The sequence below is a fragment of the Kitasatospora sp. NPDC059327 genome (assembly GCF_042752535.1).
Taxonomy (GTDB): Bacteria; Actinomycetota; Actinomycetes; order Streptomycetales; family Streptomycetaceae; genus Kitasatospora.
The window spans coordinates 1-55,625 of the sequence record NZ_JBHYYB010000060.1; the positions used below are offsets into that span (position 1 = coordinate 1).

Genomic DNA, 55,625 nt, shown 5'->3' on the forward strand with positions numbered 1-55,625 from the left:
GTCCAGGACGGTGACCGGCCCTCTCGCCGTGTCCGGCCGGGTCTCAGCCCCGGCCGCGCAGCCCGCGCAGGTGCTCGGCGACCGGCGCCAGCGCCTCGTACATGGCGTCCAGCTGCTCGGGCGTGAAGCGGTCGATGAAGTGCGCCCGGACGCTGCGGACGTGGTCCGGGGCGACCTTCTGCATGGTCTCCCAGCCCTGCTCGGTGAGGTGGGCGTAGAGGCCGCGCCGGTCTCCCGGGCACTCCTGCCGCAGCACCAGCCCGGCCGTCTCCATCCGCGTGATCTGGTGCGAGAGCCGGCTCTTGGACTGCAGGGTGGCGGTGGCCAGGTCGGTCATCCGCATCCGTCGCTCGGGCGCCTCGGAGAGCACGACCAGGATCTCGTAGTCGTTGATCGCGAGGTTGTGCGGCTGGAGTTCGCGGCCGAGCTGGTAGTCCAGCAGCTTGGCCACCTCCAGGTGGGCGCGCCACAGCCGCTGCTCACCAGCGGTGAGCCAGGGAGTCCCCTCCTCCGGCTGCGAGGGGGGGACGTCGGCGGCGTCGAGCGTGCGCGTATCCATGGTCCGAGCATAACGCATTTAGTTAAATCTTGTACGAGTTTACAGACCGAAACGTCGCCCGAGGTCGCCCAGGTTACCGAGCCCGGGGACGTTGAGGTTGCCGCCGCCGTGGCCCGCCGCGGGCTGCGAGGGCACCCCGCCCATCGGCACGCCCGCCTCGGCGTGCACCTGGCCGACCGCGCGCTCGGCCATCAGCACCTCGGTCGACTGCAGCAGCACCTGTCCGGCGCCGATGAACTCGAACTGGTGCTCCTCGCCGGACGCCCCGCCCAGGCCGGTCAGCCGGCGGATCCCGCCGATCACCCCGTGCATGTAGTCGTGGTCGTAGTGGTGGCAGGGCGCCGGGCAGTCCGCCCAGCCGACCAGTGCCTGCGGGTCCACCCGGATCGGCGGCTCGACGAAGTGCACCGGGCCGTTGGAGGCGGCCACGAACTTGCCGCTGCCGATCAGGGTGAGGAACCCCGGGATGATCGACTGCTTGAGCCGCAGCGTCGGCTCGTAGGCCAGCAGGTTGCCCGAGCGGACCGTCAGGTTCCCCTCCTCCAGGTCGTAGGAGTTGAGGTCGAAGGCGCGGTCGGCCAGCAGCAGCTTGCCCCGCCCCTCGGCGACCACCCAGTCCGCGGCGTGCATCGGCGAGTTGAAGTGCTGGCCGAGCATCCGGTCGATCGCGCCGGCGCCGACGCCCTTGAAGGAGATGTCGCCGTAGTAGGCGATCATCTTGCCCTTCTGCAGGAAGTACGACCCGTTCAGGTCCACCGAGAAGGCGTACGGGTTGACGTTGTCGTTGACCGGCAGGCTGTGCGCGTCGTGCACCACCGGACCGGAGCCGTCCTGGGCCTTGGGCAGCGGGGCCTGGGCGCCGCCGTACTGCTCCTGGGCGTACTGCTGCGGCGGCTGCTGGGCCGGGTACCCCTGCGGCGGGGGCGGCGGGTAGCCCTGCTGCGGGTAGCCCTGTCCGGGCGGCGGGCCGTAGCCGGGCGGCGGCGGGGCGACCGGGTAGCCGGGCTGGGTCGGCTGGTTGTACGGCGACGGTTGGCCGTACGGCTGCGGCTGGCCGTACGGGTCGTGCGGCTGCCCGTAGGGGGGCTGCGGCGGGTAGGACATCAGAGCTTCTCCTCGCTCGCCTGTACGAACACCGTGCCGTTCCCGGACAGCTCCAGCTGGAAGGCCTCGCCGGAGCCGCGTCCGATCATGTCGCGCCAACCCAGCGCGGTGGACAGCTTGTTCTGGACCTGGCCGCGGTGCGCGACATAGGCCTGGGGGTCGACGTGGACCGGCTGGTTCGGGGTGATCGGCAGTTCGAAGACGCCGCCGTGCGCCATCACCGCCACCGCGCCGTGGCCCTCCAGCTTGGTGGTGAACAGGCCCTGCCCGGTCACCTGGCCGCGGACCATGCCCATCACGCCGCCCTGCGAGCCCATGAACATGGTGGACTGCTGGAGCGAGCCCTCGAAGGCCAGCAGCCGGTCCGCCTCGACGTACAGGGTGTCGCCGGCCAGCTCGATCACGTGCACGTGGTGGCCGCCGTGGCCGAACAGTACGGTGCCCTGGCCCTCGACCGTCATCAGCGGGGTGTCCTCGTTGGCCACCCGGCGGCCGATCATCGACATGACCCCGCCCTGCCCGCCGGTGATGTTGGGGGTGAACCGGACCTCGCCGGTGTACGCGAGCATCGCGCCGCGCTGGCTGAACATCCGCTGCCCGGGGACGACCCGGGCCTCGATCATCTTGTTGTTGATCCTGGTGAACGGCATCAGACGTCGCCTCCGACGGTGATCTTCTCGGACGGCTGGACGTAGACCAGGCCCTCGCCGGAGAACTCCACCTGGACGGCCTCGCCGCCGCCCTCGCCGATGAAGGTGGACCAGCCGGCGCCCGACTTGAGGCTGCGGCTGAGGTTGCCGGTGTGCGCGACGTAGGCCCCCGGGTCCACCCGCAGCGGCATGCCCTGGGAGACCCGCAGGATGATCGCCGGCCCCTTGGAGGTGACGGCGGCCCAGCCGTGCCCCTCGACCTTGGTGGTGAAGAGGCCGTTGCCGGAGGAGACGCCGTTGAGACCGGTGAAGGTGGTGCCGGTCTTCAGGGTGCCCTCGGTGCAGAGGAGGTTGTCCGACTCGACGTAGAGCGTCTCGCCGTTCAGCCGGACCAGGTTGATCTCGGTGGCCTTGTCGGCGAAGTAGCAGGTGCCCTGCCCCTTCACCTCCATGACCGTCATCTGCTCACCGGTGAGGCGGCGGGTCACCATGCCGCGCAGCCCGTCACCGCCGCCGCTGAGCTTCTTGAAGCTCATCTGGCCGGCGTACGCGACCATCGAGCCGTTCCGGGCTTTCACGGCGTCGCCCGTCATGTCGACGGCGAGCGTCTTGGATCCTTGGAGTCGAAACTGTGCCACCGCCGCAATGTAGCGGGATCCGGCGGTTCCGGGGGAGGGGGCGTCGTCGTTCTGGTACCGGTCTGCGACAAAACCGGCCTGCCGGACACGTTCCGTACCGGGTCCGTACTCCTTCCCGGTCCGCCCGGTGCGCCGGGTCCGGACCCCGCGCGCGGGCCCGGACGTGTGCTCGGTGATAATGGCCGGGATGCTTGTGAGCCGGTTCACAAGCGATCTTCGACTCCTGACTGAGGTGCCCATCGTGAACAGCAGTGCCGTCCACCGCCTGCGTCTGGTCTCCGGCCCCGAGGGCCTCTCCTTTCTCCTGCTCCTGGTCTGCTCGGTGCTCAAGCGCACCACCAGCTTCGACGCCGTGCCGGTGATGGGCATGATCCACGGCGTGCTGTTCATCCTGTACGTGGTGTTCTGGATCATGGCCTGGCAGGCGCAGAAGTGGGACGTCAAGCGCGGCGCCCTGCTGTTCGTCCTCTCGGTGCTGCCCACCGGCGGCTTCTTCGCCGAGCGGACCCTCGCCAAGGAGGAGCGCGGCGAGCTCGCGCCCGCGCGCGAGCCCGCCGCCGCCTGATCCCCGCGCGGGCGAACCTCCCGCGGACAGGCCGACAGGCTGTCGGGGCCTCCTCTCCCAGTGGGCCCCGGCAGCCTGTCGCCGTTTCCAGGTGTGGTCCGGTGGTGACTAGTTGACGTTCACCGCGCTCCAGGCGGCGGCCACGGCCGCGTACTGGGTGCTGGTGGTGCCGTAGAGGTCGCCGGCGGCCTTGAGGGTCGCGGTGCGGGCGGCCTTGTAGTTGGTGGTGGAGGTGAAGTACACGGTCAGCGCGCGGTACCAGATGGCGGCGGCCTTGTCGCGGCCGATGCCGGTCACCGTGGAGCCGTTGGAGGTCGGGCTGTTGTAGCTGACGCCGTTGATGGTCTTGGCGCCGCTGCCCTCGGCCAGCAGGTAGAAGAAGTGGTTGGCCACGCCGGAGGAGTAGTGGACGTCCACGTTGCCGACCCCGGAGTACCAGGAGTCCTTGGACGCGCCGTCCTTGGAGGGCTTGTCCATGTAGCGCAGCGGGGTGCCGTTGCCGTTCAGGTTGAGCAGCTCGCCGATCAGGTAGTCCGGCACGTCGGTGGGCAGGTTGGCGTACCACTCGACCATGGTGCCGAAGATGTCCGAGGTGGCCTCGTTGAGGCCGCCGGACTCACCGGAGTAGACCAGCCCGGCGGTGGCGGAGGTGACGCCGTGGGTCATCTCGTGGCCGGCCACGTCGATCGCGGTGAGCGGGTGGGTGTTGCCGGAGCCGTCGCCGTACGTCATGCAGAAGCAGGAGTCGTTCCAGAACGCGTTGACGTAGTTGGAGCCGTAGTGGACCCGGCTGCTCGCGCCGACGCCGTCGTTGCGGATGCCGCTGCGGCCGAAGGTGTTCTTGTAGTAGTCCCAGGTGGCGCCGGCGCCGTACTGGGCGTCCACGGCCGCGGACTGGGTGTTGGAGGCGAGGCCGTTGCCCCAGATGTTGTCGGCGTCGGTGTAGAGGGCGTTGCCGTTGGCGGCGTTGCCGGTCCACTGGTTGCCGCGGGAGCCGTCCTTCAGCTGGTAGGTCGAGCCGCTCTGGGTGGTGGTGAGCGGGACGCTGCCGACGAAGACGCCCTTCCCGCTGCCGTTCGCGGTCTGGAACTCCTCGTGGGTGGAGAGCACCGCGCCGGTGGCGGCGTCGGTGACCAGCCGCTGGCTGCTCGGCGTGCCGTCGGCCCGCTGGCCCGTGACGACCGTCTGGTACGCCAGCCGCGGGCTGCCGTCGGCCGCCCAGACCACCAGCGAGGCGGCGCCGGCGCCGTCGACCCGGCTGATCGCCGACTCGTCCTTGTCGGCGGCGATGCCCACGGTGGCCCGGACCGCGCCGAGCGCCTGGGCACCGGCCTTGTCGGCGGAGAGCGCCGGGGTGAGGCTCGGCAGCGAGAGCTGCCCGCTGAACGCCCGGTCCACCGAGGTGATCGAGCCGTTGGCCTTCTGGTGCACCACCAGGTCGCCGCCGAGGACCGGCAGGCCTCCCAGCGTCCGCTCGTAGCGCAGGTGGCGGGTGCCGTTGGCGTCGACGACGGCGTCCTTGGCGACCAGCCGCTCCTGGCCGCCGAGGGCGAGCGCCCGCGCCAGCGGCGCGGCCTCGCTGCCGGCCAGGGTGATCAGCGCGTCGTGCTGCTGCACCACCGACGGCGCGGCGGCCTGCGCCGGGGCGGCGGCGACCTGGATGGCGCCGGCGAGCAGGGCGGTGGCGGAGAGTACGGCTCCGGCTGTCAGCTTTCGCTTCACGTACGGGGTTCCTTCCACGAAACCGCGTGTGCGCGGTCACGCCGCGTACCGGGGCGCCGGGGTTGGCACCGTGGGGCGGTAGGGCGCTGACGTGCTGCTCCCGTGCGGTCCTGACGGCCGGTCGGTGGGTGGGGCGACGGCCGTCGAACGGGGCTTGGGCAGAAGCATGACAATGCAGGTCGTGAAAGGACAGGGCGCCACCGGCGATTGGCCAGGTCTCGCCAGCGCCGGTACGGGTGGTTCGGGTGCGTCGGGTGACCGGTTCGGGCGCTTTGTCCCGCTGGCGGGATCCCGCCAGTGGCCGCCCTTGCCGCCCGCCGCGCGCGTTGCTACGGAGGACACCGCCGACCGCGGACACGCGGACGCCCGGGGCCTCCCCTCCCAGTGAGGCCCCGGGCGTCCTTGGCGCGGACGTCAGTTGACGTTGACGCCGCTCCAGGCGGCGGCCACGGCCGCGTACTGGGTGCTGGTGGTGCCGTAGAGGTCGCCGGCGGCCTTGAGGGTCGCGGTGCGGGCGGCCTTGTAGTTGGTGGTGGAGGTGAAGTACACGGTCAGCGCGCGGTACCAGATGGCGGCGGCCTTGTCGCGGCCGATGCCGGTCACCGTGGAGCCGTTGGAGGTCGGGCTGTTGTAGCTGACGCCGTTGATGGTCTTGGCGCCGCTGCCCTCGGCCAGCAGGTAGAAGAAGTGGTTGGCCACGCCGGACGAGTAGTGGACGTCCACGTTGCCCACGCCGGAGGACCAGGAGTCGGCCGAGCCACCGTCCTTGGAGGGCTTGTCCATGTAGCGCAGCGGCGTCCCGTCGCCGTTGATGTCGATCTCCTCGCCGATCAGGTAGTCCGGCACGTCGGTCGCGAGGTTGGCGGAGAACTCGACCATGGTGCCGAAGATGTCCGAGGTGGCCTCGTTGAGGCCGCCGGACTCACCGGAGTAGTTGAGGCCCGCGGTGGCGGAGGTGACGCCGTGGGTCATCTCGTGGCCGGCCACGTCGATCTCGGTCAGCGGGTGGGTGTTGCCGTCACCGTCGCCGTAGGTCATGCAGAAGCAGGTGTCGTCCCAGAACGCGTTGACGTAGTTCTTGCCGTAGTGGACCCGGCTGGTGGCGCCGACACCGTTGTTCTTGATGCCGTTGCGGCCGAACGCGTTCTTGTAGAAGTCCCAGGTGGCCGCCGCGCCGAACTGGGCGTCCACGGCCGCGGACTGGGTGTTGGAGGCGAGGCCGGTGCCCCAGGCGTTGTCGGCGTCGGTGTACAGCGTGCCCGAGCCGGACGTGCGGCCCTTGAGGTCGCTGGTGGACTGGTTGCCGCGGGTGGCGTCCTTGAGCTGGTAGGTCGAGCCGCTCTTGGTGGTGGTCAGCGGGACGGTGCCGACGAAGACGCCCTTGCCGGTGCCGGTCGCGGTCTGCACCTGCTCGTGGGTGGAGAGCACCTCGCCGGTGGCCGCGTCGGTGACCAGCAGCTGGCTGCTCGGGGTGGAGTCGGCCCGCAGGCCCTGGACGACCGTCTGGTACGCCAGTCGCGGGTTGCCGTCGGCGGCCCAGACCACGAGCTTGGCGGCGCCCGTCTGGTGCACCTCCGTCAGCGGCGCCTCTTCCTTGTCGGCGGCGATGCCGACGGTGGACCGCACCGCGCCGGAGGCCTGCGCGGCCGCCTTGTCGGCCGGGATCGCCGGGGTGAGGCTCGGCAGGTCGATGGTCGCGCCGACGGCCTTGTCCACGGCCTTGACCGCGCCGTCGGCGGCCTCGTGCACCACGAGGTCGCCGCCCAGGACGGGCAGGCCGGCGAAGGTGCGCTCGAAGCGGAGGTGGCGGGTGCCGTCGGCGTCCACCACGGCGTCCTTGGCGACCAGTCGCTCCTGGCCGCCCAGGGCCAGTGCCTGCGCCAGCGGACCGACCTGACCGCTCGCCAGGGCGATCGCCGCGTCACGCTGCTGCGCGGCCTGCGCCTGGGCGGTGGGAGTCGGGGCGGCCTGGGCGGCGGTGGTACCCACCTGGATGACGCCGGTGAGCAGGGCGGTGGCGGAGAGTACGGCGCCGGCTGCGAGCTTTCGCTTCACGTACAGGTCCTTCCGGGGAAACCGCGGGTGCGCGGTCGCGCCGCGTCCCGGGGTGCCGGGGTTGGCACCGTTGGGGCGGGACGGGCGCTGACGTGCTGCTGCTCCGTGCGGTCGAGCGGCGGGCCACCGGTGAGTGGGGCGGTGACTGCCGGACGGGGCTGGGCGAAAGCATGACAATCCAACAAGTGAAATGACAGGTCTTGTTCATCGATTGGCCAGGTCTCGCCAGCCCGGCGGAAGGTAAACAGGGCGACAAATGCGGTCGAACCACCCGGCCTTGCAGCGGGTTACCGTCCGAACCGAGGCCTGCTCACGGGCCGAGCGCCCCTTCGGCGGCCGATCGGCCGCCGGCGAACGGCAGGTGGCGGGGGTTCACACCCCCGCAATCTCCTGGTACGGACCTGCGAGTCCCACTGGCGTGATCCCGCCACGTGTCGCGCTTGTCCACCATCAGGACGCCTGGTAACACCCGGCCGACCCGCCGGTACGGTAAGGGGCGTGGCCAAGCCCCTCGCACTCGACTTCGATCCGATCGCCCGCGCCGACGAGCTCTGGACCCGCCGCTGGGGCGGAGTCCCCTCGATGGCGGCGATCACCTCGATCATGCGCGCCCACCAGATCCTGCTCGCGCGGGTGGACGCCGTCCTCAAGCCGTACGGGCTGACCTTCGCCCGCTACGAGGCGCTGGTGCTGCTCACCTTCAGCCGGACCGGTGAGCTCTCGCTCTCCAAGGTCGGCGAGCGGCTGATGGTCCACCCGACCAGCGTCACCAACACCGTCGACCGCCTGGAGCGGGCCGGTCTGGTCGCCCGCCGGCCCAATCCGCTGGACGGCCGCGGGGTGCTCGCGACCATCACCGCCCGCGGTCGCGAGGTGGTGGAGGACGCCACCCGTGAGCTGATGGCGATGGAGTTCGGCCTGGAGGAGTACGGCGCCGACCAGTGCCGCGAGGTGTTCGAACTGCTCAGGCCGCTGCGGATCGCCGCCGGCGACTTCACCGAGCCGGACGCGGGGGCCGCGGAGTAGGGCGCTGCGCGGCGTACCCGTAAGCGGCGGCTACCCTCGTGGGAGCGGTGCGCGGATCCGGGCGTACCGGCCGATTCTGGCGAGCGAGGCGATGAAGAGTATGAAGGCGAACCCCCTGCTGGGCTGGTACCGGGCTTTGGCCGTCGCGACCGGTGTGGCCCTGCTCGTGTTCTGCGGCTTCATGGTCGCGAAGTACGGCTTCGACGCGGCCGAGGACGTGACCACCTACGTCGCGATGCTGCACGGCTACCTCTACATCGGGTACTTCGTGGTCACCTTCCTGCTCGGCCAGAAGCTCAAGTGGCCGCTGGGCCGGATGATCCTCACCCTGGCCGCCGGCTGCATCCCGTTCGCCTCCTTCGTCGCCGAGCGCCGGGTGGTCCGCGAGGCCGCCGAGCAGCTGCCGGCCGGTGGCGCGGCCCGGCAGACCGCCGGCGTCTGAGCCGCGCGCGGAGCCTTCGAGGGCGCCCCTCCCCGCACCGGGGAGGGGCGCCCTTCGGTTTCCTCCGGCCGGTTCCCCCGGCCGGCCCCTTCGGCGGTTCCCGGCGCGTTCGCCCCCGGTCGACCGGTGCTCCATCGACAATTACTAGGACGTCCGAGTAAATTGGTAGGACGTCCTAACAGCTGTGCCGCCCACGTGCCGTGGCGGCCGTACGGAGCGGAGTTCGGGGTCATGGACGCCGAGGAGATCGAGCGCGGCCGGCAGCGCTGGCAGCAGCGGTACGACAGCGCCCGCAAGCGGGACGCGGACTTCACCACTCTTTCCGGTGACGAGGTCGACCCGGTCTACGGCCCGCCCGCGGGGCAGCCGGTCGAGGGCTTCGAGCGGATCGGCTGGCCGGGCGAGTACCCGTACACCCGGGGCCTGCACGCCACCGGCTACCGGGGGCGGACGTGGACCATCCGCCAGTTCGCCGGCTTCGGCAACGCCGAGCAGACCAACGAGCGCTACCGGATGATCCTGGAGGCGGGCGGCGGCGGCCTCTCGGTCGCCTTCGACATGCCCACCCTGATGGGCTACGACTCCGACGACCCCAAGTCGCTCGGCGAGGTCGGGCACTGCGGCGTGGCGATCGACACGGCCGCCGACATGGAGGTCCTCTTCAAGGGGATCCCGCTCGGCGAGGTCACCACGTCGATGACGATCAGCGGCCCGGCCGTCCCGATCTTCTGCATGTACCTGGTGGCCGCCGAGCGCCAGGGCGTCGACCCGGCGGTGCTCAACGGCACGCTGCAGACGGACATCTTCAAGGAGTACATCGCCCAGAAGGAGTGGCTCTTCGCCCCCGAGCCGCACCTGCGCCTGATCGGCGACCTGATGGCCTACTGCGCCGAGGGCATCCCGGCGTACAAGCCGCTCTCGGTCTCCGGCTACCACATCCGCGAGGCCGGGGCGACGGCCGCGCAGGAGCTGGCGTACACGCTGGCGGACGGCTTCGCCTACGTCGAGCTGGGCCTCTCCCGGGGCCTGGACGTGGACGTCTTCGCGCCCGGTCTCTCGTTCTTCTTCGACGCGCACCTCGACTTCTTCGAGGAGATCGCCAAGTTCCGCGCCGCGCGCCGGATCTGGGCCCGCTGGATGCGCGACCGCTTCGGCGCCCGGACGGACAAGGCGCAGTGGCTGCGCTTCCACACCCAGACCGCCGGTGTCTCGCTGACCGCCCAGCAGCCGTACAACAACGTGGTGCGCACCGCCGTCGAGGCGCTCTCGGCGGTGCTCGGCGGCACCAACTCGCTGCACACCAACGCCCTGGACGAGACCCTGGCGCTGCCTTCGGAGCAGGCGGCCGAGATCGCCCTGCGCACCCAGCAGGTGTTGATGGAGGAGACCGGCATCACCAACGTGGCCGACCCGCTGGGCGGCTCCTGGTACGTCGAGGCGCTCACCGACCGGATCGAGGAGCAGGCCGAGGCGATCTTCCGCCGGATCCTGGACAAGGGCCGCGAGGACCACGAGATCGGTCCGATCACCTCCGGCATCCTGCGCGGGATCGAGGAGGGCTTCTTCACCGGCGAGATCGCCGAGGCGGCCTTCCAGTACCAGCAGGGCGTCGAGAAGGGCGAGAAGCGGGTCGTCGGGGTCAACTGCCACCCGCGCAGCGTCACCCCCGAGCTGGAGATCCTGCGGGTCAGCCACGAGGTCGAGCGCGAGCAGGTGCGCGTCCTGGCCGAGCGCAAGGCCGGGCGGGACGAGGCGGCGGTGCGGGCCGGGCTGGACGCGATGCTGGCGGCGGCGCGTTCGGGCGCGTCGATGATCCCGCCGATGCTGGACGCGGTCCGGGCCGAGGCGACCCTGGGCGAGATCTGCAACGCGCTGCGCGACGAGTGGGGGATCTACCGGGAGACCGCCTCCTTCTGAGCCGCTCCCCGGCGACCGGCCGGTCGACGACGCCGAGAACCGCCCCGCACGCTCCTGGCGCGCGGGGCGGTTCTCGGCGTCCGCTCAGTCCCCGGTGAGCCGGGGGAACGGCCCGAGCAGCAGATCGGTGAAGCGGCGGATCCACTCCGGGGTGATCGGCTCGCCGCTGACCAGCACCCGGTGCTCGACCGTGCCGGCGATGGTGTCGAAGATGATGTCGATCTCCTCGGCGGCCGTCGCCGTGTCGCAGTCCGGGGCGAGTTCGCCGCGTGCCTGGGCGGCCGCGCGGCCCTGTCGGACCAGGCGCTTCTGCGGGTCGACGATCGCCTCCCGGATCCGCCGCCGCAGCTGTCCGTCCCGGGTGCCCTCGGCGAACAGCGCGAGCAGGGCGGCCTGGGTCTCCGGGCGGGCCAGCAGATCGGCGAACTGGGCGACCACGGCCTCGATGTCGGCCCGCAGGCTGCCGAGGTCGAGCATCTCCAGCTCGTCGAAGAGGCTGGCGACGGCGTCCACGACCAGCTCGTTCTTGGAGGGCCAGCGGCGGTACAGGGTGGTCTTGGCGACCTTGGCGCGGGTGGCCACGTGGCCCATGGTCAGCCCGCCCCAGCCGAGTTCGGCCAGGGCCTCGCGGGTGGCGTCGAGGATGGCGGTGTCGGCGGCGGCGCTGCGCGGCCGCCCCTTGGCCCGGGTGGTGGTGCTGCCGGGGCTCTCCGGGGCGTCCGGGGGGTCCGCACGGCCCGCCGGACGTGCCGGGGTCACGGGGGACTGGGGGGCCGGCACCGGGCCTCCTTGCGATGTACTGGTAAGTAACATGGGTGGGGCAGGTAACGGTAGCGACTGTTCGCCGTCCCGGTCAGCCGGGGCGTGCGGGAAAGTGGGGCAGCTCACGTCCCGGGACGCCCGGAGGGGGTTGCGGCGGGGGCCCTCGGTCCAGTTACGCTACGACTCGTAGCGAAAGCAGTGACAACCAGGCGCCGCGATCCCGTGGGACGGGGGCGGCGCGGGTGCGGGTGGGGATCCGCGCCGAACGGTTCAGGCTACCGGGGGACGGGTCGTCCACCCCGGAATTCGGCGCCGCGCAGCCCGCGCGACGCGACTTTCCGGAGGTTGGTGCCCGTCAGCAGCACGGACGGGGGAGGATAGTGCCATGCAGCCACGGAATTCGCGTCTCAACAGCTCCGCTCTGCGCGGTGCGGTCGACCTCGCCGCAGTGAAGGCGGCCGGTGAGGCCGCCCAGAAGGCCGAGCAGGCCAGGGTCGAGCGGGCCCGCCAGGCGGCGGCCGCCGAGGCGGCCGGTGTCACCCCGGTCCAGTCCGCGTACCCGCTCGTCATCGATGTCACCGAGGACACCTTCGAGACCGAGGTCGTCCAGCGCTCCACCGAAGTGCCGGTGGTCATCGACTTCTGGGCCGAGTGGTGTGAGCCCTGCAAGCAGCTCAGCCCGATGCTGGAGCGGCTGGCCGAGGAGTACGCGGGCCGGATCGTGCTCGCCAAGATCGACGTCGAGGCCAACCAGCTGCTCACCCAGCAGTTCGGCATCCAGGGCGTGCCGGCCGTGATGGCCGTGGTGGCCGGCCAGTTGGTGCCGCTGTTCCAGGGCGCCGAGAGCGAGGCCAACGTCCGCAAGGTGCTGGACCAGCTGATCCTGGTCGCCGAGCAGCGCTTCGGCGTGGTCGGCGGCGCCGCCGCGCCGGCCGAGGCGTCGGGCGATGCCGAGCCGTACCCGCCGGAGGACCCGGCCCTGTCGGCCGCGCACGAGGCGCTGGACCGGGGGGACCTCGACGGCGCCATCCAGGCGTACCGGAACGTGCTGACCGACGAGCCGGGCAACACCGAGGCCAAGCTCGGCCTGGCCCAGGCGCAGCTGCTGCGCCGGGTGGAGGGGCAGGACCTGTCGACCGTCCGTGCGGCGGCCGCGGCCGACCCGAAGGACGTCGAGGCCCAGCTGCGGGCGGCCGACCTGGATCTGGTGGGCGGTCACGTCGAGGACGCCTTCGGGCGCCTGGTGGCCACCGTCGGACGGACCTTCGGCGAGGACCGGGACACCGTGCGGCTGCGGCTGCTGGAGCTGTTCGAGGTCATCGGGACCGATGACCCGAGGGTGACGGCCGCGCGCGGCGCGCTGGCCCGCGTCCTGTTCTGAGGGCCCTCGCCGGCCCCTGTCCGGCCCTCTTCTGGCACGGCGGATGACCTGCGGTGTCGCTGGCGATTTGGCGACAATCCGGTCATCGTGTCAGAGGTTTACCAAATCTTGACAACACCCGTGGGCGGTCACGTCATGTGACCGCCCACGGGTGTTTCGCTGGCGTTTCCGGCGGATTTCATCCTCACGGTTCCTTCAATTCATCACTCTGGGTGCACGGGTGGCCAATTCCATGATCGCCGCCGTCCGATGTTGGATTACCCGTCAGTAATGAACCCCTTGTGCTTCGCCCGGGATTCGAGCAGCATCGGCGACGCCCGGTCCCAGACTCCAACCCCCGACAGCCGGTCGGCGGGCGGAGCGAAGGATCCCCACCGGGTGAGCCGTCGGCCCCGGTCGACGGCGGGAGGGCAGGGGGGTGTCCGCGGTCCCACAGCGGTTCCTGTCCTTCGATCCGGCCGCGCGGCCCGCGCGGTCGCTGGTTGTCGCTCGGGGGTGATCGCCGATGTCGTCGGTCCTGCCCGCCGCCCCGCAGGGGCGGTCGGTGAAGGGACGGGAGTGCCGCTGTGTGCCGGCCGCTCCCGCGTCCGACGACGCCAACGGCGCTCTCCGCTACCGAGGACGTAGCTCTCTCCCATCCCAGGCCCCCACCGGTGCGGGTGCACCGCCGGGGAGCCGGAGATGTACGTCCTAGAAGGAGGACTCGCATGTCCCAGACCTACGGCAAGACCCGCTGGAAGCGCTTCGCCCTGGTGATGGTGCCCAGCCTCGCGGCCACCGCCGCGGTGGGCGTCGCACTGGCCAACAACGCGCTGGCGGCTTCGTTCAGCGTCTCCGGCCAGAACTTCAAGGTCTCCACGCAGGAGCTGCACGGTACGAACTTCGCGCAGTTCGGCTCGATCGACGCCGAGTCCAACGGCACGCCGCACCCGGTCGCCGTCTCGGCGTTCGACGAGGCCCGGATCAAGGGCCTCTGCCAGTCGGTGGTGACCGACCCGAACATCATCCCCGGCCTGCCGTGGAAGCTGCCGAAGATCACCCTCCGCCTGGAGGCCGGTCAGAGCGACGACCCGGAGAAGCAGGTCAGCGCCAAGAACCTGCTGATCGACCTCGACCAGCTCAACGCGGACGCCACCTTCACCAACATCAACATCGGCCAGGACGCCTCCACCCTGAAGGGCACCGCCACCCAGGGCTGGAAGTCCCGTCTCGGCACCGGCCTGCCCTCGGGCGGGACGGGCTTCGCCCAGGCCGCCGACAAGGCGGACCTGACCAACGTGCAGCAGACCGCCTGGGCCACCTCGGCCGGCACCTTCAAGCTCCAGGGCCTGAAGCTCAACCTGCACACCGACGGCGGGCACGAGTGCTTCTAGGCCGTTGACCGGCGGCGGGCCCCGGCCCGCCGCCGACCGCGGTACCCGGGGGGCCGGGGCGGCGCGTGCCGCTCCCGGTCCTCCCCCTCCCGTTTTCGCCTCGTTCACACCATCGAGGAGCTGCATCGTGTCCAGCGCCCTTGCCGAGTACCGGCCCGCCGAGCACGAGAACCCCGCCCAGTGGGTGCGTCGGGTGTTCCGTACCTTCCGCCGGTCCCGGCCGTTCTACGGCGGCCTGCTGGCCATGATCGCCGGCGTCCCGATCATGTACTTCCCTTACGCCAAGCTGTCGTTGAGCGGCATGACCGTGCAGATGGCCACCACCGGTGGCGCCGGGTCGCTGATCATCGGCGTCCTGCTGATCGTGCTCGGGCTGACCGCCTGGTTCCAGCCGGCCGTCCGTTTCTTCGCCGGTGTCGCCACCTCGCTGCTGACCCTGGTCTCGATCCCGGTCTCCAACCTCTCCGGGTTCGGGCTGGCCCTGCTGCCGGGGCTGATCGGTGGTGGGCTGATGCTCGCCTGGGCGCCGAACCGGCCCGAGGACGCCGAGGCCGGCACCGCCGAGTCGACGGTCGCCGAGTCGACGGTCGCCGAGCCGCTCGCGCAGGCCGGGACCGCCGCGACCCTCGTGAAGTCCGGGCCCGCCGCGCCGACCGCCGCCGACACCTCCGCCGAGGGCGCCACCGCGCCGCTGCCGGTGGTCCCCGCGCAGGCCGAGCCGCCGGCCCCGGGGGCCGACCCGGCCGCCGCCGAGGCCGGCGTCCCGTCGCGGCAGACCGGTGACCAGAAGGAGGCACGGTGACCGGGTCGCAGGAGCCGCAGGCCGGGCCCGCGCTGCCGGAGCAACGCTCCGCGCGCCACGCGGCACCCCGGACGCCCGTCCGGATCCGGCTCAGAGGGCGGGCGCTGGCGATGGCCGCCGTGCCGACCGCGCTGCTGATGGCCGCGGCCTACACGCCGAACACCGCGATCGCCGAGACCTCCGCGGGCAAGCCGTGCGCCACCGCGCCGGAGACCGTCCCGGACGTCGCGCCGGTGGAGGAGACGCCCGTCCCCAAGGACGAGTTGACCCCGCTGCCCGGCCCGTCCGCCACCCCGACCGGGGCCGCCACGGCCGCGCCCACCGCCGTCCCGACGACGGTGCCGACACCCGGGCCGACCACCGCGCCCACGACCACCGCGCCCACGGCGGCGCCGACCGCCGCGCCCACCACCGCCGCGCCGAGCGGGCCGGCGGCGCCCGCGCCGACGACCGGGGCCGCGAAGCCCGCCCCCGGCGGGTCCGGCGGCGTGGTGCAGGCCGGGCTCATCGACGACATCGTCGGCGGCATCACCAATCTGATCCACCCGAGCGGTTCGCCCAGCCCGTCGGCGAGCCGGAGCACGGGCGCCGCGCAGACCCCGAGCCCGGGTACCGGCCAGGCCGTGGGAGCGGCCCCGTCCACGGCCGCGCCCGCGCCCGGCACCCGTGCGGCCGCCCCGGCGGCGCAGCCGTCCCAGGTCCCCCAGGCGCCGCCGTCCTCGGCCGCGCCGCAGACCCCGGCCGCGACCACCGCCGCCACGCAGCCCCCGGCGGCCGGGCGGACCACGCCCGCTCCGAAGGCGTCCACCAGTGGCAAGGCGAGCCCGAAGGCGGCGCCCGCGGCGGGTGCCGGCGGCACGCCCTCGCCGTCCGGTTCGCCGTCCGCCAACCCGAACTGCGAGGTGGACGCCCGCGGTCTGACGGCCGGCGCGCCCGCCTCCGGGCACGTCGTCCCGGAGCAGAACTGGACGCTGAGGACCAGCCGGCTGGGCCTGCACGGCGCGGTCTTCCACGGCGTCTACGACGTACGGACGCCCACCGGGACCAAGCGGGTACTGAAGTTCGTGGTCGACAGCGTGGACATCGAGAACCTCGACATGTCGACGTTGCAGGGCAACGGCAAGACCTTCCACGTCAAGGGGGCCCCGGGCTCGACCTCGACGATGCGCCAGGGGCCGGTCACCATGTACGTGGAGCGGCTCTCCGGGCACCTCTCGAAGCTGCTCGGCCTGCCGATCCCGATCGACCTGGGCGAGATCACCCTCACCCCGGACACCCTGCCGCGCTGGCTGTACGACCTGATCGGTGCCATCCCGATCCCGCTGGACCTCGAACTCACCGGTGTCACCGCCAAGCAGGCCGGCCAGTTCGGCGGCACGCTCAAGATCCCCGGCATGCACCTCTACAACGACGACGAGCCGTACAGCGACAAGTAGTCCGCAGACGCCCGTGGGGCGGCCCCTCCACTGAGGAGGGGCCGCCCCACGGGCGTCGTTGCGGACCGGGGTCTACTCGCTCCGGGTGCCCAGGTGGTGCACCTGGACCATGTTGGTGTTGCCGGGGACGCCGGGGGGCGAGCCGGCGGTGACGATGACGGTGTCGCCCTGGTCCAGCTGGCCGATCTTGAGCAGCTCGCGGTCGACCTGGGCCACCATCTCGTCGGTGGAGCCGACCTGCTCGGTGACGTGCGCCTCGACGCCCCAGCTCAGCGAGAGCTGGTTGCGGGTGGCGTTGTCCGGGGTGAAGGCGATCACCGGGATCGGCGAACGGTACCGGGAGAGCCGGCGCGCGGTGTCACCGGACTTGGTGAACGCGACCAGCGCCCTGCCGTTGAGGAAGTCGCCCAGCTCGCACGCGGCGCGGGCGATCGAGCCGCCCTGGGTGCGCGGCTTGCGGCCCGGGTTCAGCGGCTGGAGGCCCTGCGAGAGCAGCTCCTCCTCGGCCTTCTCGGCGATCCGGCTCATGGTGCGGACCGTCTCGATCGGGTACTTGCCGACGCTGGACTCGGCGGACAGCATGACCGCGTCGGTGCCGTCCAGGATCGCGTTGGCGACGTCGGAGACCTCGGCGCGGGTCGGGCGCGAGGCGTGGATCATCGACTCCATCATCTGGGTCGCGACGATCACCGGCTTGGCGTTCCTGCGGGCCAGCGTGATCAGCCGCTTCTGGACCAGCGGCACCCGCTCCAGCGGGTACTCGACGGCCAGGTCGCCGCGGGCGACCATGATGGCGTCGAAGGCGAGGACGATCTCCTCCATGGCCTCGACGGCCTGCGGCTTCTCGATCTTGGCGATGACCGGCACCCGGATGCCGACCTCGTCCATGACCTCGTGGACGTCCTTGATGTCGGCCGCGTTGCGGACGAAGGAGAGCGCGACCATGTCGACGCCCAGCTCCAGCGCGAAGCGCAGGTCGTCCTTGTCCTTCTCGGACAGGGCGGGCACGTTCACGGCCGCGCCGGGCAGGTTGATGCCCTTGTTGTTCGAGAGCACGCCGCCCTCGACGACCACGGTCTTGACCTGCGGGCCGTCGACGCTGACGACCTCCAGGGCGATGACGCCGTCGTTGATCAGGATCGGGTCGCCGGGCTTCACGTCGCCGGGCAGGCCCTTGTAGGTGGTCCCGCAGATGTGCTGGTCACCGGGGACGTCCTCGGTGGTGATGATGAACTCGTCACCGTTGTCGACGGTCACCGGACCGTTGGCGAAGGTGGCCAGGCGGATCTTGGGGCCCTGGAGGTCGGCGAGGACGCCGATGGCCTTGCCGGTGTCCTCCGAGACCTGGCGGACCTTTCGGTACCGCTCCTCGTGGTCCGCGTGGGTGCCGTGGCTCATGTTCAGTCGGGCGACGTTCATGCCCGCCTCGACGATGGCCTTCAGCTGTTCGTAGGAGTCCGTGGCCGGACCCAGGGTGCAGACAATTTTCGCTCGGCGCATATGGATCAGTCTATCCGTTCGTGTTATAGGTGCATTCGGCACGAAGCGTGAGGAATCGTCGACGAAGGATTCCGAGGGGCGAGACGACGGTGTGTCAGCCCCCGGACTTCCGGTGCACCAGGGCGAAGGCCTGCCGCGCGATCTCCAGTTCCTCGTCGGTGGGCACCACGGCGACCGCTACCCGGCCGTACGCGGGCGAGATGATCCGGGCCTCGCCGGAGCGCACCGAGTTCAGCTCGGGATCCACCGCGATGCCCAGCTCCGCCAGCCCGGCGGTGGCCGCGGCCCGCACCGGAGCCGCATTCTCGCCGACGCCGGCCGTGAACGCGATCGCGTCCACCCGGCCGAGCACCGCGTAGTAGCCGCCGATGTACTTGCGCAGCCGGTGGATGTAGGCGTCGAACGCCAGCCGGGCGTCCGCGTCGCCCTCCTCGGCCCGCCGCATGATCTCGCGCATGTCGTTGTCGCCGCACAGCCCCAGCAGGCCGCTTCGACGGTTGAGCAGATTGTCGATCTCGTCGACCGAGAGCCCGCCGACCCGGTGCAGGTGGAACACCACGCCCGCGTCGATGTCACCCGAACGAGTGCCCATCACCAGGCCCTCCAGCGGTGTCAGGCCCATCGAGGTGTCCACGCAGCGGCCGCCGGCGACCGCCGAGGCGGAGGCGCCGTTGCCCAGGTGCAGGACGATCACGTTCACCTCGGCCGGGTCCTTGCCGAGCAGCCGGGCGGTGGCCCGCGAGACGTACTGGTGCGAGGTGCCGTGGAAGCCGTAGCGGCGCACCCGGTGCTCGTCCGCGACCGCCTTGTCCACGGCGTACCGGGCCGCGTACTCCGGCATCGAGGCGTGGAAGGCGGTGTCGAACACGGCGACCTGCGGCAGGTCCGGGCGCAGCGCGCGGGCCACCTCGATGCCGGTGATGTTGGCCGGGTTGTGCAGCGGGGCGACGGGTATCAGCCGGCGGATCTCCGTGAGCACCTCGTCGGTGATCACGGTCGGCTCGGTGAACCGCAGCCCGCCGTGGACCACCCGGTGGCCGATCGCGGCCAGCTCGGGGGAGTCCAGCCCGACGCCGTCGGCGGCCAGCTCCTCGGCGACGGCCTTCAGGGCGGCGGAGTGGTCGGGGAAGACCTGGAGCGTCTCGCGCTTCCCGCCGGTGCGCGGGGTGTGCGCCAGCCGGCCGTTCGCCTCGCCGATCCGCTCGACCAGGCCGGCCGCCGGCCGGGTGCCGTCCAGCATGTCGATCAGCTGGTACTTCACCGACGAGGAGCCGGCGTTCAGGACCAGGACGCGGGTGCCTTCACTCATACCGGGGCTCCTTCGGTGCGGTCCTGCGACGGGGCGGCGGGCGCCTGTGGGAGGCCGTGCTCCTGCGACTGGATGGCGGTGATCGCGACGGTGTTGACGATGTCCTCGACGAGCGCGCCGCGGGACAGGTCGTTGACGGGCTTGCGCAGCCCCTGGAGGACCGGTCCGACCGCCACCGCGCCGGCCGAGCGCTGGACCGCCTTGTAGGTGTTGTTGCCGGTGTTGAGGTCCGGGAAGATCAGCACGGTGGCCCGGCCGGCGACCGGCGAGCCCGGCAGCTTGGTGGCCGCGACGTGGGCGTCCACCGCCGCGTCGTACTGGATCGGGCCCTCGACCAGGATGTCCGGCCGCAGCTCGCGGACGAGTTCGGTGGCCTTGCGGACCTTGTCGACGTCCGCGCCGGATCCGGAGGTGCCGGTGGAGTAGGAGAGCATCGCGACCCGGGGCTCCACGCCGAACTGGGCGGCGGTGGCGGCGGACTGGATGGCGATGTCGGCGAGCTGCTGGGCGTTCGGGTCGGGGTTGACCGCGCAGTCGCCGTAGACCAGCACCTTGTCGGCCAGGCACATGAAGAAGACCGAGGAGACGATCGCGGCGCCCGGCGCGGTCTTGATCACCTCGAAGGCGGGCCGGATGGTGGCGGCGGTGGAGTGCACCGCGCCGGAGACCATGCCGTCGGCGATGCCCTCCTGGACCATCAGGGTGCCGAAGTAGCTGACGTCGGTGACGACGTCCAGCGCCAGTTCGACGGTCATCCCCTTGTGGGCGCGCAGCTTGGCGTACAGCTCGGCGAACTGCCGGCGCAGCGGACTGGTGGCCGGGTCGACGATCCGGACCCGCGCCCGGTCGGCCGCCGGGTCCCCGTCGGCCCGGCCCGCCTCCGGGAGGCCGATGCCGAGGGCGGCGGCCTTGCGGCGGACGGTGTCGGCGTCGCCGAGCAGGGTGAGGTCGCAGATGTTGCGGCGGAGCAGCACCTCGGCCGCGCGCAGGACCCGCTCCTCGGTGCCCTCGGGGAGGACCACGTGCCGGCGGGCCGCCCGGGCCCGCTCCAGCAGCGCGTGCTCGAACATCATCGGGGTGACCCGCTCGGACCGGCCGACCTCGATCCGAGTGGTCAACTCGGCTGTGTCGACGTGGAGTTCGAAGAGGCCCAGGGCGATCTCGGCCTTCCGCGGGCTGGCCGCGGAGAGCTTGCCCTCCAGGTGGGTGAGGGCGGCGGCGGTGAGCCAGCTGCCCTCGGGGACCACGGCGACCGGGGTGCCGGGGGCCAGTCGGGCGGCCAGCGCCATCACGTTCGGCCCGGGGTGCTGGCCGAGCGTCAGCAGCACGCCGGCGATCGGCGGGGCGCCGGCGGCGTGTGCGGCCAGCGAGCCGATCACCAGGTCGGCACGGTCCCCGGGGGTGACCACCAGGGCGCCCTCGGTCAGCGCGTCCAGGAAGGTCGGCAGCATGGCGCCGCCGAAGACGAAGCCGCGGACGTCGCGGGCCAGCCCGGCCGCGTCGCCGATCAGGACCTCCGCGCCGGTGGCCTCGACCAGCTGCGCGACGGTCGGCGCGGCCAGCGCCGGCTCCTCGGGGATGACGTACGCGGGGATCGGCAGCTTCTCGGTGAGCGTGCGCCGGATCCGCTGCTTGGCGCCGGGGGCGACCCGGTTGGCGACCATCGCCAGCGTCTCGCAGCCGAGGTCGGTGTAGGCCCGGTGGGCGTTGCGGACCTCGGCGATCACCGCCGCCGGGTCCTCGGAGTGGCCGCCGACCACCGGCAGCACGGCGGCGCCGAACTCGTTGGCGAGCCGGGCGTTGAAGGCCAGCTCGTCGGGGATGTTGGTGTCCGCGAAGTCGGTGCCGAGCACCAGGACGGCCTGGCAGCGCCGCTCCAGCGCCCGGAACCGGTCGACCAGGGTGGACACCAGCTCGTCCTGACCCTGGGCGGCCTGCAGGGCGGCCGCCTCCTCGTAGGTGAGCCCGTACAGCTCGGCGGCGGGCAGCTCCACCCGGTAGCGGGTGCGGAGCAGTTCGACGACGTGGTCGGAGCCGCGTTCCCCGGGCGCGTGGGCGTGCACCAGGGGCCGGAACACCCCGACCCGGTCCACCTGGCGGGTGAGCAGTTCCATGACCCCGAGTTCGACCGCCTGCCGGCCGTCCCCCCGGTCGATCCCGGTCACGTACACGCTGCGCGCCACGTGGGTCTCTCCGTCCCTCGTCTCAGCAAGTGGTCATATCGACCATACCTTCGCACCGCGAACGCCAGTTCGCGAGCAGAACCACCCAAGGGGGGCAAGGGGCGGAGGTCCCGTGGGAGGCGGTTGCGGGTGGCTGTGGTCTTGATGTACCTACATGCCGTAGGTACATTGATCGGTATGGAGACCATGGGACTGCGCGAGTTGAACCAGAACCCGTCCAAGGCGGTCGCGCGGGTCCGGGCCGGCGCGACGATCGTCGTCACCGACCGCGGGCGACCGGTGATGAGATTGGTGCCGGAGACGGCTCCGGAGAGCGTCCTCGACCGGATGGTCGCGGCCGGCGAGATGACCCCGCCCGCCGAGCGCGGCATGCCGGAGCTCGACCTCGACCTGCTGCCGGGAGTCGGCAGTCTTTCGGACCTGCTGGTGGAAGACCGTGACCGGGGGCGGAACCGTTGATCTACTTGGACTCCTGCGCCCTGCTCAAGTTCATCAAGCCGGAGCCGGAGACCGCGGCCCTGCGCTCCTGGCGGCAGAGCCTTCCGGAGGGCGTCGAGCTGATCACCAGCGAGCTGGCCCGCCTGGAGATCACCCGGACGCTGGTGTGCGCGGGGCTCGCGCACCAGCTCGTCCCGTACCACGTCGACCAGGCGCTCCGGGGGGTCTACCGGGTGGATCTCAGCAGTGCCGTGCTCGGCAGGGCGCTGGCCTACCGCACACCGCGCCTCGGGTCACTGGACGCGCTGCACCTCGCCAGCGCGGATCCGTTCCGGGCCGAGCTGACCGACTTCGTCACGTACGACCGGGAGCTGGCCCATGCGGCCGAGGAGCTCGGCTTCCCGGTCTCCGCCCCGCTCTGACCGGCCGGTCGGAGCGCGGCGCCGGCCGGTGCCGGGCGCGACGGCCCGGCACCGGCGGGGTGTCCTCACGCCGGGCGGAGCCAGAGGGTGGCGAGCGGGGGCAGGACGAGTTCGGCGCTGCGGGGCTGGTCGTTCCAGGGGACGCTCTCGGCCTTGACCGGGCGCGAGTTGCCGATGCCGGCGCCGCCGTAGCTCTCGGCGTCGGTGTTCAGCACCTCCTCCCAGAGCTGGTCGCGGCCGTCGAGGGCTGGCAGGCCGACCCGGTGGCCGTGCCGGACGACGGGGGAGAAGTTGCAGACGGCGACCAGCGGTGTGCCGTCGGCGGCGTACCGGACGAAGGAGAGCAGGTTGTCCTCGGCCGCGCCGCCGTCCAGCCAGCGGAAGCCGTCCGGCGTGGTGTCCTGCTCCCAGAGCGCGGGGGCGTCGAGGTACTGGCGGTTGAGGTCGCGGACCAGGCGGCGCACCCCGAGGTGGTCCGGGGCGGCCGGCCAGGTCTGCTCGTCGAGCACCCACCACTGCGGGCCCTGCTCGTGGTCCCACTCCGCCCCCTGGGCGAACTCCTGTCCCATGAAGAGGAGTTGCTTGCCCGGGTGGGCCCACATGAAGCCCAGGTAGGCGCGGTGGTTGGCGCGCTGCTGCCACCAGTCGCCGGGCATCTTGGAGACCAGCGCCTGCTTGCCGTGCACCACCTCGTCGTGCGAGATCGGCAGGACGTAGTTCTCCGAGTAGGCGTACACCATCGAGAAGGTGATCTCGTTGTGGTGGTACTTGCGGTGCACCGGCTCCTTGGACATGTAGACCAGCGAGTCGTGCATCCAGCCCATGTTCCACTTCAGGCCGAAGCCCAGGCCGCCGCTGTCGGTGGGCCGGGTGACGCCGGTCCAGGCGGTCGACTCCTCGGCGATGGTGACCACACCGGGGCAGCGCCGGTAGACGGTGGCGTTCATCTCCTGGAGGAAGGCGGCCGCGTCCAGGTTCTCCCGGCCGCCGTGCTGGTTGGGCGTCCACTCGCCGCCCTCGCGGGAGTAGTCGAGGTAGAGCATCGAGGCGACGGCGTCCACCCGCAGGCCGTCGATGTGGAACTCCTCGCACCAGTACACCGCGTTGGCGACCAGGAAGTTGCGCACCTCGGTCCGGCCGTAGTCGAACTCCAGGGTGCCCCAGTCCGGGTGCTCGGCGCGCAGCGGGTCGGCCGGCTCGTACAGCGGCTCGCCGTCGAAGCGGGCGAGGGCGAAGTCGTCCTTGGGGAAGTGCGCGGGCACCCAGTCGACGATCACGCCGATGCCGTGCCGGTGCAGGGTGTCGACCAGGTGGCGGAAGTCGTCGGGGCCGCCGAGCCGGGCGGTGGGCGCGTAGTAGCCGGAGACCTGGTAGCCCCAGGAGCCGCCGAAGGGGTGCTCCATCACCGGCATGAACTCCACGTGGGTGAAGTTCAACTCCTTGAGGTAGGAGGGGAGTTCGTCGGCGATCTCCCGGTAGGTGGTGAGGTCGGGCCGCCAGGAGGGCAGGTGCAGCTCGTACACCGACATCGGTGCCCGGTGGTGCGCGGCGCGGGCCCGGCGGGCCATCCACTCGCCGTCCTGCCAGCGGTAGGAGGAGGAGGTGACGACCGAGGCGGTACCCGGCGGGCACTGCGCCGCCCGCGCCAGCGGGTCGGCCTTGTCGAGCACCCAGCCCTGCCGGGTGTGGATCTCGTACTTGTACTGGGTGCCCTCGGCCAGGCCCGGCACGAACAGCTCCCAGACGCCGGAGGAGCCCAGCGAGCGCATCGGGTACGCGGTGCCGTCCCAGTGGTTGAAGTCCCCGATCAGCCGGATGCCCACCGCGTTCGGCGCCCAGACCGCGAAGGCGGTGCCGGGCACCCCGTCGACGGTGCGCACGTGCGAGCCGAGCGCCTGCCAGAGCTGCTCGTGCCGGCCCTCGGAGATCAGGTGCAGGTCCAGCTCGCCGAGCGTGGGCGGGGTGCGGTAGCCGTCGTGCTGCCGCAGCGGCTCGCCGCCGGGGTACGTCACCAGCAGCCGGTAGTCGGGCACCTCGGTGCCGGCCAGCAGGCCGGTGAAGAGACCGTTCTGCTGGTGGGTGAGTTCGGCCGGGCCGTGCGCGGTCTCCACCACCACCCGCTCGGCGAACGGGCGCAGCACCCGGATCGCGGTGCCGCCGTGCACCGGATGGGCGCCGAGCAGGGCGTGCGGGTCGTGGTGCAGGCCGGCGACCAGCCGGTCCACCTCGGCCGGCGGCAGCGGCGCCTCGGGCAGCCGCAGTGCTCCGGGCGGGGCAGCCGGGCCGTCGTCGGCGCCGTCCGGGCCGGTCAGGAGGTCGGCCAGGGGCCCGGCCGGGAGGTCGGCCGGAGGCTCGGCGGCCGTGTCGGCGGAGGGGGTCGGGCGGCGCGGTCCGGCCCGCCGGGCCGCCGCCGAGGGCTCGCGCTGGGGGGAGTCCGGGCCCGCCAGGAAGGTGGCAGGCACGGTACGGGGGGTGCGGCCGGGCGGGTCGAGCGGCGTCACGGCGTGGTCCTCCTGCGGAATCGGGGTGGCCGGGGGCGTCGGTGGCGGGGCGGGCGCGGAGCGGGTCGGGCGGCGGGCCGTCAGACGGTCAGGGCCAGTCGGTTGATCGCGGCCAGCGGGATCGGCAGCCAGCCGGGCCGGTGACGGGCCTCGTAGACCACCTCGTACACCGCCTTGTCGATCTCCAGGGCGCGCATCAGCTCGGGCGAGGCGGCCGGGTCGGTGCCGCCGCCGGCGGTGTAGCCGGCGCAGAAGGCGGTGCGGTTGCGCTGTGCCCAGGCGGCGGCGAGGTGGGCCAGCTCGGGGTCGGGCGGCGCGCCGGCCAGCAGGTGGGCGGCCGCGTAGTCGAAGGAGCGGAGCATCGCGGCGACGTCGCGCAGGGCGGTCTGCGGTTCGCGCCGTTCGGCGACGGACTTGGCCGGCTCGCCCTCGAAGTCCAGCAGGACCCAGCCGTGCGGGGTGCGCATGGCCTGCCCGAGGTGGAGGTCGCCGTGGATCCGCTGGACCGGCATGCCGTCCGGGTGGGCGTCGGCGAGTTGCTGGAACGCGGTGCGCAGCGCGGCCCGGTAGCGGAGCAGCCCGGGCACGGCGGCCACCGCGCTGTCGAGGCGGTCGGCCATCGCGGTGGCCAGTTGCCGGGTCTGGGTGCGGTCCAGCCGGGTGACCGGCATCGAGCGGGCCAGGACCCGGTGGACCTCGGCGGTGGCCCGGCCGAGCCGGTGCGCCTCGATCGCGAAGTTGCCCGGCGACGGGTCGCCCTTGAGCCGGCCCACCTGGTCCAGGGCCAGCTCCCAGCCGTCCTCGGCCTCCGGCAGGTAGCGCTGGAGCAGTCCGAGGGTGGCCGGCTCGGCGCGCTCCAGCCGGCTCTCGAACCAGGCCGCGACCCGGGGGATCCGGGTCGAGCCGGCCCGGGAGAGCGCCAGCGAGAGCTCCAGGTCGGGGTTGGTGCCGGGGTGGATGCGGCGGAACAGCTTGAGGATGTACGAGGTGCCGTAGATGACCGAGCTGTTGGACTGTTCGGCGGTGGAGGCGCGCCCGGGGAGGTTGGTGGGCAGCCCGGAGCCGGGGGTGCGGCGGAACGACAGCGAGCCGAACCGGTCGCCGGTGGCCAGGTGTTCCAGCAGCCGTCCGGTCAGCTCCGGGTCGTGCACCGCGTCGTAGAGCGCCGCGCCGTCGTACGGGCCCTGGTTGAGCCGGCCGAGGACGGCGGTCGGCTCGATGTCGGCCGGACCCTCCGAGCGGATGCCGAGCAGCAGCTGGTAGATGTCCCCGTGCGGAGCCCCGGCGGTGGTGGCGTGCTCGACCCGCAGCAGCAGGTGCAGCAGGGCCGGGTCGCCGACCTGGAGCGGGGTGCCGACCACGGGGGTGAGGCCGGTGATGGGCCGTCCCTTGCCGGCGTACCAGCGCTGGGTGGGGAGCCACTCGGCGATCAGCGGCAGGGCCGCCTGGACGAGTTCGCTGACCCCCAGGGCGGTTCTCCGGGCCGCGGCGCCGCGGGTGCCCACCGGCGCGGGGCCGGTGGGGGTGTCGCGGTGCACATGGGCTTGAGAACGGGAGGTTTCGGACATGACTCCCTTTCCCCGGAAGCGGGCGGACTGCCCGACGGGTCTGGCCGGGTCCGTCAGTCTTCCGGATTTCGGCGGCGCGGCGGCGACGGCACGCGAGCGGGGCTCAGGTGTCACGCCTTCGTGTGGGTGGCCGTTGGGCTGTTCTCCGTACGCGGTGGTGCAGAGACCTCCGGGGGCGCGGGGGTGTTCAACTCGCGCGCCCCCGGAGGGTTTGGTGAGGCGGGTGCTCCTGGCGGATCGTTACTTCGATCGCCTGGCGCCGCTCAGGCGCGCGGGCTGCCGGAGCTGGAACCAGTAGAAGCCGTGTCCGGCGAGGGTGAGCAGGTACGGCCACTCGCCGATCGAGGGGAAGCGCACCCCGCCGATCAGCTCGACCGGGTACCGCCCTCCGTACTGCCGCAGGTCGAGTTCGGTCGGCTGCGCGAACCGGGAGAAGTTGTTCACGCACATGACCAGGTCGCCCTCGTGCTCGCGCACGAAGGCCAGGACCGCGGGATTGCTGGAGGGCAGTTCGGTGTACGTGCCGAGACCGAACGCCGGGTTGAGCTTCCGGATCTCGATCATGCGACGCGTCCAGTGCAGCAGTGAACTCGAACTGGTCTGCTGCGCCTCGACGTTGGTCACCTGGTAGCCGTACACCGGATCCATGATGGGCGGCAGACTGAGCCTGCCCGGGTCGGCGGACGAGAAACCCGCGTTGCGGTCCGGGGTCCACTGCATCGGCGTGCGCACGCCGTCCCGGTCGCCCAGCCAGATGTTGTCGCCCATCCCGATCTCGTCCCCGTAGTACAGCACCGGGGAGCCCGGCAGGGAGAGCAGCAGGGCGGTGAACAGTTCGATCTGGTTGCGGTCGTTCTCCAGCAGCGGGGCCAGCCGGCGGCGGATGCCCACGTTGGCGCGCATCCGGGGGTCCTTGGCGTACTCCGCGTACATGTAGTCGCGCTCCTCGTCGGTGACCATCTCCAGGGTCAGCTCGTCGTGGTTGCGCAGGAAGATGCCCCACTGGCAGCCGTGCGGGATGCGCGGGGTCTTGGCGAGGATCTCCGACACCGGGTAGCGGGACTCCCGGCGGACCGCCATGAAGATGCGCGGCATCACCGGGAAGTGGAACGCCATGTGGCACTCGTCGCCGCCGGAGGCGAAGTCGCCGAAGTAGTCGACGACGTCCTCCGGCCACTGGTTGGCCTCGGCGAGCAGCACGGTGTCGGGGTAGTTGGCGTCGATCTCCTTGCGGACCCGCTGGAGGAACTCGTGCGTCTCCGGCAGGTTCTCGCAGTTGGTGCCCTCGCGGGCGAACAGGTACGGCACGGCGTCCAGCCGGAAGCCGTCGATGCCGAGGTCGAGCCAGAACCGCAGTCCGGCGATCATCTCGTCCTGGACCCGGGGGTTGTCGTAGTTGAGGTCCGGCTGGTGGGAGAAGAAGCGGTGCCAGAAGTACTGCTTGCGCACCGGGTCGTAGGTCCAGTTGGAGGTCTCGGTGTCGACGAAGATGATCCGGGCGTCCGGGTACTGCTTGTCGTCGTCGGCCCACATGTAGAAGTCGCCGTACGGGCCGTCCGGGTCCTCCCGGGAGGCCTGGAACCAGGGGTGCTGGTCGCTGGTGTGGTTCATGACGAAGTCGATGACCACGCGCATGCCGCGGGCGTGCGCGGCGTCCACGAACTCCATGAAGTCGGCCAGGTCGCCGAACTCCGGCAGGACCGACTTGTAGTCCGCGACGTCGTACCCGCCGTCGCGCAGCGGCGAGGCGAAGAACGGCGGCAGCCAGAGGCAGTCGACCCCGAGCCATTGGAGGTAGTCGAGCTTGGACGTGAGCCCCCTGAGGTCCCCGATCCCGTCGCCGTTGCTGTCCTGGAAGGACCGCACCAGGACCTCGTAGAAGACCGCACGCTTGAACCACTCCGGGTCCAGGTTCTTCTTCGAGGTCTCGGGGAAGGTGTCGGGCACGGGCTCGTTCACTGTCACGCTGGGTTCCTCCGAACCGTGAGGAGGTGAGCCGGCTCGGCTGAGGGATCGAGCCGGACGTAGTTGTGCCGGCCCCAGGTGTAGGCGGCGCCGGTGAGTTCGTCGTGCACCGCGAACGGGCCGTCCCCGTCGAGGGTGACGGTGGCTTCCTGGGCGTGGTGCGGGTCGAGGTTGACCACCGTGATGACGTGGTCGGTCAGGCCGTCGGCCGTGGTGGCGGTCTTGGAGAAGGCGAGCACCTGGTCGTTGTCGGTGGAGTGGAAGCGCAGGCCGCGCAGCTGCTGGAGCGAGGGGTGCCGGCGGCGCAGCCGGTTCAGCACGGTGAGCAGCGGGGCGAGGCTGTCGGTGCGGGTCCAGTCGCGGGGCCGGAGTTCGTACTTCTCGGAGTGCAGGTACTCCTCCGAGCCCGGGTGGGCCGGCTCGTCCTCGTACAGCTCGTAGCCGGCGTAGACGCCGTAGCTGGGGGAGAGGGTGGCGGCCAGCACGGCGCGGATCGCGAATCCGGCCCGGCCGCCGGTCTGCAGGTAGGCGTGCAGGATGTCCGGGGTGTTGGCGAAGAAGTTCGGCCGCATGTAGGCGGCGGCGTCACCGGAGAGCTCGGTGAGGTACTCGACGAGCTCCTGCTTGGTGGTGCGCCAGGTGAAGTACGTGTACGACTGGTGGAAACCGATCTTTCCCAGCGTCTGCATCATCGCGGGCCGGGTGAACGCCTCCGCCAGGAACACCACGTCCGGGTCGGTGCGGGCGATGTCGGCGAGCACCTTCTCCCAGAACAGCACCGGCTTGGTGTGCGGGTTGTCGACCCGGAAGATCCGCACGCCGTGGGTCATCCAGAACCGGAGGACGCGGAGCGTTTCCTTGACGATTCCGTCCATGTCCTGGTCGAAGTTGATCGGATAAATATCCTGGTACTTCTTCGGCGGGTTCTCGGCATAGGCGATGGTGCCGTCGGCGCGGTGGCTGAACCATTCCGGGTGCTTGTTCACCCAGGGGTGGTCCGGAGAACACTGGAGCGCGAAGTCCAGGGCCACCTCCAGGTGCAGCGCCTCGGCCTCGGCGACGAAGTGGTCGAAGTCCTCGATGGTGCCGAGGTCGGGGTGGACGGCGTCGTGACCGCCCTCCGGCGAGCCGATCGCCCAGGGTGAGCCGACGTCGTGCGGACCGGCCGTCAGGGTGTTGTCCGGGCCCTTGCGGAAGGCTCGCCCGATCGGGTGGACCGGTGGCAGGTAGACCACGTCGAAGCCCATCGCGGCGACGGCGGGCAGCCGCTCGGCGGCGGTGCGCAGGGTGCCCGAGCGCGGCGGTTCGACGCCGGCCGGGTCGACCACCGCGCCCTCCGAGCGGGGGAAGAACTCGTACCAGGAGCCGTACAGCGCGCGCTCGCGGTCCACCTGCAGGGGGAGCGGGCGGGAGGCGCTCACCAGTTCGCGCAGCGGGAAGCGGGCCAGCAGGTCGAGCACCTCGGGGGCGAGCGCCGCGGCCAGCCGGGACAGCGGCGGCAGGCCGGTGTCGCGCAGCGCGTCGACCGCGGCCAGCAGGTGCGCCCGGCCCTCCTTCTTCGGCACGCCGCCGGCGGCCCGCTCCAGCAGCAGCGCGCCCTCCTCCAGGACCAGCGCGGTGTCGATTCCGGCGGGCAGCTTCACCGCGGCCACCTTGCGCCAGGTGGCGAGCGGGTCGCTCCACGCTTCCACCAGGTAGGACCAGCGGCCCGGCGCGGTCGGGGTGACCTGGGCGCCCCAGCGGTCGGTGCCCTCGGCGAGTTCGCGCATCGGCGTCCACGGGCCGCTGCGGCCGCGCGGGTCGCGCAGGACGACGTTGGCGTTCACCGCGTCGTGCCCCTCCCGGAACACGGTGGCGGTGACCGAGAAGGTCTCGCCGACCACCGCCTTGGCCGGGCGACGGCCGGCGTCGACGAGGGGGCTGACGTCCAGGACGGGGATGCGGCCGATCACGGTGTCGCTCTCTGTCGTCTTGCGGGCGGCGGGTTTGCGGGCAGCGGTCTTGCGGGCGGCCGGCTCGCGGTCGGTCGCCCCGCGGGCGGCCGTGGTGCGGGCGGGCGCCCGGCGGGTCGTCGGGCCGGCCTTCGCGGTGGTGGCGCGCCCGGTGGCGGTGGCCCCGGTACCGCTGCCGGTGGTGGCGGCGGCGGTGGCCTCGGCGTCGGTGGCGGTACGGCGCGTGGTGGCGCGTCCGCGGGGTGTCGCCGGCCGGTCCTCCTCGGCCCCGGGTTGTCGGGCCGGTTCGGTCTGCCGCTCCGTACGGATAGCCCCGGCCCCCCGGGGTCCCGGCATCGCCGCGTCTGTCCGAGTGTCAGAATCCATCCGTCCGGCGGATTCCGCGACCGCTGCGTCGTGGCTGTCGGCCACCGGTGTGGACTGGTCCCGCGTGTCGCCGTGCATGCCAAACTCCTGCCCGAGATCGGCGGCAGCTCCCGCGGGCCGGCCGGCCGGGGGGAGTACCGGGAGGACTGCTGGGTGGGGAGGACGTGCGACCGGAAGCCTGCCCGCGCCGCCGTCCCCGGCAACCTGCCCCGCTCCCGCCGAGCCCATGGAGGGGCGCCCGAGAGCCCGCGCGCGTCCCGGCGCACGCCTCTCGGGGCACGCCCCTGGGCGACCCAACCCACCCGTGAACGAGCAGGCCGAGTTCGAGGACACGCATCGGTGCGCGGTGAGCGCCGAATGGGCTAAGAAGGTTGGGAATCGATCAACGCGAAAAGGATTCGGACGTGCTGCTTCAAGGAGGGCGCCACCCGTCGCCGCACTCCCCACAGCTCCCACGACCTTGGTTCATAGTCGCACCGGCGACAAGACTTTTGCAGCGGTACGACAGTAGTTTCGGGCTTTGTCCGGGGCGGCTCCACCGGTGGAAATGGATCTGTTCCGCAGTGTTCACGCATTGGTAGCGCGTTCCGCCGGAACGTGCGCCGCGCGCGCCCCCTGTGCAGCCCAATGCGCCGAATGCGATCTCATCAATAGGCCGAACGGAGGCCCAATAGCCCACTTGACGCACCGTCATGACAGTCGCCGGGGCTACGCTTCACGCCGTGAAGGCAATCCGCAGATTCACCGTCCGCACCGTCCTGCCCGAACAACTCCAGCCGTTGCACGAGCTGGCCCTCAACCTGCGCTGGTCCTGGCACCCCGAGACCAGGGACCTCTTCCGGTCCGTGGACCCGGAGGTCTGGGCGGCCACCGGGGAGGATCCGGTGCGCCTCCTGGGAGAGGTCCCGGCCGCCCGGCTCGCCGCGCTCGCCGCCGACCGCCGGTTCCTGCGCAGACTCGGCGACCTCGCCGACGACCTGCGGGAGTACCTGGCCGGCCCGCGCTGGTACCAGGCCGCCCAGCACGGCCTCGACCAACCGGTGGCCGGTGGCTCGCAACCCGCCGCCATCGCCTACTTCTCGCCCGAGTACGGCATCGCCGCGGCGCTGCCGCAGTACTCCGGCGGGCTCGGCATCCTGGCCGGCGACCACCTCAAGGCGGCCAGCGACCTCGGCGTCCCGATCATCGGGGTGGGGCTGTTCTACCGGCACGGCTACTTCCGGCAGTCGCTCAGCCGGGACGGCTGGCAGCAGGAGCGCTACCCGCTCCTCGATCCGGACGAACTCGCCGTCACGCTGCTCCGGGAGGGTGACGGCGCGCCCTGCCGGATCGACCTCGCGCTGCCCGGCGGCCGCACGCTCGCCGCGCACGTCTGGCGGGCCCAGGTCGGGCGGGTGCCGCTGCTGCTGCTCGACTCCGACATCGAGGCCAACTCGCCGGCCGAGCGCGACGTCACCGACCGGCTGTACGGCGGCGGCAGCGAGCACCGGCTGCTCCAGGAGATGCTGCTCGGCATCGGCGGCGTCCGCGCGGTCCGCGCCTACTGCCGGCTCACCGGTCACCCCGCCCCCGAGGTCTTCCACACCAACGAGGGCCACGCCGGCTTCCTCGGCGTCGAGCGGATCCGCGAGCTGATCGCCGACGGTCCGGCCGACCCCGGCCTGGACTTCGCGGCCGCCCTGGAGGCCGTCCGGGCCGGCACCCTGTTCACCACCCACACACCCGTCCCGGCCGGCATCGACCGCTTCGACCGGGAGCTCGTCGCCCGGCACTTCGGCGGCGACGCCGCGCTGCCCGGCGTCCCGGCCGACCAGGTGCTCGCGCTCGGCGCCGAGACCTGGCGCGGCGGGGATCCCAAGCTGTTCAACATGGCCGCGATGGGCCTGCGGCTCGCCCAGCGCGCCAACGGCGTCTCCACCCTGCACGGCGAGGTCAGCCGGTCCATGTTCAACGGGCTCTGGCCGGGCTTCGACGCCGCCGAGGTGCCGATCACCTCGGTCACCAACGGCGTCCACGCGGCGACCTGGATCGACCCGGCGGTCGTCCGGCTCGGCGCCGCCGAGATCGGCGCCGACCGCGCCGAGGACGCCATGACCACCGGCGACGCCAAGCGCTGGACGGGCCTGGAGCGGATCGGCAACGCCGAGATCTGGGAGCTGCGCCGCAATCTGCGCGCCCAGCTCGTGGACGAGGCCAGGCAGCGGCTGCGCGCCTCCTGGCGCCAGCGCGGCGCGGGCGAGGCCGAGCTGGGCTGGGTCTCCTCGGTGCTCGACCCGGACGTGCTCACCATCGGGTTCGCCCGCCGGGTGCCCTCCTACAAGCGGCTCACCCTGATGCTGCGAGACCAGGAGCGGCTGCGCGCCCTGCTGCTGAACCCCGCCCGGCCGGTGCAGATCGTGGTCGCCGGCAAGGCCCACCCGGCCGACGACGGCGGCAAGCGGCTGATCCAGCAGATGGTCGCCTTCGCCGACGACCCCGCCGTCCGGCACCGGATCGTCTTCCTGCCGGACTACGACATGGCGATGGCCCGCCACCTCTACCCGGGCTGCGACGTGTGGCTGAACAACCCGCTCCGCCCGCTGGAGGCCTGCGGCACCTCGGGCATGAAGGCCGCGCTGAACGGCTGCCTCAACCTGTCCGTCCTGGACGGCTGGTGGGACGAGTGGTACGACGGCCAGAACGGCTGGGCGATTCCCACCGCCGACGAGACCGGCGGCGTGCTCGACCCGGAGAGCGGCGAGGCCGAGCGGCGGGACGACATCGAGTCAGCCGCGCTGTACGACCTGATCGAGCACCAGGTGGCCGCCCGGTTCTACGACCGGGGCGCGGACGGGCTGCCGCACCGCTGGATCGCCATGGTCCGGCACACCCTGGTCACCCTCGGGCCCAAGGTGCTGGCCGGGCGGATGGTCCGTGAGTACGTCGAGCGGCTGTACACCCCGGCGGCGCTGGCCCAGCGGGAGCTCGCGGCGGCCGCCCCGACCGGTCGGCTGACCGGTCCGTACGCGGGGGCGCGCGAGCTGGCCGGCTGGAAGGCCCGGGTGCGGGAGGCCTGGCCGGCCGTCCGGGTCGAGCACGTCGAGGCGGAGTGTCCGGACGAGGCGCAGGAGCTGGGCAGCTCGCTGGCGCTGCGGGTGCAGGTCGCGCTGGGCGCGCTGGAGCCGGGCGACGTCGAGGTGCAGGCGGTCTCGGGGCGGGTGGACGAGTCGGACGGCATCTCGGACGCCTGCCTGCTGGCCCTGAAGCCGGTCGGCGGGCCGGACCTCGACGGGCGCACCCGGTACGAGGGTTCGCTGGAGCTCTGCCGGACCGGCCCGTTCGGGTACACCGTCCGGGTGCTGCCGACCCATCCGTTGCTGGCCTCGCCGGCCGAGCTGGGCCTGGTGGCCCTGCCGGCCGAATCGGCGGGGATGGACGCGGGGCTGCTGCGGTGAGCGGTGGGTGGGGAGGGTCGGTCGGTCCGGCCCTCCCCACCGCGCCGGGCCGCCCGGGGCGCGGCCTACCGGACGGCGGCGACCAGGGCGTCCGTGACGGAACGCCAGGTCACCCCGGCCTCGCGGAACCCGGCCTCGACGAGCCGCGCGGTGTGCCAGTCGGCGGGGTGCGACTCGCCGTCGGCGTGCGAGCCGTAGATCGCCCCGCGGGCGGCGACCTGCTCGGCGAGCAGCGGGTCGGCCGCGGCCGCCGCCCACCAGCCGGCCCAGTCGAGGACGCCGTCGGCCCGCTCGCGCTCCTGGCGGCGCTGCTGGAAGGCCTCGTCGGCGGCGGTGAGCAGCGGGATCGACGTCTCGGGGGCGTGGTCGGCGTTGAGGAAGACACCGCCGGGGCGGATCAGTTCGGCCAGGTCCCCGTAGAGCCGGACGAGGTCGTCGGCGCGCAGCCAGTGCAGGGCGGTGGCGGTCACCACGGCGTCGTACGGGCCGGCCGGGAGCCGGGTGGCCCAGTCCGGATCCTTGAGGTCGGCGGTCACCAGGGTGAAGCGGGGTTCGTCGGCCAGGAGGCCGCGGGCGATGGCCATCAGCGCCGGGTCCTGGTCGACGCCGACGCTGGCCGCGCCGGGCAGCCGGGCGAGCAGCCGCTCGGTGATGCTGGCGGTGCCGCAGGCCAGGTCGAGGACGCGCGGTGCGGGGCCGGTGACGGCCTCGACCACGTCCAGCATGGCGCGGAACCGTTCCTCGCGGTCGGGCAGGTACCACTCCTGCTGGCGGTCCCAGCTGCGCTGCCAGTCCTGCCAGTGCGTCCGGTCGGTCACGTCCCGCTCCCTCGGTCGTCGGCCCGGGGGCCGGTGGGTCCGAGGTCCACGGTAGGCCCTTTCGGTAATGGATGAAAGGGCCTCGCGGCTATTACCCCTTTGGTGGTGCCCGACCGGGCGTCAGACCAGACTGTCCCGCCAGGCCTGGTGCAGCTCGGCGAAGCGGCCGGAGCCGTCGATCAGCTCCTGCGGGGTGCCGTCCTCGACGATCCGGCCCTGGTCCATCACCAGGACGCGGTCGGCGATCTCGACGGTGGAGAGCCGGTGGGCGATGATCACGGCCGTCCGTCCGGCCAGCACCGTGCGCATCGCCCGCTGCACGGCCTGCTCGCCCGGCACGTCCAGCGAGCTGGTCGCCTCGTCCAGGATCAGTACCGCCGGGTCGGCCAGCAGCGCGCGGGCGAAGGCGACCAGCTGGCGCTGGCCGGCCGAGATCCGGCCGCCGCGCTTGCGCACGTCGGTGTCGAAGCCGTCCGGCAGGGCGGCGACGAACTCGTAGGCGCCGATGTCCCGGGCGGCCTGCTCGACCTCCTCGCGGGTGGCTCCCGGCCGGCCGATCGCGATGTTCTCCGCGACGGTGCCGGAGAACAGGAAGGACTCCTGCGTCACCATGACCACCCCGCGGCGCAGCTCGGGCGTGGCGAGGTCGCGCAGGTCCACCCCGTCGAGGGTGATCCGGCCGCCGCTCGGGTCGTAGAAGCGGGCCAGCAGCTTGGCCACCGTCGACTTGCCCGCACCGGTCGCCCCGACCACGGCCACGGTCTGGCCGGCCGGCAGCACCAGGTCGAAGGCGGGCAGCACCTCCTTGCCGGAGTGGTAGCCGAAGCGCGTCTTGTCGAACTGCACCTCGCGGCCCTTCGCGAGGGAGCCGGCCGGCGTCGCGGGGAGCTCCTTCGGCTCGGCGGGCTCGGCGACGGTCGGCTCGTGGGCGAGCAGGCCGGCGATCTTCTCCAGCGCGGCGGCGGCGGACTGGTAGCTGTTCAGGAACATCGCCAGCTGGTCGATCGGGTCGAACAGCCGGCGCAGGTAGAGCACGAACCCGGTGAGCACACCGAGCTCCACCGCGCCGTCGGTGACGAGGAAGGCGCCGAGCAGCACCACGCCGGCGCTCCAGACGTTCGCCGTGGCGCGGGAGAGGCCGACGTAGCGGGCGATCTCCAGCAGGCCGTCCGCCGTGGCGGCGGCCGACTGCCGGTTCACCACCGCGAACGCGGCGTCGTTGGCCCGCTCGCGGCGGAAGGCCTGGACGGGGCGGATGCCGTTCATGGTCTCGGTGAAGCGCACGATCAGCGAGGCGGCGGAGGTGCGCGAGCGGCGGTAGACCCGGCGCGAACGGCGCCGGAAGGACCGGGCGATCAGGAAGAGCGGCACGAAGGAGGCCAGCGAGACCAGGCCGAGCCGCCAGTCCATCACCAGCAGCAGCACCGAGATGTAGAAGACCGAGAGGAAGACGGTCAGCAGCTCCTGGAGGCCCTCGGAGAGCAGCTCGCGCAGCGCGTCCACGTCGGAGGTGGCGCGGGAGATGATCCGGCCCGAGGTGTACCGCTCGTGGAAGTCCAGGCTGAGCCGCTGGGCGTGCCGGAAGATCCGGCCGCGCAGGTCCAGCAGGATGTCCTGGTTGATCCGGGCGCTGATCTTGATGAAGGCCCACTGCAGGACGGTGCTCAGCAGTGCGAAGGAGAGGTAGGCGCCGATCACCGCGACCAGCGGCCCGGCGTCGTGGTCGCGCAGCGCCGGGATGCCCCGGTCCATCGCGATCGCCACCAGCAGCGGGCCGGACTGCAGCGCCGCCTGCTGGAGCAGGATCACCACCATCGCGACGGTGACCCGGGCCCGGTGCGGGCCGAGCAGCGAGCGCAGCAGCTCGCGCGGCGCGCCCGGCGGGACGGGGATGTCCTCCTCGTCGGCCGGTGGCGGCGGGAGCTCCTCCTCGGCCGTGGCCGTGGTGGCCCTCGGGTCCGTCGCGGGCTTCCCGGACTTCTCGGCGGGTTCGATCGTGGTGGTCATCGGGCGGGGCCCCTCTCCGGTACCAGGGCGGCCTCGCCCGACATCAGTTCGCGGTAGCGCGCCGAGGTGCGCAGCAGCTCCTGGTGGGTGCCGACGGCCTCGATCCGGCCGTCCGCGAGCACCGCGACCCGGTCGGCGAGCAGGACGGTGCTCGGCCGGTGGGCCACCACCAGCGCGGTGGTGGAGCCGAGCACCTGGCGCAGGGCCCGCTCGACGAGCGCCTCGGTGTGCACGTCCAGCGCGGAGAGCGGGTCGTCCAGGACGAGGAAGGCCGGGGCGCCGACCACCGCGCGGGCCAGCGCGAGCCGCTGGCGCTGGCCGCCGGACAGGCTCAGGCCCTGCTCGCCGACCTCCGTCTCGACCCCGCCGGGCAGCTTCTCGACGAAGTCGGCCTGGGCGGTGGCGAGCGCGGCCCGGAGCTGGTCGGGCCCGGCCCCGGGTGCGCCCATCAGGACGTTCTCCCGGACGGTGGCCGAGAACAGGGTCGGCTCCTCGAAGGCGACCGAGACCAGTTCGCGCAGCCGCTCCCGGGAGAGCTCGGCGACGGGCCGGCCGTCCAGGGTGATGGTGCCGCCGGTGGCCTCGTACAGCCGGGGGAGCAGGGCGGTGAGCGTGGTCTTGCCGCTGCCGGTGGCGCCGACCAGGGCCATCGTCTCGCCGCTGCGGATGTGCAGGTCGATGCCCCGGAGCAGGTCGGGGGTGCCGGGCGGGGCGTCCGGGTAGCGGAAGCGGACGCCGGTGAGCCGGATGCCGTCGGGGGTGGTGCCCCGCGAGGCGGCGGCGGTGGCAGCACTCGCGGCGGCCGCGGTGTCCGGGCGCGGGTCGTCGGCGGGTTCCGGCTCGTCCAGCACCTCGAAGAAGCGGTCGGTGGCGGTGGCGGCCTCGTTGGCGTAGGCGAGCAGCCAGCCGAGCGACTCGACCGGCCAGCGCAGCGCGAGCGCGGTGGAGAGGAAGGCGACCAGGGTGCCGGTGCTCAGCTCGTCGTGCGCGACCAGGTAGCAGCCGGCCGCGAGCGCGCAGCCGAGCGCCAGCTCGGGCAGGCCGACGATGACCGCCCAGAGGTTGGCGAGCAGACCGGCCTTGCGCAGCTCGGTGCGGCGCAGGTCACGGGCCTGGGCGCGGAACCGCTCGGCCATCGACCGGTGCCGGCCGAAGGCCTTGAGGATGCGGATGCCGAGGATGGACTCCTCGATGACGGTGGCGAGGTCGCCGTTCTGGTCCTGGGCACGGCGGGCGGCGCCGGAGTAGCCGGCCTCGAAGCGCCGGGTCAGCACGATCAGCGGGCCGGCGGGCAGCAGCACGATCAGTGCCAGCCGCCAGTCCTGGGTGAACATCAGCGCGGTGCCCGCGAGGAAGGTCGCCGTGTTGACGACCAGGAAGACCAGCGGGAAGGCCAGGAACAACCGCATGGTGTACAGGTCGGCGGTGGCCCGGGAGAGCAGCTGGCCGGAGCCCCAGCGGTCGTGGAAGGAGATCGGCAGCCGCTGCAGCCGGGCGAAGAGGTCGCCGCGCATCGCCGTCTCCACCGCGGCCAGCGGCTTGGCCAGGATGACCCGGCGCGCGTAGAACAGGGCCGCCTCGAAGAGGCCGAGTGCGACCAGCAGGCCGATCAGTGGCCAGAGCGCGTCGAGGTCGTGGTCGGTGATCGGCCCGTCGACGATTCGGCCGAGAACGATCGGGACGAGCAGCACACTGAGCGCGGCGAGCAGTGCCGCGCTGACGGAGGTGGCCAGTCGCCAGCGGATCACGCGGGCGTACGGCCACAGGCGCAGCAGCGAGCGGACCGTCGACCGGCGGGCGGGCGTGGGGGCGGGGGCTTGGTTCTCGGCCATCGCCGTGAGCGTAGGTCGGGTACCCGTCATTTCTCATCAGGTTTTTCGCACCTGTCGATGAGAACCGGCCACCGGTGCGCGGGGCCGGTGGGGTGCCGGGGTCACCGAGGGGCGGGTGCGCGCAGCAGTCGAAGCGAGCGGCCGGCCAGCAGGGCGGTGTCCGGCGGGGCGGGCGGACCGGCCTCCTCGGCGGCGGTGTCCAGCACCGTCTCGTAGGCCGCCTCCGGTGCGGCCCAGGGCTCGCCGGGCAGCGTGAAGGCCACCGGGTCGGGGCCGGCGTTGAGCAGCAGCAGGAAGCTGTCGTCGCGCAACGGGTGCCCGTGCTGGTCGCGTTCGGACATCGCGGTGCCGGACAGCAGCATCCCGAGGCAGGCCGTCGGGGCGAACCAGTCGGCCTCGGTCATCTCCTTGCCGCGCGGCGTGAACCAGGCGAGGTCGGGCTGGCCGCCGGGCGCGGCGGCCCGGCCGGAGAAGAACGCCCGCTGCCGCAGCACCGGGTGGGCGCGGCGGAGCCGGACGAGGCGGGCGGTGAGGTCGCGCAGCCCGGCCCAGCCCTCGTCCGCCAGCAGCGACCAGTCCAGCCAACTGATCTCGTTGTCCTGGCAGTAGGCGTTGTTGTTGCCGAGCTGGGTGCGGCCGAACTCGTCGCCGGCGGTGATCATCGGGACGCCGGTGGAGAGCAGCAGGGTGGCCATCAGGTTGCGCAGTTGGCGCAGGCGCAGGGACTGGACGGCCGGATCGGTGGTCTCGCCCTCGACGCCGTGGTTCCAGGACCGGTTGTCGTCGGTGCCGTCCCGATTGGCCTCGCCGTTGGCCTCGTTGTGCTTGCGGTTGTAGGAGACCAGGTCGCGCAGGGTGAAGCCGTCGTGCGCGGTGACGAAGTTGACCGAGGCGTAGGGGCGCCGGCCGCCGCGCTGGTAGAGGTCGGAGGAGCCGGAGAGCCGGTAGCCGAGTTCGCGGACGTCCGGGCGGGCACCGCGCCAGAAGTCCCGCACGGTGTCGCGGTACTTGTCGTTCCACTCGGCCCACAGCGGGGGGAAGCCGCCGACCTGGTAGCCGCCCGCGCCGACGTCCCAGGGTTCGGCGATCAGCTTCACCCGGCTCAGCACCGGGTCCTGGGAGACGGCGGCGAGGAAGGGGTGGTCCATCTCGACGCCGTCGCCGCCGCGGGCGAGCGCGGCGGCCAGGTCGAAGCGGAAGCCGTCCACGCCCATCTCGGTGACCCAGTACCGCAGCGAGTCGGTGATCAGCCGGATCACCTGCGGGCGGCGGGTGTCCAGGGTGTTGCCGCAGCCGGTGTAGTCGGCGTAGCCGCGGGGGCGGTTCAGCGGGAGACGGTAGTACCCGGCGTTGTCGATGCCCCGCAGCGAGAGCGTGGGGCCCAACTCGGCGCCCTCGGCGGTGTGGTTGTAGACCACGTCGAGGATGACCTCGATGCCGGCGGCGTGCAGCGCGCGCACCATCCGCTTGAACTCGCCGACCTGGCCGCCGCGGCCGCCCGAGGCGGAGTACCCGGCGTGCGGGGCGAAGTAGCCGACGGTGTTGTACCCCCAGTAGTTGCCCAGCCCGCGGGCCTGGAGGTGGTCCTCACCGGCGTACTGGTGCACCGGCAGCAGCTCGACGGCGGTGACGCCGAGCCCGGTGAGGTGGGCGATCGCGGCGGGGTGGGCGAGGCCGGCGTAGGTGCCGCGCAGCTCCGGCGGCACCTCGGGGTGGCGCATGGTGAAGCCGCGGACGTGCAGCTCGTACAGCACCGTCTCGGCCCAGGGGGTCTTGGGACGGTGGTCGTCGTACCAGTCGTCGTCGTCGTGGACGACGACGGACCGGGGCACGTAGCGCGCCGAGTCGCGGTTGTCCCGGACGGTGTCGGCGACGTCGGCCTCGGGCCAGTTGCGGACGGCGGAGCAGACCGAGTCGTGGGAGGTGTAACAGCCGTCGACGGCTCGGGCGTACGGGTCGAGCAGCAGTTTGGCCGGGTTCCACCGGGCGCCGGTCCACGGGTCCCAGCGGCCGTGGACGCGGAAGCCGTAGCGGGTGCCGGGGCGGACCCCGGGCAGGAAGCCGTGCCAGGTCTGGAAGTTCTGCTCGGTCAGCCGGTGTCTGTTCTCCCGGCCGTCCTCGTCGAAGAGGCAGAGGTCCACGGCCTCGGCCCCGGCCGCCCAGAGCGCGAAGTTGGTGCCCTGGCGCCCCTGGGCATCGGTGCGGAAGCGGGCGCCGAGCGGCTGCCAGCTGCCGGGCCAGGGCGGCTCGGTGCCGGGCCTCGGCGGCTCGGTGCCGGCATCACCGCGCGGCCGCACTCCGGCTTCCAGCTCCTGCCCTGACGCCATGGCCGCACCCTCCCTGGCGGGGTGTCCCGGACCCCGCCACCTTCTCCTTCCCTGATCCTGCTGATCGGAAGCCGCTGAACGACGGCTTACCGGCGGATGGCGGCCGGGGGCGGGGCGACCGGGTGTGCGCGGCGGGCGCCCGCCGGCCCCGGTGGGCCGCCGGGGTGAGATTCACCCGGGCGTCCGCGTGTCCTGTCGGGATTACCCTCGTTGTCCGGGGTATCGGACGGAAACGGCGGGAGGCCCCGGAATGAGGCCCCGAGTACGGGTTTGGGCACGGCGTGCGGCGGCGCTGGGCTGGTGCCTGGCCGTGCTGACGGGGTGCGGCGGTGGCGGGGGCGGTACGGCGCCCGGACCGGGCGAGGACGCGGCGACCCCGGGACACACGGCCCCGCCGCCCCCGTCCCGCGCGGCGATCACCGCGCTGCCCGCCGACGGCGCCCAGGACGTCCCGCCGGACGGCCCGGTCCGGGTCTCGGTGGCCCAGGGGCGGCTGCTCTCCGTCCGGCTGGCCGACGCCAAGGGCACCGAGGTGCCCGGCACCGTCGCCGACGACGGCGCGACCTGGATGCCGGACGGCCCGCTGCCGCTCGGCACCGCGTACACGCTGGACTCGGTGGCCGAGGACGAGCAGGGGCAGCGGGCGAACCAGCACACCGCGTTCTCGACGGTGGCCCGGGCGCACACCTTCGTCGCCTTCTTCACCCCGGAGGACGGCTCCACGGTCGGCGTCGGCATGCCGGTCTCGCTGCGCTTCAGCCGGCCGATCACCGACCGGGCGGCCGTCGAGAAGGCGGTCACGGTGACGGCCGACCCGCCGGTCGAGCTGGCCGCGCACTGGTTCGGCAACCAGCGGCTGGACATCCGGCCGAGGGCGTACTGGGCGGCCGGCACCAAGGTCGCGGTGGCGCTGCGGCTCAAGGACGTGCAGGGCGCGCCGGGCGAGTTCGGCACCCAGGCCAAGGACGTCCGGTTCACCATCGGGCGGGCCCAGGTCTCCACGGTGGACCTGGACGCCCACACCCTCACCGTCCGGGCCGGCGAGGGCGGCAAGGTGGTGCGCACGCTCAAGGTGTCCGGTGGGGACCCGAAGCACACCACCTATCGGGGCGTGCTGGTGGTCTCCGAGAAGTACCGGGTGACCAGGATGAACTCGCAGACCGTCGGGATGGGCGACGAGTACGACATCAAGGACGTCCCGCACGCGATGCGGCTGACCACCTCGGGCACCTTCATCCACGGCAACTACTGGGCCGACCCGGGGGTGTTCGGGACGGCCAACACCAGCCACGGCTGCATCGGCCTGGCCGACGCCAAGGGCGGGGCGAGCAAGGAGAGCCCGGCGGGCTGGCTGTTCGAGCACTCCATCCCCGGGGACGTGATCGAGGTCAGGGCCACCACCGGGGACGTCGTCCCGCCGAGCAACGGGCTCAACGGCTGGAACCTGTCCTGGGCCCAGTGGACCGCCGGCGGCGCCGTCGACCGCTGACCCCCGGGTGCGGTCCTCGGGGCGGCCCCCGGGGCGGTCCCGCACCGAAGATCTTCACCGTTGTTCCACCTGTGATCCGCCGCACGTCCCTCCGGATTCACTCATTCGGCCCAGCTATCCTGCTTGCCGCGCCGAAGTCCGGTGCGAAAGATCGCCGGTCCGGTGCAACCCGTCCGGGCAGACGCGCGTCCATCTGGATGGACACCGGGAGGGGAGAAACCGTGAAGCCGGTTAGGGCGGCCGACGCCGCGATACGCACCACCACCACCAGCCGTCGGATGCGCCGCACTGCGGTCGCGCTCGCGATGGGCGGGGTGCTGCTGCTCACCGCGGCCTGTGGGGACGACAAGAGCGGCGACGGGGGGAGCGGCGGCGGGGACGCGGCCGCGACGGCGGGTGCCGGGGGCACTCCGGCGGCGGGCCAGAGCTCGGCGGCACCGAAGACCTCGGCCGCCGTACTGACCGTCGACCCGAAGGACGGCGCGCAGGACGTCTCGCCGACCAACGCGCTCAACGTCTCCGTCGCCGGCGGCACGCTGACCGCGGTCGACGTGACCGACAAGGAGGGCAAGCCGGTCGCCGGGGCGATGACGGCCGACGGCACCGGCTGGAAGCCCAGCGCGCCGCTCGCCGTCGGCATGGTCTACAAGGTGAGCGCGCAGGCCAAGGACGCCGAGGGGCTGGTGGCCGCGTCCACCACCTCGTTCACCACGCTGACGCCCGAGAAGAAGATCTCCACCAACGACAACATCACCGACAACGCCACCTACGGCGTCGGCATGATCGTCTCGGTGGTCTTCAACAAGGACGTGAAGAACAAGGAAGCCGTCGTGAAGGGGATCACCTTCGAGACGGCCGACGGCGCCACCGAGATCAAGGGCCACTGGTTCGGCGCCCGGCGGCTGGACTTCCGCCCGGCCGAGTACTGGAAGCCCGGTACCAAGGTCACCATCAAGTACCGGCTGAAGAACGTCGAGGTCGCCCCGGGCATCTACGGCGACGTGGACAAGGACGAGCCGTTCACCATCGGCCGCTCCCAGGTCTCCACCGCCGACTCCGCGACGCACCAGATGACGGTGGTCCGGGACGGCCAGCCGCACACCGTGCCGGTGACCCTCGGCGACGAGAAGAACCCGTCCTGGAACGGCGTGATGGTGATCTCCAGCAAGGAGAAGGTCACCCGGATGAACTCGCAGACCGTCGGCCTCGGCGGCGAGTACGACATCCCGGACGTCCCGCACGCGATGCGGCTGACCAACTCCGGCACCTTCGTGCACGGCAACTACTGGGCGAACCCGTTCGGCAAGACCAACGCCAGCCACGGCTGCATCTCGATGCAGGACACCAAGGAGGGCAGCGACGCCTCGGTGGCGGGCAAGTTCTTCAACGATTCGATGATCGGTGACGTGGTCAAGATCGTGAACTCCAAGGAGAAGACGGTCGCGCCCGACAACGGGCTCAGCGGCTGGAACATCGCCTGGGCCAACTGGTAGGCCCTACCCCGCGGTAGCCCCGGTACTCCCGGTACGACGACGACCGGCCCGATCCTCACTCGTTGGGGGCGGGCCGATCGTCGTTCCCGCGCGAAAGCCGCCCGAATGGCGCAACCTTTCCGGTGATTGCCGCGTGTATCTGTCGAGTCCCGTCGTGATCGTGCGGGATCAACGGGAGGGGAGTCGACATGAGGTCGATACGCACAGTGGTTTCCGCCGGTCTGATGGGCGGTGCGCTCGTCCTGACCAGCGCGTGCGGCGGTGGCGGGGGCGGCGGCAGCGCGGCCAAGGCGGAGCTGGCGGGTGGCGCGGCCGCGGGGGCCGCGTCGAGCGCCTCGGCACCGGCCTCCGGGGCGGCCACTGCACCGGCCGCCGCGACGCCGAAGGTGTCGGCGGCGGTGCTGGACATCCAGCCGAAGAACGGCGCGGTGGACGTCGCCCCGAGCGGCGCGCTCAAGGTCGCGGTGGCGGGCGGAAAGCTCACCACGGTCAAGGTGAGCGACAAGAGCGGCAAGGAGGTTGCCGGGGCGATCGCCGCCGACGGCGCCAGCTGGGTGCCGTCCGCCGGCCTCGCGGTCGGCACCGCCTACCAGGTGAGCGCGATGGCGGCGGACGCCAACGGCGTCGTCGCCACGGCGGACAGCGGCTTCACGACGCTGACGCCCGAGCGCGAGGCGAAGGCGAGCGACAACGTCGAGGACAACACCACCTACGGCGTCGGCATGATCGTCTCGGTCGACTTCGACAAGGACGTGAAGAACAAGGACGCCGTCGCCCAGGGCATCACCTTCGAGTCCGACAACGGCACCGTGGTGAAGGGCCACTGGTTCGGCGACCGCCGGCTGGACTTCCGCCCGGAGGCCTACTGGAAGCCGGGCACCAAGGTCACCGTCCACTACCGGCTGAAGAACGTGGAGATCGCCCCCGGCGTCTACGGCGGCGTGGACCGGGACGAGCCCTTCACGATCGGGCGATCGCAGATCTCGTCGGTTGACGCCAAGACGCACCTGATGACGGTGGTCAACGACGGCAAGAGCTCCGTCATCGAGATCACCTCCGGCTCGCCGGAGCACCCGACCTGGAACGGCACCATGGTCGTGATGTCCAAGGAGGGCGTGGTGCGGATGCAGTCCAGCAGCATGCCCGGGATGACCGGGGCCCCGTACGACCTCCAGGTGCCGCACTCGATGCGGCTGACCACGTCCGGCACGTACGTGCACGGCAACTACTGGAGCGACGCCTTCGGCGAGGACAACGTCAGCCACGGCTGCGTCGGCCTCAAGGACGTGAAGGGCGGCGGCAGCGGCACCTCGGCGGGCACCTTCTACGACGGCTCGCTGGTCGGCGACATCGTCACCGTACAGAATTCCTCGCGCGGCAAGGTGGCTCCGGACAACGGTCTCAGCGGCTGGAACCTGGACTGGAGTGCCTGGTAGGAGCCGGTTCGCGGCAACCCGGGCTTGACGCCGGCCCGGCCCGGGTTGCACGCGGCATATGCCGAGCGGGTAGTGATCGTTTGTTCATTGTCCGTACGCGGCCGCTTGCGTTCCGCAATGATGGACCGCATGGCGGGTTGGGGCGAAACAGATCAGTCATCACTTCCTGGGTCCAGCTTGGTCGCTGACGCATCGTGGATGTGTTTCCAGGACGCGCTGGCGGCCTTGGAGCGGCTCAGCTCCGAGGAGCTGGAGCGGATGTACTACGGCAGACTGTGCGACCAGTCGACGCCGGGCGAGATGCGGTTGCCGTCCCGGCCGGAGTCCGGGCCGGTGGCCCGGCGGCTGGTGCTCTCGGTGCTGGAGTCCTGGGAGCTGCACCAGCAGTTGGAGGTCGGCGAGCTGCTCACCAGCGAACTGGTGGCCAACGCGGTGCGGCACGCGGCCGGGCGGACCATCGGGCTCCAGGTGTCGCGCAAGCCGGGCTGGCTGCGGATCGAGGTGCGGGACTCCTCGCGGGCACTGCCCTGCCTGATCCTGGCCGAGCCGCTGCCGATCAACGAGTACGGGCGCGGGCTCAAGATCGTCGACGATCTCGCCGACCGCTGGGGCGCCGATCTGCTGCCGCGCGGCAAGGGCGTCTGGTTCGAGCTGAAGGTGCGCGAGCGGCACTGAGGCGGGCCGGCTTCCGGGGGGCCGCTCCCGCGGCGGCTTCGCGGTGGTCCACTGGCGTACGCGGCCGGAAAACACGCAGGGCCCCCGATCCACCGTGGTCCGGTGCGTGGGGGCCCCTGCAAGTCATCGCGCCGGCCAAGGGGGTGCGTGCCCGCGCGATGGGTGACGGCCTTGCCGGGTCGGGCGGGCCGTAGTCTTGTGTGCCCTCGGCGATTCGTTGACGCCCGCCGTCGGACATCTCGACTATCGCATGGATCTCAGCATGTGGGCAAACCGGTTGGCTTTGATTTCAAGGTTTGTAACCTAGTTCACCTTTGGATTTTGCATAGGTTAACGCTGCTGCCTGAGATTATTCATGCGCGAGTGGTGTAGGCGGTGTGACGGCGGTCTGGTCGAGCGCTCCGCCGGCAGTCGTCAGGTGCTCTGGCCGGGCCCGCGCAGCGAGAGCAGCGGGGTGTCGACACCGAGCTTCGCCGCGCTGCCCTGGAGCGCCTCCCGCAGGAACGGGTAGAGCACCGTCACACCGATCCGGTCGACGAACTGCTGCTGCAGCTCGGCCGACAGCTCGAACGGCGTGCCGAGGACGAACGCGGCCGCCGCGTCCACCACGAAGTCCGCCTGGACGCTCCCCAGTTCGAGCCGACACCGGACCTCCAGGGTGGTCCCGTCGTCGCCCTCGCGGAGCCAGACCGAGAGCGTGGTGCGGGCGTCGGCCTCGGTGCGGGGCTCCTGCTGGTCGAAGAGGCGGCGACCGGACACCTCCAGGAAGGAGACGTCCTCCAGCTCGGTGGCGGCGGTGAGCTCGTCGAGGTTGCTGAACCGCCGGACCGCGCGGCGGGTGGGCGCGCCGGCCATCAGACGGTCACCGACCGCTGGGCGTCGTCGCCCCAGGCCGTCGGACGGCCCTGGGGCGCCCGCTCCCGGACGGCCACCCGGACCTGCACCGCCACCGGCGCGGGCTTCCAGGCGGGGGCCAGGTCGGCGGCGGTGTGGTCGACCATGGTGTACAGCCGGGCGTCCACCGCGCGGGCGTAGCGCTGGAGGGTCGAGTAGCGGGCGTCGCCGCCCACCCGCTCGAACTCGGAGATCGTCGACTGCGAGGTGCCCATCAGCTCCGCCACGTCGCGCTGGGTCAGGCCGCGCTTCTTGCGGGCCACGACCAGCGTCTCCACGAGTTCGGCGTAGGCCTGGGCGTCGTCCAGGCTCGCGGCGACGCGGGGATCCTCCGGGTCGAGGTCGAGCAGATCGTGCAACGTGGGTGCCATGGCCGCCTTCCCTCAGGGTGCTCTCACATTATCGCCCGAAACCGATATCGCGAACCGGGAACTCAGCCGACCTTCGGCCTGCTGCGCCAGTCCCTGAGCCGCCGCTCGGCGGCGCCGCGCTCGTTCGCCGGGGTCTTCTGGGACTTCTTCTGGAAGAACGACAGGGCGAGCAGCACCAGCCCCTCGGACTCCTCCGCGAAGAGCAGGCGGAAGGTGCGGTGATCGCCGGTGAGCCGGACCTCCAGGAGGTCGTTGCCGAGGTCCTTGACGTCCCCAGGCAGGGTCTGCCGCTCCTTGACCCGGTTCATCAGGACGAACAGCCGGGCCCGCTCGTGGGTGGCGAGCCTGGCCTTCTGCAGGTCCTTGACCAGCGGCGTCGAGCCGTCCGCGCCCTCGTAGAAGGACCACTCCCGTGTGTTCAACGCCGCCCACCCCCGCTCTGATCGTGTGCTGATCGGCAGTGTAGGCGGGCGGAGGTGAAGGGGGAATCAAAGGTCCTGCGGCGCGGACCGGTTGGGGCGGCCGGCGGCGCGGACCGCGCCGCGCACCCGGGCCGCGTGCCGGTGCACTGCTTGGGGGGAGAGCCGGGCGGGCGGCGGCGCGGTCGCGGCCCCCGGGCGGCAGGCCCGGCAGAGGCCGCCGAGGAGGGCCCCCGGGCGGCTCGGGGTGCGGCAGTCGGTGCACTCCGGGATCCGAGTGGTGGCGGAGGTCGGCGCGGGCTCCCGGGGGCGCTCGGGCGGCAACTTGTCGACCAGTCGGCGGCGGACGAGGGCGGCCGGGCTGTGCACGGTGGGCGGGAGACCGGCGGTGAGGGCGGTGACGAGGTGGGCGGTACCGACCCCGCGCGCGAGCCACTGGGCGGCGAGCGGTTCGAGGGAGTCGCACTCGCGGGCGGAGAGGGCGAGCCGGGGTTCGGTCAACCCGAGGGTGGCGAGGGCCCGGTGGGCGGGTGACCGGTCCGCCCGGGAGTGCGGACGGCCCTCCGGGGGGACCTGCTCCGGGGCGGGGTCGGGGTCGGCGTCGCCGCCGGTGTCGGTGTCGCCGCCGGTCAGGAACCGGGACCACCAGGCGTCGTCCCGGGCCGTCCGGGAGAAGTAGGTGCGGAACACCCACTGGGTGCGGTCGCCGTCGACACGCTCGCGGACCCGGCGCAGATGTCCGGCGGCGGAGAGGCGGTTGAGGGCGGTGCGGACGGCCTGCTGGCCGTAGTGGGGCTGCTCGCGGGCGAGGGTCTTGGCGTCCATCGCGGCGCCCTCGGGCAGCCGGTCGATCAGACTGGCGAGATACGCCTCACGGCCGGGCAGGTGTGCGAAGTCCTGGGCGCGGTGGGGCTTTTGGTCCGGCGCGGAACGCTTTCCGTAGCCAGGAGACGCCATCGAGGGCAGGTCAGCGCTAAAGTCGTGGGTAGCCACAGGATCGACTGCTTTCGATCGTGCCGGTCAGACCCCCGTCGGTGTTGTCGCACCGGCGGGGGTTGATTCGTTGGTGCGCACGCTACACGGCGTGCGCGCGCCGTGGCGATCGGTGACGATAAGTCATATGGGCTGGCCGGGGCAGTACTTGGGAGGGTGGGTGGGTAGGGGCTACCCACCCATTCCTTCAGGGAGTCACTCGACCGCCGGGGCCTGAGCTTCGGGCGCGAAGGCGAGGAAGGCGGCCCAGGCGGCGGGGGAGAAGCAGAGCTGCGGCCCGGCCTTGTCCTTGGAGTCGCGGACGTGGACGGTGCGGGGTGAGGCGGCGACCTCGACGCAGTTGCCGCCCTCGTAGTCGCTGTAGCTGGACCGGTGCCATGAGCGGGTGCGGGTGCTGGTCATAGCTGCTCTGCTGCCTTCCTGATGAACTCTGCGGAATCCTCAACGCTGAGTGCTTGTGCGCGGATCATCGCCTGTCGTTGGCTGAGCATGCTTACGATTTTGGGATCGGAGTGAAGCGCGTTCGTTTCATGCGTCTCCACATATGCAAACTGCTCATGATTGGCCGTCTCCATGAGGATCATTGATCCAGAGAGGCACGAGGGGGGCCCGTGCTCGAAGGTCAGGATCTGAACACGCACGTTGCGCTGTTGCCTCATGTCCAGGAGGTGATGAAGCTGCCGCTTCATCGTCTGGCTTCCGCCCATGAGGGTTTTGAGGGCGGCCTCGTAGATCGTGAAGCTGAACAGCACGGTCGCCCGTGCCAGCTTGGCCTGGCGATCCAGTCGAGCGGTGATGCGGTCCTCGACGGTTCGGTCATCCACCGGTGGGATCGTGTAGCTCAGAGTCGCCCGCGCATACTCCTCTGTCTGTAGCAGGCCCGGGATGTAGAGAGGCTCGTAGGAGTACAGGGCGATGGCTTCGTCTTCCACCGTTCTGTAGGCGTCCGTTCTGGCGGGGAGCCGTTCCGGGATCAAGAACTCGTATGCCCCGAGGAGGAGGCCCCTCGCGCTGCACAGCTCATCCGCTGTCGCGAGCAGCTTGAAGGAGGGCTTCCGACGTCCTGCCTCCATCGATCGAACACTCTCGATGTCGTAACTGGCCGCGGTGCTCAACTGTTCCCTCGTCACGCCTGCTTGAGCGCGCCATCGCTTGATCTGGTCTCCGCAGTACTTCCAAGCCATCGGTGGCTGTGTCGGTGCGCTCATCTCCTGCCCCCCATTTCACGGTCAGCCAGCGAGTCACGGCTCTCTGTACCCCTGGCGTAACTCCTGAGGTTATGCCTGGTCGCCGAATTCTGGACCGTGAAATGGCCGAACTCCGCCCCTGCGGGTGACGCCAAGGCCTATCCATGCCAAGGACACTGATGATCACTCACCCCGTCGACATCGAGTGGATGTTCCCCCGCCACCCCCGCAGCGTCGGCCGTGCCCGTCACCAACTCCTGCGCCAGGCCTACTCCTGGCGGGTCCCCGACGACACCACCGAGACCGCCCTGCTCCTCCTCAGCGAGCTGGTCACCAACGCCTGCCGCCACGCCCTCGCGCCGCGCGACCGCCTGATCGGCGTCCGGTTCGGCGTCACCGGGTGCGGCGTGCTCCGGGTCGAGGTCGCGGACGCCGATCCGGACCTGCCCGAGCCCCGGCGGGCCGGCCCCGAGGACGAGAGCGGCCGCGGCCTGGAACTGGTCGCGGCCCTCGCCACCGCCTGGGGCGCCCACCCCCGCGGCCCCGGCCGGATCGGCAAGGTGGTCTGGTTCGAGCTCAAGCCGGAGTGAAGTCGTCGGGGCCGTCCGGAAGTCGTCGGGGCCGTCCGCGCGGCCCGGTCCGCCGACCCGCCCGGCGAAGTGCCGCGAGTGGCAACGCATTGGACCGCAACGGGGGTTCACGCACAGGGACCGAATCGGCCATTCTCGATCCGGCCACCGTACCCCTCCGTGAACGGACCAGCGACGGCTAGGTTGACCGTGACAACGAGCGGCGGCCGCCGGGCAGCCGGCGGCGCCCTGGCGAAAGGTGCCCGACATGCAGGTGAGCGTCGACCGGGACCGTTGCTGCAGCTCCGGCATGTGCGTGATCAACGCCCCCGCGGTCTTCGACCAGGACGGCCGGGACAGTCTCGTGGTGCTCCGTCAGACCGTCCTGCTGCCCGAGCAGTTCGATGACGTCAGGCTCGCCTCCGAACTCTGCCCGGGTCGGGCGATCACCGTCACCGGGGACGAGCCCGCGCGGACCGGGGCCTGACGGACCCGGCCGCCGGCCGCGCGGGCCGCCGGGAACCTCCCGGGCCCCGGACCCCACGAGAACACCCGCGACGCGAGGAGACCCCCGCCTTGACCACCGCACCCACCACCCCCGTCCTCCCACTGCCGGCCCGGCACTCCGGCGGCTGCCCGTTCGGCCCGCCGCCCGCGTACCCCGAGGCCGCCGCCACCGGGCCGGTGACCAGGGCCGAGCTGCCCGACGGCGACCTCTGCTGGCTGGTCACCGGCTTCGCCGAGGTCCGCACCGTGCTGTCCGACCGTCGGTTCAGTGCCGACATACGCCACCCGTCCTTCCCGCTGCTGGTCGCCGGCGCCCGCGAGCTGATCACCGACAATCCGGACTTCCTGCGGCTCGACGACCCCGAGCACGCCCGCCAGCGCCGCATGCTCACCGGGGAGTTCCTGGTCAAGCGGGTGGAGGAGCTGCGTCCGGAGATCCAGCGGATCGTGGACGGGGCACTGGACCGGATGACCGCGGGCCGGACCACGGCCGACCTGGTCACCGACTTCGCGCTGCCGGTGCCCTCGCTGGTGATCTGCCTGCTGCTCGGCGTGCCGTACGAGGACCACGACCGCTTCCAGGGCCTGAGCCGCACGATGCTCAGCCGGGAGAGCACCGTGGAGCAGCTCCGGGAGGCCCAGGAGGGGGTCTTCGAGTACCTGCGCGACCTGACGGCCCGCAAGCGCGCACAGCCGGAGGACGACGTCCTCAGCCGGCTCGCGGCGCGGGACGACCTGACCCCGGACGAGGCGGCCGCCATGGGTGTGCTGCTGCTGGTCGCCGGGCACGAGACGACCGCGAACATGATCGCGCTGTCGACCGCGCTGCTGCTGGAGCACCCCGAGCAGATCCCCGGCCTGGCCGACCCGGCCACCCTGCCGGGCGCGGTGGAGGAGCTGTTGCGGCTGCTGACCATCGTGCACACCGGCCTGCCCCGGGTGGCGCTGGAGGACGTGGAGCTGGGCGGCGTCACCGTCCGGGCCGGGGAGGGCGTGATGGCGATGCTCTCCACCGCCAACCGGGACGAGGCGGTGTTCGGCGGCGCCGGCCGTCGGGCGACGGACGAGCTGGACCTTTACCGGGACGCCCGGCGGCAGCTGGCGTTCGGCTTCGGCGTGCACCAGTGCCTGGGCCAGCCACTGGCCCGCGCCGAACTCCAGATCGCCCTGGAGACGCTGTTCCGCCGGCTGCCGGGGCTGCGGCCGGCCGGCGAGCGCGAGTTCCGTACCGAGTCGTTCATCTACGGGATGCGGTCACTGCCCGTGACCTGGTGAGCGGGGCCCGGGGGAGAACTCTCACCGGAGTACCGGGCGGAGCCGTCCGGGCGCCCGTGCGCGGAGCCGGATGACGGGAGCGGTCGCGGTGACGGTGCCCGGGGCAACGGGCACGGCGTGTGATCGTCACCTGCTCGGCCGGACGGCTCCTGGTTAGTAGGTGACCAGGGTCTCCAGCTCGGGGCCGTACCCGTAGCCGTAGTACTCCCGCTGCAGCTGGGGGTTGTTGGGGCCGTACTCGTAGTAGCTGTACGGGGCCCAGTTGACGAGCAGCTGCCCGCCGCCCGGCGTGCGCTCGATGATCTTCACCGTCATGGTCATCGTCCGGGTGTCGCCCGGCGCGATCGGCAGGCGGGGGTGGAACGCGGCGGTCAGTTCGCCGAACGTGCAGTCGGCGACGTCCCCGCCGCAGCCGGTCACCTGGATGAGGCCGTGGCTCTGGTTCAGCGGCCAGTTGGGCTGGAGGAACTCGTAGGCGAAGGAGAGGTCGGTGGACTCGGTGTTCGTCAGGGTGATGGTGACGGTCAGCGTGTCGCCGTTCCCGGCCGTGTGCCGGTCCACCGTGTAGGTGTGGCCGTAGGTGGTCGCGGCGGAGGCCGGGGTGCTGATCATGGCGAGCCCAACTCCGATTGTTAACGCGAGAGTTGATGCAATCCTGCGGATCCGGAAGAGTGTCATGCGGCCGAGGATACGAACCCTTCCCGACTTTGTCGCCAGGGCTTCGGGAGGCCGGCCCGGGGGCGCGGCCCGACGCCGCAGGTGGCGGCGCCGGGGGAGTCGGGCCTGGCCGCTTCCTGCCGCCCCCGCCCCGCGGTCCGTCCCCGTGTCCGCTACGCGCGCGGCAGGCGCAGGGCCAGACCGTCCAGGACGACCTCCAGGCCGTAGTGGAACTTGGAGTCGCGCAGCTCCACCGGGTCGACGTCCAGGGCGGCGTCGTACGCGGTGGCGAGGTGTTCGGTGTCGGCGACGGCCTCCTTGGCGGCGGGCAGCAGGCGCGCGATGAACTCGGCCTCGCTCACGCCGGAGCGGGCGATGGTGGTCAGCCAGGCCGCCTCCGTCGTACTCATGCCGATCACGTACGAGAGTACGGTCTCGATCGCCCGGGACGGCTCGGGGAAGCCGGCGGCGGTGAACAGGGCGGCCATCCGCTCCGAGTAGGCCATCAGGTTGGGGCCCAGGTAGGCGAGGCCGGCCTGGCCGAGGACGGTGGCCAGCCAGGGGTGGCGCAGCGTCGTCGTGCGGAAGGACTCGGCGGCGGTGGTGACGGCGGCCCGCCAGTCGGGGTTGCCGCCGGGCGGCGCGGTCATCTCGCCGAACGCCTCGTCCACCGCCAGCTCCATCAGCTCGTCCTTGGTGGCCACGTGCCGGTAGAGGGAGGTCGCGCCCGCGTTCAGGCGGGCGCCGAGCTTGCGCATGCTGAGCGCCTCGACGCCGTCGGCGTCCAGCATCGTCACCGCCTCGCGGACGATCGCCACCCGGCTGAGCGCGGGTTGCTCGGCCTCGCGCTGCTGCCGCGCCCATACGGACGGGATCGGGTTCGCCTTGGCGGCCATGAGGTCCTCCTCTTCGCGGACTGTCCTGCGTACGCCGTGCGCGCCCAGCGTACAGGCGCACATGGTTGCGCACACTGTTCCTCTCTGCGTACAGTGTGCGCAGCGAACGAACAGCGTGCGCATCTCGGAGGGGAACATCATGGAAGCCCGCAACCCACGCCGTTGGTGGATCCTCGTCGTGCTCTGCCTCAGCACGCTGGTCCTGGTCATCGACAGCATGGCGCTCACCGTCGCCGTCCCGTCGATGACCGAGTCGATCGGTGCCGGCACCCAGGACATCCAGTGGATCCTGGACTCCTACGTCCTGGTGTTCGCCGGGCTCCTGCTCACCTCCGGCAGCCTCGGCGACCGGTTCGGCCGCCGCAAGGTGATGGTCGTCGGCCTGCTGCTCTTCGGAGCCGCCTCGCTGGCCGCGACCTACTGCACCAGCCCCGGTGAGGTCATCGCGGCCCGGATCGCGATGGGCGTCGGCGGTGCGCTGATCATGCCGTCCACGCTCTCGATCCTGATCACCGTCTTCGAGGAGGACGAGCGCGGCAAGGCGATGGCGGCCTGGGGGTCGGTGTCGATGCTCGGCCTGGTCGGCAGCCCGGTGCTCGGCGGCGTCCTGATCGACCACTTCTCCTGGCACTCGATCTTCTTCATCAACGTCCCGGTCGTCGCCCTCGCCGTCGCCGCCGCCCTGACCCTGATGCCGGAGTCCAAGGGCCCCTGGCAGAAGCCGGACCCGCTGGGCGCGGTGCTGTCCGCCGCCGGTATGACCGCCCTGATCTGGTGGATCATCGAGATCCCGCAGCACGGCGCCTTCGGCGGCCGCTCCCTCGTCACCCTGGTCGTCGCCGTCGTCGCCCTGGTCGGGTTCGTGGTCTGGGAGAACGTCACCGACGCCCCGATGGTCCCGCTGGTCCTGTTCAAGCACCGCAACTTCAGCGGCGGCTCGCTCTCGCTGACCCTCGTTCAGATCGGCAACGGCGGTCTGCTCCTCGTCCTCACCCAGTACCTGCAGTTCGTCCTCGGCTACTCCCCGGTCAAGGCGGGCCTCGCGTTCGTGCCGCTGGCCGTCGCCGCGCTGATCGGCAACGGCGCCGGTGCCGGGCTCGTCGCGAAGATCGGCAACCGCCCCCTCGTCCTCGTCGGCATGCTGATCATGGCCGCCGCCTTCGGTCTGCTGACCACCGTCTCCGCCGACAGCGGCTTCACCGTCCCGGCCGTCGCCCTCGGCCTGCTCGGCCTCGGTGCCGGCCTGGCGATGCCGGCCGCCGTCGGCGCCCTGATGGGCACCATCCCCACCGACAAGGCGGGGGTCGGGTCGGCGCTGAACGACACCATCCAGCAGGCCGGTACCGCGCTCGGCATCGCGATCCTCGGCTCCCTGCTCTCCAGCCGGTTCGGCCGGGAGATGCCGGCCGGCAGCTCCGAGCAGGCCAAGCGCTCGATCGGCGACGCCCTGGCCGCCTCCGACGGCGACCCCGCCCTGGTCCGCGCCGCCCGGGAGGCCTTCACCTCCTCGATGTCGACCACTCTCACCATCAGCGCGATCGGCGTCCTCGTGGCCGCCGTCGTCGCCACCCTGGTCATGCGGGACAAGAAGGCCGACCGGGTGGACGCCCCGGCGATGGCGGCCGAGCCGGCCGTCTGAGCCCTGGATCGACAGCGGCGAAGGCCGGCGGTGGGCCTCGGGCCAGCGGACGGGGAGCTGCTCCACGGGGG

At 72.0% G+C, this 55,625-nt stretch carries 45 protein-coding genes; 19 read left to right on the forward strand and 26 right to left on the reverse strand.

The genetic code is table 11. The features are described from left to right. Positions 1-43: 43 nt before the first annotated feature. The 4 genes from ACFXHB_RS29490 to ACFXHB_RS29505 form a co-directional block, all read right to left on the reverse strand. Positions 44-559 carry a MarR family winged helix-turn-helix transcriptional regulator gene (locus tag ACFXHB_RS29490; RefSeq protein WP_380577726.1) on the reverse strand — a complete coding sequence of 172 codons (516 nt, stop codon included), beginning with the start codon at positions 557-559 and terminating at the stop codon, positions 44-46. A 39-nt stretch (positions 560-598) separates the two neighbouring features. Further along, positions 599-1,405, reverse strand: a complete 807-nt coding sequence (locus tag ACFXHB_RS29495) for an AIM24 family protein (RefSeq protein ID WP_380577769.1) — start codon at positions 1,403-1,405, stop codon at positions 599-601. A 257-nt stretch (positions 1,406-1,662) separates the two neighbouring features. Continuing rightward, complete coding sequence (locus ACFXHB_RS29500; RefSeq protein WP_380577727.1) at positions 1,663-2,313, reverse strand: AIM24 family protein; 651 nt, start codon at positions 2,311-2,313, stop codon at positions 1,663-1,665. Further along, entirely contained in the window at positions 2,313-2,951 is a 639-nt protein-coding gene (locus tag ACFXHB_RS29505) for an AIM24 family protein (RefSeq protein ID WP_380577728.1), read from the reverse strand. The genes ACFXHB_RS29500 and ACFXHB_RS29505 overlap by 1 nt, the downstream gene beginning before the upstream one ends. Before the next feature lie 232 nt (positions 2,952-3,183). On the opposite strand from ACFXHB_RS29505, the gene ACFXHB_RS29510 reads away from it, so the two are divergent. Continuing rightward, entirely contained in the window at positions 3,184-3,516 is a 333-nt protein-coding gene (locus ACFXHB_RS29510; protein WP_380577729.1) for a DUF3817 domain-containing protein, read from the forward strand. Positions 3,517-3,624: 108 nt separating this feature from the next. On the opposite strand, the gene ACFXHB_RS29515 is transcribed toward ACFXHB_RS29510, so the two are convergent. Next, complete coding sequence (locus ACFXHB_RS29515; RefSeq protein WP_380577730.1) at positions 3,625-5,238, reverse strand: M4 family metallopeptidase; 1,614 nt, start codon at positions 5,236-5,238, stop codon at positions 3,625-3,627. Positions 5,239-5,652: 414 nt separating this feature from the next. Next, positions 5,653-7,293, reverse strand: coding sequence for a M4 family metallopeptidase (locus tag ACFXHB_RS29520; protein WP_380577731.1), 1,641 nt, complete (start codon positions 7,291-7,293; stop codon positions 5,653-5,655). Positions 7,294-7,791: 498 nt separating this feature from the next. On the opposite strand from ACFXHB_RS29520, the gene ACFXHB_RS29525 reads away from it, so the two are divergent. The 3 genes from ACFXHB_RS29525 (at position 7,792) to ACFXHB_RS29535 (ending at position 10,678) form a co-directional block, all read left to right on the forward strand. Next, positions 7,792-8,319, forward strand: coding sequence for a MarR family winged helix-turn-helix transcriptional regulator (locus ACFXHB_RS29525; protein WP_380577732.1), 528 nt, complete (start codon positions 7,792-7,794; stop codon positions 8,317-8,319). Positions 8,320-8,410: 91 nt separating this feature from the next. Beyond that, the gene (locus tag ACFXHB_RS29530) at positions 8,411-8,761 is read left to right on the forward strand and encodes a DUF3817 domain-containing protein (protein ID WP_380577733.1); all 351 of its coding nucleotides are present in this window, start codon (positions 8,411-8,413) and stop codon (positions 8,759-8,761) included. Positions 8,762-8,992: 231 nt separating this feature from the next. Then, positions 8,993-10,678: a methylmalonyl-CoA mutase gene (locus ACFXHB_RS29535; protein WP_380577734.1), complete on the forward strand. Its 1,686-nt coding sequence runs from the start codon at positions 8,993-8,995 to the stop codon at positions 10,676-10,678. Between the two features lie 84 nt (positions 10,679-10,762). Here ACFXHB_RS29535 and ACFXHB_RS29540 read toward each other — a convergent pair whose 3' ends face one another. Further along, a complete protein-coding gene (locus tag ACFXHB_RS29540; RefSeq protein WP_380577735.1) occupies positions 10,763-11,458 on the reverse strand; it encodes a TetR/AcrR family transcriptional regulator in 696 nt (231 codons plus the stop codon). 367 nt (positions 11,459-11,825) lie between these two features. Here ACFXHB_RS29540 and ACFXHB_RS29545 point away from each other — a divergent pair, with 367 nt between their 5' ends. The 4 genes from ACFXHB_RS29545 to ACFXHB_RS29560 all read left to right on the forward strand — a co-directional run bounded on the left by ACFXHB_RS29545 (position 11,826) and on the right by ACFXHB_RS29560 (position 16,432). Further along, positions 11,826-12,821 (forward strand): tetratricopeptide repeat protein, encoded by a 996-nt coding sequence (locus ACFXHB_RS29545; protein ID WP_380577737.1) that lies wholly within the window; start codon positions 11,826-11,828, stop codon positions 12,819-12,821. Between the two features lie 707 nt (positions 12,822-13,528). After that, complete coding sequence (locus ACFXHB_RS29550) at positions 13,529-14,194, forward strand: DUF6230 family protein (protein ID WP_380577738.1); 666 nt, start codon at positions 13,529-13,531, stop codon at positions 14,192-14,194. 127 nt (positions 14,195-14,321) lie between these two features. Continuing rightward, positions 14,322-14,996 (forward strand): DUF6114 domain-containing protein, encoded by a 675-nt coding sequence (locus ACFXHB_RS29555; protein ID WP_380577739.1) that lies wholly within the window; start codon positions 14,322-14,324, stop codon positions 14,994-14,996. Then, positions 14,993-16,432, forward strand: coding sequence for a hypothetical protein (locus tag ACFXHB_RS29560; protein WP_380577740.1), 1,440 nt, complete (start codon positions 14,993-14,995; stop codon positions 16,430-16,432). The genes ACFXHB_RS29555 and ACFXHB_RS29560 overlap by 4 nt, the downstream gene beginning before the upstream one ends. Before the next feature lie 72 nt (positions 16,433-16,504). Here the strand turns inward: ACFXHB_RS29560 and pyk are convergent, their stop codons facing one another. The 3 genes from pyk to pta all read right to left on the reverse strand — a co-directional run bounded on the left by pyk (position 16,505) and on the right by pta (position 21,424). After that, complete coding sequence (gene pyk, locus ACFXHB_RS29565; protein WP_380577741.1) at positions 16,505-17,932, reverse strand: pyruvate kinase; 1,428 nt, start codon at positions 17,930-17,932, stop codon at positions 16,505-16,507. A 94-nt stretch (positions 17,933-18,026) separates the two neighbouring features. Further along, a complete protein-coding gene (locus ACFXHB_RS29570; RefSeq protein ID WP_380577742.1) occupies positions 18,027-19,241 on the reverse strand; it encodes an acetate kinase in 1,215 nt (404 codons plus the stop codon). Further along, positions 19,238-21,424 carry a phosphate acetyltransferase gene (gene pta, locus ACFXHB_RS29575; RefSeq protein WP_380577743.1) on the reverse strand — a complete coding sequence of 729 codons (2,187 nt, stop codon included), beginning with the start codon at positions 21,422-21,424 and terminating at the stop codon, positions 19,238-19,240. Before pta ends, ACFXHB_RS29570 begins: the two co-directional genes overlap by 4 nt. A gap of 177 nt (positions 21,425-21,601) precedes the next feature. Between pta and ACFXHB_RS29580 the strand changes: the two genes are divergently transcribed. Both ACFXHB_RS29580 and ACFXHB_RS29585 read left to right on the forward strand, forming a co-directional pair. Continuing rightward, the gene (locus tag ACFXHB_RS29580; RefSeq protein ID WP_380577744.1) at positions 21,602-21,883 is read left to right on the forward strand and encodes a type II toxin-antitoxin system Phd/YefM family antitoxin; all 282 of its coding nucleotides are present in this window, start codon (positions 21,602-21,604) and stop codon (positions 21,881-21,883) included. After that, positions 21,880-22,284: a type II toxin-antitoxin system VapC family toxin gene (locus tag ACFXHB_RS29585; RefSeq protein ID WP_380577745.1), complete on the forward strand. Its 405-nt coding sequence runs from the start codon at positions 21,880-21,882 to the stop codon at positions 22,282-22,284. Before ACFXHB_RS29580 ends, ACFXHB_RS29585 begins: the two co-directional genes overlap by 4 nt. Positions 22,285-22,349: 65 nt before the next feature. Here ACFXHB_RS29585 and glgB read toward each other — a convergent pair whose 3' ends face one another. The 4 genes from glgB to ACFXHB_RS29605 all read right to left on the reverse strand — a co-directional run bounded on the left by glgB (position 22,350) and on the right by ACFXHB_RS29605 (position 30,270). Continuing rightward, the gene (gene glgB, locus ACFXHB_RS29590) at positions 22,350-24,869 is read right to left on the reverse strand and encodes a 1,4-alpha-glucan branching enzyme (protein WP_380577770.1); all 2,520 of its coding nucleotides are present in this window, start codon (positions 24,867-24,869) and stop codon (positions 22,350-22,352) included. Next, positions 24,866-26,353, reverse strand: coding sequence for a phosphotransferase (locus tag ACFXHB_RS29595; RefSeq protein WP_380577746.1), 1,488 nt, complete (start codon positions 26,351-26,353; stop codon positions 24,866-24,868). Before ACFXHB_RS29595 ends, glgB begins: the two co-directional genes overlap by 4 nt. A 240-nt stretch (positions 26,354-26,593) precedes the next feature. Next, on the reverse strand, positions 26,594-28,318 hold the full coding sequence (gene treS, locus ACFXHB_RS29600; RefSeq protein ID WP_380577747.1) for a maltose alpha-D-glucosyltransferase: 1,725 nt from the start codon (positions 28,316-28,318) through the stop codon (positions 26,594-26,596). Further along, positions 28,315-30,270 carry an alpha-1,4-glucan--maltose-1-phosphate maltosyltransferase gene (locus ACFXHB_RS29605; protein ID WP_380577771.1) on the reverse strand — a complete coding sequence of 652 codons (1,956 nt, stop codon included), beginning with the start codon at positions 30,268-30,270 and terminating at the stop codon, positions 28,315-28,317. The genes treS and ACFXHB_RS29605 overlap by 4 nt, the downstream gene beginning before the upstream one ends. A gap of 1,088 nt (positions 30,271-31,358) precedes the next feature. Here ACFXHB_RS29605 and glgP point away from each other — a divergent pair. Next, positions 31,359-34,070, forward strand: coding sequence for an alpha-glucan family phosphorylase (gene glgP, locus ACFXHB_RS29610; protein WP_380577748.1), 2,712 nt, complete (start codon positions 31,359-31,361; stop codon positions 34,068-34,070). 65 nt (positions 34,071-34,135) lie between these two features. Here glgP and ACFXHB_RS29615 read toward each other — a convergent pair whose 3' ends face one another. The 4 genes from ACFXHB_RS29615 to glgX form a co-directional block, all read right to left on the reverse strand. After that, complete coding sequence (locus ACFXHB_RS29615; RefSeq protein WP_380577749.1) at positions 34,136-34,888, reverse strand: class I SAM-dependent methyltransferase; 753 nt, start codon at positions 34,886-34,888, stop codon at positions 34,136-34,138. Between the two features lie 120 nt (positions 34,889-35,008). After that, the gene (locus ACFXHB_RS29620) at positions 35,009-36,895 is read right to left on the reverse strand and encodes an ABC transporter ATP-binding protein (RefSeq protein ID WP_380577750.1); all 1,887 of its coding nucleotides are present in this window, start codon (positions 36,893-36,895) and stop codon (positions 35,009-35,011) included. Next, complete coding sequence (locus ACFXHB_RS29625; RefSeq protein WP_380577751.1) at positions 36,892-38,727, reverse strand: ABC transporter ATP-binding protein; 1,836 nt, start codon at positions 38,725-38,727, stop codon at positions 36,892-36,894. Before ACFXHB_RS29625 ends, ACFXHB_RS29620 begins: the two co-directional genes overlap by 4 nt. 101 nt (positions 38,728-38,828) lie before the next feature. Next, entirely contained in the window at positions 38,829-41,054 is a 2,226-nt protein-coding gene (gene glgX, locus ACFXHB_RS29630; protein ID WP_380577752.1) for a glycogen debranching protein GlgX, read from the reverse strand. Positions 41,055-41,304: 250 nt separating this feature from the next. On the opposite strand from glgX, the gene ACFXHB_RS29635 reads away from it, so the two are divergent. From ACFXHB_RS29635 to ACFXHB_RS29650, 4 genes are all read left to right on the forward strand, one after another. Further along, positions 41,305-42,543: an Ig-like domain-containing protein gene (locus ACFXHB_RS29635; RefSeq protein WP_380577753.1), complete on the forward strand. Its 1,239-nt coding sequence runs from the start codon at positions 41,305-41,307 to the stop codon at positions 42,541-42,543. Positions 42,544-42,764: 221 nt separating this feature from the next. Next, positions 42,765-44,036 (forward strand): Ig-like domain-containing protein, encoded by a 1,272-nt coding sequence (locus tag ACFXHB_RS29640; RefSeq protein WP_380577754.1) that lies wholly within the window; start codon positions 42,765-42,767, stop codon positions 44,034-44,036. 188 nt (positions 44,037-44,224) lie between these two features. Then, positions 44,225-45,472: an Ig-like domain-containing protein gene (locus ACFXHB_RS29645; RefSeq protein ID WP_380577755.1), complete on the forward strand. Its 1,248-nt coding sequence runs from the start codon at positions 44,225-44,227 to the stop codon at positions 45,470-45,472. Positions 45,473-45,670: 198 nt separating this feature from the next. Further along, a complete protein-coding gene (locus ACFXHB_RS29650) occupies positions 45,671-46,147 on the forward strand; it encodes an ATP-binding protein (RefSeq protein ID WP_380577756.1) in 477 nt (158 codons plus the stop codon). Positions 46,148-46,561: 414 nt separating this feature from the next. Here the strand turns inward: ACFXHB_RS29650 and ACFXHB_RS29655 are convergent, their stop codons facing one another. The 6 genes from ACFXHB_RS29655 to ACFXHB_RS29680 all read right to left on the reverse strand — a co-directional run bounded on the left by ACFXHB_RS29655 (position 46,562) and on the right by ACFXHB_RS29680 (position 50,008). After that, the gene (locus tag ACFXHB_RS29655) at positions 46,562-47,002 is read right to left on the reverse strand and encodes a hypothetical protein (RefSeq protein WP_380577757.1); all 441 of its coding nucleotides are present in this window, start codon (positions 47,000-47,002) and stop codon (positions 46,562-46,564) included. Next, positions 47,002-47,412: a helix-turn-helix domain-containing protein gene (locus ACFXHB_RS29660; protein ID WP_380577758.1), complete on the reverse strand. Its 411-nt coding sequence runs from the start codon at positions 47,410-47,412 to the stop codon at positions 47,002-47,004. Before ACFXHB_RS29660 ends, ACFXHB_RS29655 begins: the two co-directional genes overlap by 1 nt. A gap of 62 nt (positions 47,413-47,474) precedes the next feature. Then, positions 47,475-47,834, reverse strand: a complete 360-nt coding sequence (locus tag ACFXHB_RS29665) for a type II toxin-antitoxin system RelE/ParE family toxin (RefSeq protein ID WP_380577759.1) — start codon at positions 47,832-47,834, stop codon at positions 47,475-47,477. A gap of 66 nt (positions 47,835-47,900) precedes the next feature. After that, entirely contained in the window at positions 47,901-48,788 is an 888-nt protein-coding gene (locus tag ACFXHB_RS29670) for a hypothetical protein (protein ID WP_380577760.1), read from the reverse strand. A 231-nt stretch (positions 48,789-49,019) separates the two neighbouring features. Further along, positions 49,020-49,226: a DUF397 domain-containing protein gene (locus tag ACFXHB_RS29675; RefSeq protein ID WP_380577761.1), complete on the reverse strand. Its 207-nt coding sequence runs from the start codon at positions 49,224-49,226 to the stop codon at positions 49,020-49,022. Beyond that, positions 49,223-50,008, reverse strand: a complete 786-nt coding sequence (locus ACFXHB_RS29680; RefSeq protein ID WP_380577762.1) for a helix-turn-helix transcriptional regulator — start codon at positions 50,006-50,008, stop codon at positions 49,223-49,225. Before ACFXHB_RS29680 ends, ACFXHB_RS29675 begins: the two co-directional genes overlap by 4 nt. 182 nt (positions 50,009-50,190) lie before the next feature. On the opposite strand from ACFXHB_RS29680, the gene ACFXHB_RS29685 reads away from it, so the two are divergent. From ACFXHB_RS29685 to ACFXHB_RS29695, 3 genes are all read left to right on the forward strand, one after another. Beyond that, entirely contained in the window at positions 50,191-50,601 is a 411-nt protein-coding gene (locus ACFXHB_RS29685) for an ATP-binding protein (RefSeq protein WP_380577763.1), read from the forward strand. Between the two features lie 247 nt (positions 50,602-50,848). Beyond that, positions 50,849-51,067, forward strand: coding sequence for a ferredoxin (locus ACFXHB_RS29690; RefSeq protein ID WP_380577764.1), 219 nt, complete (start codon positions 50,849-50,851; stop codon positions 51,065-51,067). Positions 51,068-51,156: 89 nt separating this feature from the next. Then, entirely contained in the window at positions 51,157-52,362 is a 1,206-nt protein-coding gene (locus tag ACFXHB_RS29695) for a cytochrome P450 (protein ID WP_380577765.1), read from the forward strand. A 153-nt stretch (positions 52,363-52,515) separates the two neighbouring features. Here ACFXHB_RS29695 and ACFXHB_RS29700 read toward each other — a convergent pair whose 3' ends face one another. Together ACFXHB_RS29700 and ACFXHB_RS29705 are read right to left on the reverse strand one after the other, a co-directional pair. Next, positions 52,516-52,974 carry a hypothetical protein gene (locus ACFXHB_RS29700; protein WP_380577766.1) on the reverse strand — a complete coding sequence of 153 codons (459 nt, stop codon included), beginning with the start codon at positions 52,972-52,974 and terminating at the stop codon, positions 52,516-52,518. A 218-nt stretch (positions 52,975-53,192) separates the two neighbouring features. After that, positions 53,193-53,915: a TetR/AcrR family transcriptional regulator C-terminal domain-containing protein gene (locus ACFXHB_RS29705; protein WP_380577767.1), complete on the reverse strand. Its 723-nt coding sequence runs from the start codon at positions 53,913-53,915 to the stop codon at positions 53,193-53,195. 139 nt (positions 53,916-54,054) lie between these two features. On the opposite strand from ACFXHB_RS29705, the gene ACFXHB_RS29710 reads away from it, so the two are divergent. Next, positions 54,055-55,554, forward strand: a complete 1,500-nt coding sequence (locus ACFXHB_RS29710) for an MFS transporter (protein ID WP_380577768.1) — start codon at positions 54,055-54,057, stop codon at positions 55,552-55,554. The last annotated feature ends 71 nt before the right edge of the window (positions 55,555-55,625 follow it).

Coding starts and splice junctions, on each gene's coding strand:
- ACFXHB_RS29500 (WP_380577727.1), bottom strand. CDS start 2,313: ATGCCGTTCACCAGGATCAACAACAAGATGATCGAGGCCCGGGTCGTC.
- ACFXHB_RS29690 (WP_380577764.1), top strand. CDS start 50,849: ATGCAGGTGAGCGTCGACCGGGACCGTTGCTGCAGCTCCGGCATGTGC.
- ACFXHB_RS29490 (WP_380577726.1), bottom strand. CDS start 559: ATGGATACGCGCACGCTCGACGCCGCCGACGTCCCCCCCTCGCAGCCG.
- ACFXHB_RS29535 (WP_380577734.1), top strand. CDS start 8,993: ATGGACGCCGAGGAGATCGAGCGCGGCCGGCAGCGCTGGCAGCAGCGG.
- ACFXHB_RS29595 (WP_380577746.1), bottom strand. CDS start 26,353: ATGTCCGAAACCTCCCGTTCTCAAGCCCATGTGCACCGCGACACCCCC.
- ACFXHB_RS29655 (WP_380577757.1), bottom strand. CDS start 47,002: ATGGCCGGCGCGCCCACCCGCCGCGCGGTCCGGCGGTTCAGCAACCTC.
- ACFXHB_RS29645 (WP_380577755.1), top strand. CDS start 44,225: ATGAGGTCGATACGCACAGTGGTTTCCGCCGGTCTGATGGGCGGTGCG.
- ACFXHB_RS29545 (WP_380577737.1), top strand. CDS start 11,826: ATGCAGCCACGGAATTCGCGTCTCAACAGCTCCGCTCTGCGCGGTGCG.
- ACFXHB_RS29685 (WP_380577763.1), top strand. CDS start 50,191: ATGATCACTCACCCCGTCGACATCGAGTGGATGTTCCCCCGCCACCCC.
- ACFXHB_RS29625 (WP_380577751.1), bottom strand. CDS start 38,727: ATGGCCGAGAACCAAGCCCCCGCCCCCACGCCCGCCCGCCGGTCGACG.
- ACFXHB_RS29675 (WP_380577761.1), bottom strand. CDS start 49,226: ATGACCAGCACCCGCACCCGCTCATGGCACCGGTCCAGCTACAGCGAC.
- pyk (WP_380577741.1), bottom strand. CDS start 17,932: ATGCGCCGAGCGAAAATTGTCTGCACCCTGGGTCCGGCCACGGACTCC.
- ACFXHB_RS29710 (WP_380577768.1), top strand. CDS start 54,055: ATGGAAGCCCGCAACCCACGCCGTTGGTGGATCCTCGTCGTGCTCTGC.
- ACFXHB_RS29680 (WP_380577762.1), bottom strand. CDS start 50,008: ATGGCTTGGAAGTACTGCGGAGACCAGATCAAGCGATGGCGCGCTCAA.
- ACFXHB_RS29620 (WP_380577750.1), bottom strand. CDS start 36,895: ATGACCACCACGATCGAACCCGCCGAGAAGTCCGGGAAGCCCGCGACG.
- ACFXHB_RS29700 (WP_380577766.1), bottom strand. CDS start 52,974: ATGATCAGCACCCCGGCCTCCGCCGCGACCACCTACGGCCACACCTAC.
- ACFXHB_RS29580 (WP_380577744.1), top strand. CDS start 21,602: ATGGAGACCATGGGACTGCGCGAGTTGAACCAGAACCCGTCCAAGGCG.
- ACFXHB_RS29650 (WP_380577756.1), top strand. CDS start 45,671: ATGTGTTTCCAGGACGCGCTGGCGGCCTTGGAGCGGCTCAGCTCCGAG.
- ACFXHB_RS29660 (WP_380577758.1), bottom strand. CDS start 47,412: ATGGCACCCACGTTGCACGATCTGCTCGACCTCGACCCGGAGGATCCC.
- ACFXHB_RS29635 (WP_380577753.1), top strand. CDS start 41,305: ATGAGGCCCCGAGTACGGGTTTGGGCACGGCGTGCGGCGGCGCTGGGC.
- ACFXHB_RS29705 (WP_380577767.1), bottom strand. CDS start 53,915: ATGGCCGCCAAGGCGAACCCGATCCCGTCCGTATGGGCGCGGCAGCAG.
- ACFXHB_RS29530 (WP_380577733.1), top strand. CDS start 8,411: ATGAAGAGTATGAAGGCGAACCCCCTGCTGGGCTGGTACCGGGCTTTG.
- ACFXHB_RS29570 (WP_380577742.1), bottom strand. CDS start 19,241: ATGAGTGAAGGCACCCGCGTCCTGGTCCTGAACGCCGGCTCCTCGTCG.
- ACFXHB_RS29550 (WP_380577738.1), top strand. CDS start 13,529: ATGTCCCAGACCTACGGCAAGACCCGCTGGAAGCGCTTCGCCCTGGTG.
- ACFXHB_RS29670 (WP_380577760.1), bottom strand. CDS start 48,788: ATGGCGTCTCCTGGCTACGGAAAGCGTTCCGCGCCGGACCAAAAGCCC.
- glgX (WP_380577752.1), bottom strand. CDS start 41,054: ATGGCGTCAGGGCAGGAGCTGGAAGCCGGAGTGCGGCCGCGCGGTGAT.